The 56,028-nt window shown below is 72.7% G+C and carries 54 protein-coding genes and 1 pseudogene (1 of these 55 only partly in view); 25 read left to right on the top strand and 30 right to left on the bottom strand.

Translation table 11 applies throughout. The features are described 5' to 3' along the window. Positions 1–1,244: the 3' portion of an amidohydrolase gene (locus tag ABH931_RS34540; protein WP_370122490.1), read on the top strand. The gene continues 394 nt to the left of window position 1, outside the view; the window shows 1,244 of its 1,638 coding nt (coding positions 395–1,638); its start codon lies off the left edge, out of view; its stop codon occupies positions 1,242–1,244. A gap of 17 nt (positions 1,245–1,261) precedes the next feature. Here the strand turns inward: ABH931_RS34540 and ABH931_RS34535 are convergent, their stop codons facing one another. Next, on the bottom strand, positions 1,262–1,903 hold the full coding sequence (locus ABH931_RS34535) for a MerR family transcriptional regulator (RefSeq protein WP_370122487.1): 642 nt from the start codon (positions 1,901–1,903) through the stop codon (positions 1,262–1,264). Positions 1,904–1,962: 59 nt separating this feature from the next. Between ABH931_RS34535 and ABH931_RS34530 the strand changes: the two genes are divergently transcribed. After that, a complete protein-coding gene (locus ABH931_RS34530; RefSeq protein WP_370122485.1) occupies positions 1,963–2,601 on the top strand; it encodes a monooxygenase family protein in 639 nt (212 codons plus the stop codon). On the opposite strand, the gene ABH931_RS34525 is transcribed toward ABH931_RS34530, so the two are convergent. The 5 genes from ABH931_RS34525 to ABH931_RS34505 all read right to left on the bottom strand — a co-directional run bounded on the left by ABH931_RS34525 (position 2,573) and on the right by ABH931_RS34505 (position 7,509). Continuing rightward, a complete protein-coding gene (locus ABH931_RS34525) occupies positions 2,573–2,983 on the bottom strand; it encodes a CoA-binding protein (RefSeq protein WP_370122482.1) in 411 nt (136 codons plus the stop codon). The two genes, ABH931_RS34530 and ABH931_RS34525, sit on opposite strands and share 29 nt — an antisense overlap. 125 nt (positions 2,984–3,108) lie before the next feature. Then, positions 3,109–4,437, bottom strand: coding sequence for a UDP-glucose/GDP-mannose dehydrogenase family protein (locus ABH931_RS34520; protein ID WP_370122480.1), 1,329 nt, complete (start codon positions 4,435–4,437; stop codon positions 3,109–3,111). A 177-nt stretch (positions 4,438–4,614) separates the two neighbouring features. Then, positions 4,615–5,958 carry a nucleobase:cation symporter-2 family protein gene (locus tag ABH931_RS34515; protein WP_370122477.1) on the bottom strand — a complete coding sequence of 448 codons (1,344 nt, stop codon included), beginning with the start codon at positions 5,956–5,958 and terminating at the stop codon, positions 4,615–4,617. A 145-nt stretch (positions 5,959–6,103) separates the two neighbouring features. After that, a complete protein-coding gene (locus tag ABH931_RS34510) occupies positions 6,104–6,538 on the bottom strand; it encodes a nuclear transport factor 2 family protein (protein WP_370122474.1) in 435 nt (144 codons plus the stop codon). A gap of 53 nt (positions 6,539–6,591) precedes the next feature. Beyond that, complete coding sequence (locus ABH931_RS34505) at positions 6,592–7,509, bottom strand: zinc-binding dehydrogenase (protein WP_370122472.1); 918 nt, start codon at positions 7,507–7,509, stop codon at positions 6,592–6,594. Between the two features lie 125 nt (positions 7,510–7,634). Between ABH931_RS34505 and ABH931_RS34500 the strand changes: the two genes are divergently transcribed. Further along, positions 7,635–8,594 (top strand): LysR family transcriptional regulator, encoded by a 960-nt coding sequence (locus ABH931_RS34500; protein WP_370122469.1) that lies wholly within the window; start codon positions 7,635–7,637, stop codon positions 8,592–8,594. A gap of 7 nt (positions 8,595–8,601) precedes the next feature. On the opposite strand, the gene ABH931_RS34495 is transcribed toward ABH931_RS34500, so the two are convergent. The 7 genes from ABH931_RS34495 to ABH931_RS34465 all read right to left on the bottom strand — a co-directional run bounded on the left by ABH931_RS34495 (position 8,602) and on the right by ABH931_RS34465 (position 15,169). Then, on the bottom strand, positions 8,602–9,759 hold the full coding sequence (locus tag ABH931_RS34495; RefSeq protein ID WP_370122466.1) for a low temperature requirement protein A: 1,158 nt from the start codon (positions 9,757–9,759) through the stop codon (positions 8,602–8,604). Between the two features lie 25 nt (positions 9,760–9,784). After that, positions 9,785–10,111, bottom strand: a complete 327-nt coding sequence (locus tag ABH931_RS34490; RefSeq protein ID WP_370122463.1) for a multidrug efflux SMR transporter — start codon at positions 10,109–10,111, stop codon at positions 9,785–9,787. A gap of 22 nt (positions 10,112–10,133) precedes the next feature. Continuing rightward, positions 10,134–10,805 (bottom strand): HAD family hydrolase, encoded by a 672-nt coding sequence (locus ABH931_RS34485; protein ID WP_370122461.1) that lies wholly within the window; start codon positions 10,803–10,805, stop codon positions 10,134–10,136. 196 nt (positions 10,806–11,001) lie between these two features. Beyond that, complete coding sequence (locus ABH931_RS34480) at positions 11,002–12,150, bottom strand: ABC transporter ATP-binding protein (RefSeq protein WP_370122458.1); 1,149 nt, start codon at positions 12,148–12,150, stop codon at positions 11,002–11,004. A gap of 63 nt (positions 12,151–12,213) precedes the next feature. Beyond that, on the bottom strand, positions 12,214–13,041 hold the full coding sequence (locus tag ABH931_RS34475; protein ID WP_370122545.1) for an ABC transporter permease: 828 nt from the start codon (positions 13,039–13,041) through the stop codon (positions 12,214–12,216). 83 nt (positions 13,042–13,124) lie between these two features. Further along, a complete protein-coding gene (locus ABH931_RS34470; protein WP_370122455.1) occupies positions 13,125–14,009 on the bottom strand; it encodes an ABC transporter permease in 885 nt (294 codons plus the stop codon). After that, a complete protein-coding gene (locus ABH931_RS34465; protein WP_370122542.1) occupies positions 14,006–15,169 on the bottom strand; it encodes an ABC transporter substrate-binding protein in 1,164 nt (387 codons plus the stop codon). Before ABH931_RS34465 ends, ABH931_RS34470 begins: the two co-directional genes overlap by 4 nt. 241 nt (positions 15,170–15,410) lie before the next feature. Between ABH931_RS34465 and ABH931_RS34460 the strand changes: the two genes are divergently transcribed. From ABH931_RS34460 to ABH931_RS34445, 4 genes are all read left to right on the top strand, one after another. After that, the gene (locus tag ABH931_RS34460; RefSeq protein WP_370122452.1) at positions 15,411–16,154 is read left to right on the top strand and encodes a GntR family transcriptional regulator; all 744 of its coding nucleotides are present in this window, start codon (positions 15,411–15,413) and stop codon (positions 16,152–16,154) included. A gap of 107 nt (positions 16,155–16,261) precedes the next feature. Then, entirely contained in the window at positions 16,262–16,831 is a 570-nt protein-coding gene (locus ABH931_RS34455) for a TetR/AcrR family transcriptional regulator (protein WP_370122450.1), read from the top strand. Positions 16,832–16,847: 16 nt separating this feature from the next. Next, positions 16,848–17,438, top strand: a complete 591-nt coding sequence (locus ABH931_RS34450) for a DUF4865 family protein (RefSeq protein ID WP_370122448.1) — start codon at positions 16,848–16,850, stop codon at positions 17,436–17,438. A gap of 80 nt (positions 17,439–17,518) precedes the next feature. Then, on the top strand, positions 17,519–18,316 hold the full coding sequence (locus ABH931_RS34445) for a ZIP family metal transporter (RefSeq protein ID WP_370122446.1): 798 nt from the start codon (positions 17,519–17,521) through the stop codon (positions 18,314–18,316). Between the two features lie 17 nt (positions 18,317–18,333). On the opposite strand, the gene ABH931_RS34440 is transcribed toward ABH931_RS34445, so the two are convergent. Further along, positions 18,334–19,530, bottom strand: a complete 1,197-nt coding sequence (locus tag ABH931_RS34440) for an LCP family protein (RefSeq protein ID WP_370122443.1) — start codon at positions 19,528–19,530, stop codon at positions 18,334–18,336. Between the two features lie 175 nt (positions 19,531–19,705). Here ABH931_RS34440 and ABH931_RS34435 point away from each other — a divergent pair, with 175 nt between their 5' ends. Beyond that, entirely contained in the window at positions 19,706–20,728 is a 1,023-nt protein-coding gene (locus ABH931_RS34435) for a glycosyltransferase family 2 protein (RefSeq protein ID WP_370122440.1), read from the top strand. A gap of 165 nt (positions 20,729–20,893) precedes the next feature. On the opposite strand, the gene ABH931_RS34430 is transcribed toward ABH931_RS34435, so the two are convergent. The 4 genes from ABH931_RS34430 to ABH931_RS34415 form a co-directional block, all read right to left on the bottom strand. After that, positions 20,894–22,510 carry an LCP family protein gene (locus ABH931_RS34430; protein WP_370122437.1) on the bottom strand — a complete coding sequence of 539 codons (1,617 nt, stop codon included), beginning with the start codon at positions 22,508–22,510 and terminating at the stop codon, positions 20,894–20,896. A gap of 382 nt (positions 22,511–22,892) precedes the next feature. Beyond that, a complete protein-coding gene (locus ABH931_RS34425) occupies positions 22,893–23,549 on the bottom strand; it encodes a LytR C-terminal domain-containing protein (RefSeq protein WP_370122436.1) in 657 nt (218 codons plus the stop codon). Positions 23,550–23,615: 66 nt separating this feature from the next. Next, positions 23,616–24,800 (bottom strand): LCP family protein, encoded by a 1,185-nt coding sequence (locus ABH931_RS34420; RefSeq protein ID WP_370122433.1) that lies wholly within the window; start codon positions 24,798–24,800, stop codon positions 23,616–23,618. Positions 24,801–24,975: 175 nt separating this feature from the next. Beyond that, complete coding sequence (locus ABH931_RS34415) at positions 24,976–25,740, bottom strand: TIGR03089 family protein (RefSeq protein ID WP_370122430.1); 765 nt, start codon at positions 25,738–25,740, stop codon at positions 24,976–24,978. A 163-nt stretch (positions 25,741–25,903) separates the two neighbouring features. Here ABH931_RS34415 and ABH931_RS34410 point away from each other — a divergent pair, with 163 nt between their 5' ends. Then, the gene (locus tag ABH931_RS34410; protein ID WP_370122541.1) at positions 25,904–26,779 is read left to right on the top strand and encodes a DNA-3-methyladenine glycosylase; all 876 of its coding nucleotides are present in this window, start codon (positions 25,904–25,906) and stop codon (positions 26,777–26,779) included. A 197-nt stretch (positions 26,780–26,976) separates the two neighbouring features. Here the strand turns inward: ABH931_RS34410 and ABH931_RS34405 are convergent, their stop codons facing one another. Next, positions 26,977–28,290 carry a coenzyme F420-0:L-glutamate ligase gene (locus ABH931_RS34405; protein WP_370122427.1) on the bottom strand — a complete coding sequence of 438 codons (1,314 nt, stop codon included), beginning with the start codon at positions 28,288–28,290 and terminating at the stop codon, positions 26,977–26,979. Continuing rightward, positions 28,287–29,255, bottom strand: coding sequence for a 2-phospho-L-lactate transferase (gene cofD, locus ABH931_RS34400; protein WP_370122424.1), 969 nt, complete (start codon positions 29,253–29,255; stop codon positions 28,287–28,289). The genes ABH931_RS34405 and cofD overlap by 4 nt, the downstream gene beginning before the upstream one ends. 90 nt (positions 29,256–29,345) lie before the next feature. Between cofD and ABH931_RS34395 the strand changes: the two genes are divergently transcribed. After that, positions 29,346–30,464 carry an NAD-dependent epimerase/dehydratase family protein gene (locus tag ABH931_RS34395; RefSeq protein WP_370122421.1) on the top strand — a complete coding sequence of 373 codons (1,119 nt, stop codon included), beginning with the start codon at positions 29,346–29,348 and terminating at the stop codon, positions 30,462–30,464. On the opposite strand, the gene ABH931_RS34390 is transcribed toward ABH931_RS34395, so the two are convergent. The 4 genes from ABH931_RS34390 to ABH931_RS34375 all read right to left on the bottom strand — a co-directional run bounded on the left by ABH931_RS34390 (position 30,449) and on the right by ABH931_RS34375 (position 33,265). Continuing rightward, positions 30,449–30,910 carry a cupin domain-containing protein gene (locus ABH931_RS34390; RefSeq protein WP_370122418.1) on the bottom strand — a complete coding sequence of 154 codons (462 nt, stop codon included), beginning with the start codon at positions 30,908–30,910 and terminating at the stop codon, positions 30,449–30,451. The two genes, ABH931_RS34395 and ABH931_RS34390, sit on opposite strands and share 16 nt — an antisense overlap. Before the next feature lie 167 nt (positions 30,911–31,077). Further along, the gene (locus tag ABH931_RS34385; RefSeq protein ID WP_370122415.1) at positions 31,078–31,296 is read right to left on the bottom strand and encodes a hypothetical protein; all 219 of its coding nucleotides are present in this window, start codon (positions 31,294–31,296) and stop codon (positions 31,078–31,080) included. A 63-nt stretch (positions 31,297–31,359) separates the two neighbouring features. Continuing rightward, positions 31,360–32,493 carry a sensor histidine kinase gene (locus ABH931_RS34380; RefSeq protein ID WP_370122413.1) on the bottom strand — a complete coding sequence of 378 codons (1,134 nt, stop codon included), beginning with the start codon at positions 32,491–32,493 and terminating at the stop codon, positions 31,360–31,362. Continuing rightward, on the bottom strand, positions 32,486–33,265 hold the full coding sequence (locus tag ABH931_RS34375) for a response regulator transcription factor (RefSeq protein ID WP_370122410.1): 780 nt from the start codon (positions 33,263–33,265) through the stop codon (positions 32,486–32,488). Before ABH931_RS34375 ends, ABH931_RS34380 begins: the two co-directional genes overlap by 8 nt. Before the next feature lie 113 nt (positions 33,266–33,378). Here ABH931_RS34375 and ABH931_RS34370 point away from each other — a divergent pair. The 3 genes and pseudogenes from ABH931_RS34370 to ABH931_RS34360 all read left to right on the top strand — a co-directional run. Next, positions 33,379–34,095, top strand: a pseudogene (locus tag ABH931_RS34370) (glycosyltransferase family 2 protein); the annotation flags it as partial. A gap of 78 nt (positions 34,096–34,173) precedes the next feature. Continuing rightward, entirely contained in the window at positions 34,174–34,728 is a 555-nt protein-coding gene (locus ABH931_RS34365) for a DUF2064 domain-containing protein (RefSeq protein ID WP_370122538.1), read from the top strand. Then, positions 34,725–35,405: a methyltransferase domain-containing protein gene (locus ABH931_RS34360; RefSeq protein WP_370122407.1), complete on the top strand. Its 681-nt coding sequence runs from the start codon at positions 34,725–34,727 to the stop codon at positions 35,403–35,405. Before ABH931_RS34365 ends, ABH931_RS34360 begins: the two co-directional genes overlap by 4 nt. Positions 35,406–35,520: 115 nt before the next feature. Here ABH931_RS34360 and ABH931_RS34355 read toward each other — a convergent pair whose 3' ends face one another. Next, complete coding sequence (locus ABH931_RS34355) at positions 35,521–36,096, bottom strand: flavodoxin family protein (protein WP_370122404.1); 576 nt, start codon at positions 36,094–36,096, stop codon at positions 35,521–35,523. 86 nt (positions 36,097–36,182) lie between these two features. Here ABH931_RS34355 and ABH931_RS34350 point away from each other — a divergent pair, with 86 nt between their 5' ends. After that, on the top strand, positions 36,183–36,587 hold the full coding sequence (locus ABH931_RS34350; RefSeq protein ID WP_370122401.1) for a winged helix-turn-helix transcriptional regulator: 405 nt from the start codon (positions 36,183–36,185) through the stop codon (positions 36,585–36,587). 75 nt (positions 36,588–36,662) lie between these two features. Then, the gene (locus ABH931_RS34345) at positions 36,663–38,129 is read left to right on the top strand and encodes a glycosyltransferase 87 family protein (RefSeq protein WP_370122398.1); all 1,467 of its coding nucleotides are present in this window, start codon (positions 36,663–36,665) and stop codon (positions 38,127–38,129) included. On the opposite strand, the gene ABH931_RS34340 is transcribed toward ABH931_RS34345, so the two are convergent. After that, positions 38,026–38,532: a cysteine dioxygenase family protein gene (locus ABH931_RS34340; RefSeq protein WP_370122535.1), complete on the bottom strand. Its 507-nt coding sequence runs from the start codon at positions 38,530–38,532 to the stop codon at positions 38,026–38,028. The genes ABH931_RS34345 and ABH931_RS34340 overlap by 104 nt on opposite strands. Positions 38,533–39,136: 604 nt before the next feature. Between ABH931_RS34340 and ABH931_RS34335 the strand changes: the two genes are divergently transcribed. The 3 genes from ABH931_RS34335 (at position 39,137) to ABH931_RS34325 (ending at position 45,447) form a co-directional block, all read left to right on the top strand. Next, positions 39,137–39,409 carry a WhiB family transcriptional regulator gene (locus ABH931_RS34335; RefSeq protein ID WP_370122395.1) on the top strand — a complete coding sequence of 91 codons (273 nt, stop codon included), beginning with the start codon at positions 39,137–39,139 and terminating at the stop codon, positions 39,407–39,409. A 343-nt stretch (positions 39,410–39,752) separates the two neighbouring features. Beyond that, positions 39,753–43,778, top strand: a complete 4,026-nt coding sequence (locus ABH931_RS34330; protein ID WP_370122392.1) for a glycosyltransferase — start codon at positions 39,753–39,755, stop codon at positions 43,776–43,778. Positions 43,779–43,800: 22 nt separating this feature from the next. Further along, positions 43,801–45,447, top strand: a complete 1,647-nt coding sequence (locus ABH931_RS34325) for a DUF5719 family protein (protein ID WP_370122390.1) — start codon at positions 43,801–43,803, stop codon at positions 45,445–45,447. Positions 45,448–45,623: 176 nt separating this feature from the next. Here ABH931_RS34325 and ABH931_RS34320 read toward each other — a convergent pair whose 3' ends face one another. Continuing rightward, positions 45,624–46,094 (bottom strand): metallopeptidase family protein, encoded by a 471-nt coding sequence (locus tag ABH931_RS34320; protein ID WP_370122388.1) that lies wholly within the window; start codon positions 46,092–46,094, stop codon positions 45,624–45,626. A 133-nt stretch (positions 46,095–46,227) separates the two neighbouring features. On the opposite strand from ABH931_RS34320, the gene ABH931_RS34315 reads away from it, so the two are divergent. From ABH931_RS34315 to manA, 5 genes are all read left to right on the top strand, one after another. After that, positions 46,228–46,608, top strand: coding sequence for a DUF3499 domain-containing protein (locus ABH931_RS34315; RefSeq protein WP_370122385.1), 381 nt, complete (start codon positions 46,228–46,230; stop codon positions 46,606–46,608). Positions 46,609–46,749: 141 nt separating this feature from the next. Continuing rightward, a complete protein-coding gene (locus ABH931_RS34310; protein WP_370122382.1) occupies positions 46,750–48,135 on the top strand; it encodes a phosphomannomutase/phosphoglucomutase in 1,386 nt (461 codons plus the stop codon). Positions 48,136–48,325: 190 nt separating this feature from the next. Beyond that, positions 48,326–48,502 carry a Trm112 family protein gene (locus ABH931_RS34305; protein WP_370122379.1) on the top strand — a complete coding sequence of 59 codons (177 nt, stop codon included), beginning with the start codon at positions 48,326–48,328 and terminating at the stop codon, positions 48,500–48,502. Further along, positions 48,499–49,719 carry an SIS domain-containing protein gene (locus ABH931_RS34300; protein ID WP_370122376.1) on the top strand — a complete coding sequence of 407 codons (1,221 nt, stop codon included), beginning with the start codon at positions 48,499–48,501 and terminating at the stop codon, positions 49,717–49,719. The genes ABH931_RS34305 and ABH931_RS34300 overlap by 4 nt, the downstream gene beginning before the upstream one ends. 8 nt (positions 49,720–49,727) lie before the next feature. Next, on the top strand, positions 49,728–50,933 hold the full coding sequence (gene manA / locus ABH931_RS34295) for a mannose-6-phosphate isomerase, class I (protein ID WP_370122373.1): 1,206 nt from the start codon (positions 49,728–49,730) through the stop codon (positions 50,931–50,933). Positions 50,934–51,015: 82 nt separating this feature from the next. Here manA and ABH931_RS34290 read toward each other — a convergent pair whose 3' ends face one another. The 3 genes from ABH931_RS34290 to ABH931_RS34280 all read right to left on the bottom strand — a co-directional run bounded on the left by ABH931_RS34290 (position 51,016) and on the right by ABH931_RS34280 (position 53,358). Then, positions 51,016–51,408 (bottom strand): hypothetical protein, encoded by a 393-nt coding sequence (locus ABH931_RS34290; protein ID WP_370122370.1) that lies wholly within the window; start codon positions 51,406–51,408, stop codon positions 51,016–51,018. 29 nt (positions 51,409–51,437) lie between these two features. Then, positions 51,438–52,268 (bottom strand): heavy metal-binding domain-containing protein, encoded by an 831-nt coding sequence (locus ABH931_RS34285; protein WP_370122367.1) that lies wholly within the window; start codon positions 52,266–52,268, stop codon positions 51,438–51,440. A gap of 79 nt (positions 52,269–52,347) precedes the next feature. Continuing rightward, positions 52,348–53,358 (bottom strand): heavy metal-binding domain-containing protein, encoded by a 1,011-nt coding sequence (locus ABH931_RS34280; protein WP_370122365.1) that lies wholly within the window; start codon positions 53,356–53,358, stop codon positions 52,348–52,350. A 318-nt stretch (positions 53,359–53,676) separates the two neighbouring features. Between ABH931_RS34280 and ahcY the strand changes: the two genes are divergently transcribed. Together ahcY and ABH931_RS34270 are read left to right on the top strand one after the other, a co-directional pair. Then, a complete protein-coding gene (ahcY, locus tag ABH931_RS34275; protein WP_370122363.1) occupies positions 53,677–55,125 on the top strand; it encodes an adenosylhomocysteinase in 1,449 nt (482 codons plus the stop codon). Between the two features lie 63 nt (positions 55,126–55,188). After that, the gene (locus ABH931_RS34270) at positions 55,189–55,842 is read left to right on the top strand and encodes a hypothetical protein (protein WP_370122360.1); all 654 of its coding nucleotides are present in this window, start codon (positions 55,189–55,191) and stop codon (positions 55,840–55,842) included. Positions 55,843–56,028: the final 186 nt, after the last annotated feature.

Here is a 56,028-nt window from a genome sequence, read left to right as displayed (position 1 = left end):
TCGTGCCGGACCGTCCGGTGTTCCTGCTCAACCGGGACCACCACGGCGCCTGGGCCAACTCCCTCGCGCTGCGCCTCGCGGGGCTCACCGCGCAGACGCCCGACCCCGCCGACGGCCGGATCGAGCGGGAGCCGGACGGCACCCCGTCCGGCATGCTCCAGGAGGGCGCGACCAACCTCGTCGCCAGGATGGTGCCCAAGGCCACGGTCGAGGACCGGGTCAAGGGACTGCTGCGTGCCCAGGCGCACCTGCACGGCCTCGGGATCACCGCCTGGCAGGACGCGATCCTCGGCGTCTTCAACGGGCAGCCCGACGTCTCGGACGCCTACCTCGCCGCCGCCTCGGACGGACGGCTGACCGCGCGGGTCAACGGCGCGCTGTGGTGGGACCGTGAGCGCGGCGCCGAGCAGATCCCGGAACTGGTCGCGCGGCGCGACAAGCTGACGGCGGGCCGGTTCCGGGCCGGATCGGTGAAGATCATGCAGGACGGCATCGCGGAGAACTTCACGGCCGCGATGACCGTGCCCTACAAGGACGCCTGCGGGTGCACCACCGCCAACTCCGGCCTGAGCTTCGTCGATCCGGCACAGCTGCGCTCGTACGTGACGGAGCTGGACGCCCTCGGTTTCCAGGTGCACTTCCACGCGCTCGGCGACCGTGCGGTGCGCGAGGCGCTGGACGCGGTCGAGGCCGCGATCGAGCAGAACGGCCGCCGCGACAACCGGCACCACCTGGCCCACCTCCAGGTCGTGCACCCCGACGACGTGCCGCGCTTCGCCCGACTCGGCGCGGTGGCGAACCTGCAGCCGCTGTGGGCGGCACACGAGCCGCAGATGGACGAGCTGTGCATCCCGTTCCTGGGTGGGGAGCTGGCGTCGTGGCAGTACCCGTTCGCGGATCTGCTGCGCTCCGGGGCGACGCTCGCGGCGGGCAGTGACTGGCCGGTGTCCACACCCGATCCGTGGCTCGGCATCCATGTGGCTGTGAACCGGGTCAACCACGGCGAGGACCGTGAAGCGTTCCTGCCGGACCAGCGCCTCGACCTCACCACCGCGATCGCCGCCTACACGGCGGGCAGCGCGCATGTGAACCACCTCGACGACACGGGCGTGATCCGCCCCGGCGCCCTGGCCGACCTCGTGGTGCTGGACCGCGACCCGTACGCGGGCCCGCAGGACGAGATCGGCGCCACCCGCGTCGAGCAGACCTTCGTCGGCGGCGAGCGGGTTCACGCGGCGCACTGAGCCCGTCGCCGGCCCGGTCAGCGGTGCTGCCGCGCGGAGACGTCCTCCTGGGCGAGTCGGCGCAGGGCGAGCAGCACCGGCTCGTACAGGACCGTGTAGACGACCACGGCCTCGATCGCCTCGTCGATGGCCGGGTGCGCGTCGAGGACCTCGAGGTCGGCCTCGGCGATGGGGTGCACCGAGGTCGCGTAGTGGCGCAGGAACGCGGTGGGCGCCGGGTAGCCGAGGGAGTCCAGCGCGATCAGCGCCTCGGTCAGCGCGTCCAGTGCGGGCGCGTTGTCGTGGATGAGCCAGCCGAGATCGTCGCGGAGCAGCGCGAACGCCTCGGCCCGCCGGGCCCGCCACACCTCGTCCGCCGCGGTGCCCGGTGGTGGCGGAGTGACGTGCGGTGGGAGCAGGTACTGCGCGACGCCGAGCCGCTCGTGCCGCCCGAAGGCCGGATCGTGCGCGGCCGCCAGCACGTCGCGGGCCCGGGCCACGGACATGCCGCCCACGGTGAGCAGGGCCCGGATCAGCCGCAGCCGGTGCAGGTGCTCCTCGTCGTACTCGGCCTTGCGGGCGCTCACGCTCATGCCGGGCTGGAGCAGTCCCTCCCGCAGGTAGTACTTGATGCTCGGGAGGGAGACGCCGCTGCGCTCGCTCAGTTCCGACAGTTGCACGGGGGAACAGACTCCGATCCGGTCTCGACAGGCTTAAAGGATAGTGCCACTATCTTTCTATGCCTGACTTCGGCTCCGCCAGAGGTACACGCTCCCCGATCCTGCCCGAATGGACCCGCCCGGGTCTGCCTTCGGCACCGGCCGGCCCCGCTCATCTCGCCGGACCGCATCTCGCGGTCAACGACGAACCCGTCGCGGTCCTGCTCATCGGCATGCGCGTCAACCGCTGGCGCGCGGTCCGGCACTGGCTGCCGGTCTTCCGCGCCATGCTGCCGATGCTGAAGGAGCTCGCCGCCGACCCCGACAGCGGTCTGCTCGGCTACCGGCTCCTGCTGGGCCCGGCCCCACGCCAGGTCACCGTCCACCAGTACTGGCGCCGGGCCGGCGACATCCGCGCCTTCGCCCGCGACACCGACCGCCGCCACCGTCCGGCGCAGGACACGTTCTGGCGCCGCTACGCCAAGGGCAAGGGCGCCGTCGGCATCTGGCACGAGATGCTCTCCGTCCGCGCCGGCGCCTACGACTGCCTCTACGCCGACATGCCGCCCGTCGGCCTCGGCGCGATCATGGGCGTCAGCCCCGCCGTGCACAACCCGAAGGGCCCCGGCTACGTCGCCGCGACCCAGGAGGAGGCGGCTGCCGCACTGGCGGACCTCACCGACCCCGTCGTCAGCCGGCCAGCCGCGGGATCTCGATAGCGGGGCAACGGTCCATCACCATGTCCAGCCCGGCCGTCAGCGCGCGGTCGTACGCGGCCTCGTCGACGACGCCGAGCTGGAACCAGACCGCCTTCGCCCCGACCCCGGCGGCCTGGTCGGCGACCGCGCCCGCGAGATCGCTGTTGACGAACACGTCCACCACGTCCACCGGGAACGGGATGTCGGCGAGGCTCGGGTAGCCCTGCTCGCCGTGCACGGTCTCCGCCTTGGGGTGCACGGGAACGATTCGCTTGCCGAAGCGCTGGAGCACCTGGGCCACGCCGTAGGCGGCCCGGCTCCGGTTGTTCGACAGCCCGACGATCGCCCACGTGTCGCCGGACTCGGTCAAGATCCGCCGCACCGTCTCGTTGTCGCCGTACATCCGCCGCTCCCGTTCGTGCCACTTGCCTGGTACCGGTGGCAACGCGACCGGCCGCCGACGCATTCCGCCTCGCTCGGGCGACCTCGCGCGGGTCGTCGACCGGGCGGGTCCGCGGGTGGCGGCCGCTACTCGCCGGGGCGGCCCAGGGCGCGGTAGGTCCAGCCGGCGCCGCGCCACCTGTGCGGGTCGAGGGCGTTGCGGCCGTCGAGCACGCGGCGCTCCGCGACGACCACGCCGAGCTCGGCCGGGTCGAGCTCGCGGAACTCCTGCCACTCCGTCAGGTGCAGGACGACGTGGGCGCCCGTGGCCGCCTCCAGCGCGGTGGGGGCGAAGGAGAGGCCGGGGAAGAGCTTGCGGGCGTTGTCCATGGCCTTGGGGTCGTAGACGTTCACCTGCCCGCCCTGGAGCTGGATCTGCGCCGCCACGTTCAGTGCGGGCGAGTCGCGGACGTCGTCCGAGTTGGGCTTGAAGGCCGCGCCGAGGACGGCGATCCGGCGGCCGAGGAAGCCGCCGCCGCACTGCTCGCGGGCCAGCTCGACCATGCGCGAACGGCGCCGCATGTTGATCGAGTCGACCTCGCGCAGGAACGTCAGCGCCTGGTCCGCGCCGAGCTCGCCCGCGCGGGCCATGAACGCCCGGATGTCCTTGGGCAGGCAGCCGCCGCCGAAGCCGAGGCCGGCGCCGAGGAACTTGCCGCCGATCCGCTCGTCGTACGCGAGTGCCGCGGACAGCTGCACCACGTCCGCGCCCGAGGCCTCGCAGACCTCGGCCATGGCGTTGATGAAGGAGATCTTGGTGGCGAGGAAAGAGTTCGCCGCCGTCTTGACCAGCTCGGCGGTCGGGTAGTCCGTGACCAGGAACGGCACGCCCGCCGCGGTCATCGGGGAGTAGACCTCCCGCAGCACCGCCTCGGCACGGCCGCCGGCGCGGACGCCGACGACCAGCCGGTCCGGGTGCAGGGTGTCCTTGACGGCGTAGCCCTCGCGCAGGAACTCCGGGTTCCACGCCAGCTCCACGCTGTCCGCGACCGCCTCCGGCGCGCCTGCGGCGAGCCGCTCCGCGAGGCGCGCCGCGCTGCCGACCGGGACGGTCGACTTGCCCACGACCACCGCGTTCTCGCGCAGATGGGGAGCGAGCAGGTCGAACGCGGACTCGACGTAGCTCATGTCACAGGCGAACTCGCCCTTGCGCTGCGGCGTGTTCGTACACACGAAGTGCACGTCGCCGAAGGCGCCGACCTCGGCCCAGTCGGTGGTGAAGCGCAGCCGCCCGGAGGTGACGTGCTTCTCCAGCAGCGGGTCCAGGCCCGGCTCGTACATCGGCGTCCGGCCCTGGGAGAGGGTGGCGATCTTCTCCGGGTCGATGTCCAGCCCGAGCACCTCGTAGCCGAGCTCGGCCATGCAGGCGGCGTGCGTCGCGCCCAGGTATCCGGTTCCGATGACGGTGATCCTCATGGGACCGGAGCCTACCCGCTCAGTTGCACCCCCTTCAGGGGCGCGGGGCTCTGCCCGATGAATTGCGCGCGCGAGCAACCCACCCGAGGGGGCGGCCCTGTCCGCTCGGGATCTCAAGGCCCAAGGTGGCTTGCCGCGCCCCGCGGCGGAGCCGCGTATCCGCAGAGCCTCGCGCCCCTAGGAAGGCGCGACTTCCGCCTCGGGGGCCCGGCGCCCGAGCTGGTTGAAGAAGATGTTGAGCGCCACCGCGACCAGGCAGCCCGCGCTGATGCCGCTGTTCATGACCGTCTGCACCAGGGCCGGGAAGTGAGCGTAGAAGCCGGGGGCCGCTATCGGCAGGACGCCGAAGCCCAGCGCCACCGCGACCGTGAGCAGGTTGCCGCTCTCCTCCAGCCGCGCCGCGGTCAGCGTGCGGACGCCGCTCGCGGTGACCGTGCCGAAGAGCGCGAGGCCCGCGCCGCCGAGGACCGGCTGGGGGACGATGCTGACCAGGGCTCCCGCCACCGGGAAGAGGCCGAGCAGGATCAGGATCGCGCCGCTGGTCGCCACGACGAACCTGCTGCGCACCTTGGTGAGGGCGATCAGCCCGATGTTCTGGGCGAACGCCGTCGCCGCGAAGCCGTTCAGGACGGCGGCGAGGACGGTGGCCGCGCCGTCGGCGCGCAGGCCGCCCTCGATGGTGCGGGCGTCGGCGGGACGCTCGACGATCTCGCCGAGGGCGAGCAGGTCCGCGGTGCTCTCGGTCATCGAGACCAGCATCACGATCAGCATCGAGATGATCGCGCCGACCTGGAAGGTGGGCGCGCCGAAGTGGAACGGCGAGGGCATCGAGAAGACGGGCACCTTGCCGAGCGCGCTGAAGTCGCTCTTGCCGAGCGGGACGGCCAGCAGGGTGCCGGCGGCGAGCCCCAGCAGGATGCTGATGCTGCCGAGGAACCCGCGCAGGAAGCGGTTGAGCAGCAGGACGACCGCGAGGGTGGCCCCTGCCAGGGCGATGTTGGAGGCGGAGCCGTAATCCGCGGCGGCGGGGTTGCCGCCCTGGGCCCAGCCGGCGGCCACGGGGAAGAGGGAGAGGCCGATCAGGGTGATGACGGTGCCGCTGACGACGGGTGGGAAGAAGCGGTTGAAGCGGGAGAACCAGGGGGCCGCCAGGAAGGCGGCCGCTCCGGCGATCAGCAGGGCTCCGTAGATGGCGGGCAGGGCCTGGCCCGGATGGGACTGCTTGACGATCGACAGCATCGGGGCGACGCCGGCGAAGCTGATCCCGTTGACGAACGGCAGCCGTGAGCCGACGCGCCAGAAGCCGAGCGTCTGCAGCAGTGTCGCCAGGCCCGAGGTCAGCAGGGCCGCGCCGATCAGCAGCGTCAGCTCGGTGCCGGAGAGGCCGACCGCGGTGCCGATGATCAGCGGCGGTGCGACGACTCCGGCGTACATCGCGGCGATGTGCTGGAGGCCGTAGGCGAGCAGTTTGGGGAAGGGCAGGATTTCGTCGACGGGGTGGGGCGCGGGAGAGCTGGACACGCGGGACCTCCAGGGGTGGGCCGGAGCGAGGCGTTGGTCTCTCGAAATTCCGCGATGTGGTATCCGCTTTTCGATTAGAGGAAAACGTAGATCCACCCAAGGGGACCGTCAACAGATTGTTGAGCTATCTGGAGGAACCTACAAGTCACCCGAAGAGGGTGCGCTCGACGTGCTGGGTGTCGGCGTACTCGCGCACCGAGGTGATCTTCCCGTCCCGGACCGTGAAGATTCCGGCGCAGCGGTTGTCGTACTGGTGGCCGTTGAGGGTGATCCCCTTGGAGGTCCACTCGGCGAGCACCTGCTCCCCGTCCGCGAACGCGTTGACCAAGGCGACCTCCGGGGTGCAGCCGGGTGCGAAGAGCGCGCCAGCCCCGCCGAGGAAGTCGCCCACGATCGCGTCGCGCCCCTCCCAGACCCGGCTGAGCGGCAGGTCGCCCGGGTAGGTCCAGGTGGCGTCCTCGGCGAAGCTGGCGACGACGGTCTCCAGGTCGCCCTCGGCGACGGCGTTGACGTAGTTCACGACGACAGTGCGGGCGTCGGTGCGGGCGTCGATCCCGGTGGTGGTTCCGATGGCGGTCATGGGAGGTCTCCTTGGTGAGCGGTGGTCAGGAAAGGGTGGTCGGGAAAGGGTGGTCAGGAAAGGGTCAGGACGGCGTTGCCGCGCACGCGGCGCTCGCGCAGGTCGGTGAGGACGTCGGCGGTCTCGCTCCAGTCGCGGACCACGCCGACCTCCGGGTGCAGCCGACCCTGGGCGACCAGGCGGACCAGGGTGGCCAGGTCGGCGCCGTAGGGCCGGGTGTCCGCGGCGTAGCTGAAGTGCCGGACGGTGGCGCCGACCGGCCCGCGCAGCAGGTCGAAGAAGCTCAGCGTCGCGGGCTCCCGGCTGGCCTGGCCGAACCAGATCAGCTGTCCGCCCGGGGTCAGCCGGGCCAGCGCCGCCGCCAGGTTCGGGCCGCCGGTGGACTCCAGCACCACGTCGAACGGCCCCGCGGCGTCCTCGACCCGCTCGACCACCGTGGCGCCGAACCCCGCGAGCGCGGCCCCGCGTCCGGCCGAGGAGCTGACCGCGGTGACCTGCGCGCCGGCGGCGACCGCGAGCTCGACGACGTAGTGGCCGACACCGCCCGACGCCCCGGTCAGCAGCACCCTCCGCCCGGCGAGCGCGCCCGCCGTGCGGAGCAGGCGCAACGCGGTCAGGCCCGCCAGCGGCAGCGCCGCCGCCGCGACCGTGCCCACCTCGTCCGGCAGCTCCGCCAGGGAGGCGGTCGGGACCGGCACGTACTCGGCCCAACCGGAGTCCGGCGGGTGCGCGACGACGCGACGCCCGGCGGCCGGACCACTGCCGTCGGCCGCCGGCTGGACCACCAGCCCGGCCACGTCCTTGCCCGGTCGCCAGCCCGGTGGCGGGTTCTCCAGCACGAAGGTCTCCCCGCGGTTGACCGAGTAGGCGTCGACCTTCACCAGCGCCTCGTCGGCGCGCGGCTGCGGCTGCGGCACCTCGCTCAGCTCGACCGTGCGCTCCGCCCTGCCCGTCGCCGTGAATGCCCTCATCGTCCCCGACTCCCTTGCCCGACACCGTTGTTCCGATGACGAACAGCTAACCGCCGGCGTGCGGAGAGGGTCCAACAACCGGAAGGGGGCTGTGACAACCGGTGGTTGTCGCCCAGGATGGCCGCGTGGACGATCTCGACCTGGCGCAGGTGCGCGCCTTCGTGGCCGTGGCCGAGCAGCTGCACTTCCGCCGGGCGGCGCAGGCGCTGTCGCTGACCCAGCAGGGGCTCTCCAAACGCGTCGCGCGTCTGGAGGAGGGCCTCGGCGCGCGGCTCTTCGACCGCGCCCGGAGCGGCGGCGTGCAGTTGACCGATGCCGGTGCGCGCTTTCTCGAACCCGCCCGCGCCGCGCTCGCCGCCGGTGCCGTCGCCGTCGCCGCCGTGCGCGCGGTGAGCCGTCCGCTGCGCCTGGACGTGTGGGGCCACCTCTTCGAACCCCTGCGCACCGTGCGGGAGGCTCTGGCCGGGACCGCCTCCGGCCCCGCCGTCGAGGTCGGACCCGGACGCGACCTGCCGAGCGTGGCGGCGGCGCTCGTCCGCGGCGAGATCGGCGCCGGGTTCGGCCGCTTCCACCCGACCGCCGACGGACCGGACAGTGCCCCCGAACACGCCCTCGCGCACCGGCTGGTGCGACTGGAGCCCGTCGACGCGTTGCTCCACGCCGACCACCCGCTGGCCCGCGCCGCACAGGTGCGGCCGGACCAGCTGGCCGCGTGCCGGCTGATCCCGCCCGCGAGCGGGGGCCGCCTGGACTTCCTGACCCGGTTCGCCGGGCAGTTCGGCGTCCCGGTGCTGGAGGGCGGCGCCAACCTCGGCCTGGACCACCTGCTGGCGCGGCTGCGGAACACGCCGGACGGTGTGGTGCTGCTCCCTTCCGAGCTGCCGCTCGACCCCGGGCCGGACCTGGTGGCGGTACCCCTGGCCGACCCGACGCCCCTCTACGCATGGTCCCTGGTCTGGCACCGGGACCGCCCCGACCCCGGCCTGCCCGCGCTGCTGCGCGCCTTCGCGGAGACCGGCGCCTCCCGTCGCTGGCTCGAGTACCGCCCCGGCCGCGACTGGCTCCCCGAGGCCGACCGTCCGTAGCCGGACGTCACACCCGGTGCCTCGCCGAGCGCTCCACCCGCTGGTACTCCCACAGGTTCAGCGCCACCAGCAGCGCCGCCAGCACGGCCAGCGCGGCCGCCCCCGGCAGCGCCGCGCAGAGCGGCGTCGCCGCGAGTGTCACGGCCGCCGCGACCAGCCGGGTCCACGCCACCAGGCGGAACATCCGCCAGCGGGTGTAGCCGAACGCGGCCAGGAAGAGCGCGCACCCGCCGAACAGCAGCGCCAGCGACCCCGTCTGAAGCCGGTGGCCGGGACGGGTGGCCGCGGCCGTGACCCCGCCCGCGAACGCGATGACGCCGCTGACGAACGCGAGATGCCCGTAGGACAGGACCTGGCGGACGATGTCCCCCGGCAGTCTCGAGGTGGCCATCGCGTGCCGCATCGCGTCCGCCGCGTAGTTGTAGTAGACCCACCACAGGCCGCAGGCCGCGACGAAGGCGACGGCCACGGCCAGCGTCTCGCCCGCGCGCAGGGCCCGCCCGGCGGCGACCGGCGCACCGATGGACACGATCGCCTCCCCGAGGGCGATCAGCAGGAACAGCGCGAACCGCTCCGGCAGGTGCGTGGGGTGGAAGCGCACCGCCATCAGCTGACGTCGGGCCACCCGGGGCGTCAGCAGGTCGAGCGCCGCGGCCAGCCCCCACAGGGCGATCCGGGCGTTCCCGTGGACCAGGCCGCCGGCGAGCAGGAGCGGACCGGTGACGAACGCGCCGACGCCCATCGGCCCGACCACGACCCCGCGTCCCCACAGGATCTGCCCGAGCAGCAGCCACCGGGCGGCGAGGTAGGCGGCCCCGAACAGCAGTCCCCGCGAGCCGTAGGCCTGCGGCAGCGCGAGGGCCAGCAGGAGACCGCACAGCGCGATCGCGAACAGTCCGACGCGGCCCGGCGGATGGTCGATCTCGCGGGCGTTGGCCAGCACTGTGCTGCCCACCCAGCACCAGTAGACGGGGATCAGCACGATCAGGGCCCGGCCGACCCCCGCCCAGCCGTGGTCCAGGTGCAGCAGGCCGGAGACCTGGGTGATGCACAGCGCCCAGACCAGGTCGAAGAACGCCTCCGCATAGCTGACCCGCTTCTCGGCGGGCTCCTCCCCGGCGCTCTCGCCGCCCTCGGCCCCCGCCGGCTCCACCCCGTCGCTCATCCGGTCAGCGTACGAGCGGACGGCGTCAGGAGTGGGCCGCGCCGCCCAGATTGAGTGCCACCACGCCGACGATGATCAGCACGATCCCGAGGACCTTCCACAGGTTCACGCCCTCGCCGAGGAAGGCGAAGCCGATCGCCGCGACGACGGCCGTGCCCGCCCCGGACCAGATCGCGTACGCGGCGCTCACCGGGATCGTCTTCAGCGCCTGGCTCAGCAGCGCGAACGAGGCGATGTAGCCGACCGCGACGACGATGCTGGGCAGCAGGCGGGTGAAGCCGTGCGTGTACTTCAGCGAGATGGTGGCGCAGATTTCGGAGGAGATGGCGAGAGCGAGGTAGAGCGCGGGCATGCGGGTCACGCTACCTGGCGGTTCAGGCGGCCGCGGCGTCGAGCAGGCCCTGGAGCAGCGGCAGGTCGACGTCGAGCAGGCTGCGTACGACGGCGCGGCCGGGCCCGGGCAGGATCGGCGTCAGCGAGGGCACGGCGACGACCGCGACCCCGGCGGCCTCGGCGGAGGCCACGCCGGTCGGGGTGTCCTCGACGGCGACACAGCTGTCCGGCGTCGCGCCGAGCGCCTGCACCGCGGCGAGGTAGGGGTCCGGCGCCGGCTTGGTCAGCGGGGTCTCGCCCGCGGCGAAGCTCGTCTGGAACCGGCGCCGGCCCAGCGCGTCCAGGACGAGGTCCACGACGTGCCGCGGCGACGCGGAGACCAACGCGGTGGCGACGCCCGCCTCCGCGAGCCCGTCCAGCAGCTCCAGCGCCCCCGGCAGCGGCACGACCTGGTGCGACACCAGCTCCACGAACCGCGCGTCGAGCGCGGCGGCGATGGACGCCTCGGTGCGGACGCCGTCGCAGCGCCTGTGCAGGTAGTTCGCGGTGTGCTCGACGGCCTGGCCGAGGACGTCCGGGACGTCCGCGTCACCGAGGGTCAGCCCCAGTCTCGCCGCTTCCTCCTCGGTCGCCTGCCACCACAGACCTTCGGTGTCGACGAGCGTGCCGTCCATGTCGAAGAGAACGGCCTGGAGGTTGGAGCGGGTGGACACGAAGGGGACCTTTCGGTGAATAGGTGAGTTGCACGACCCAGGGGCGAGGGGCCCTGCTCGATCAACTGCCCGCGCGACGAGCCACCGCATGTGGTGTGTCGCGCAACGAACGGGGCCATCCGCACAGGGTGGTTGCCCGCGCCGGGGTTGCTCGCAGCAGGCAGTTGATCGAGCAGGGCTCCGCGCCCCTACACGGCTAGCGCCGTGCGTCCACGAGGACCGGGCGGTCCGGGAGGGAGACGGTGACGGCGGTGCCGGCCGGGAGGGCGGACGCGTCGTGGGTGGAGAGGTCCACCTTGGCCGACGTGCCGTCGGCGAGCTGGACCGTGAGGCGGGTGCTGGAGCCGAGGAAGGTGCTGCCCGTGACGACCGCGTCGCCGCCCGCTGTGAGCAGCACGTTCTCGGGGCGGACCAGGGCGTCGACCTCGCCACGCAGGCCGGGGGTGCCGTCGATGGGCAGGCGACGGCCGAGCACCTCGACCGTGGTGCCGTCCTCGGTGACCACGCCGGGCACGCGGTTCATCGTGCCGACGAACTCCGCGACGAAGGCGGTCGCGGGCCGCGCGTACAGCTCGGCGGGGGAGTCGCACTGCTCCAGGCGGCCCGCGTGCATGACCGCGACGCGGTCCGCCATGGACAGCGCCTCCTCCTGGTCGTGCGTCACGAACAGCGTGGTGATGCCCAGCTCCTGCTGGAGGCGACGGATCTCCTCGCGCAGGTTCTCGCGCACCTTCGCGTCCAGTGCGGACAGCGGCTCGTCCAGCAGCAGCACGCGCGGCTGCAGGGCGAGGGCGCGGGCCAGCGCGATGCGCTGCTGCTGGCCGCCGGAGAGCTGGTGCGGGTAGCGGTCGCCGTGGGTCGGCAGACCCACCAGCTCCAGCAGCTCGTCGGCGCGACGGTGGCGCTCGGCCTTGCCGGTCTTGCGCATCTTGAGGCCGAAGGCCACGTTGTCGCGTGCGTTCAGGTGCGGGAAGAGGCTGTAGGACTGGAACACCATGCCCGCGTCACGGCGATGCGCGGGAATGCGGGTCACGTCCACGCCGTCGACCAGGACCTGGCCGGAGTCCGGCATCTCGAAGCCGGCCAGCATCCGCAGCGCGGTGGTCTTGCCGCAGCCGGAGGGGCCGAGCAGGGCCAGCAGCTCGCCGGGGTGGACCGTCAGGTCGAGGCCGTCCAGGGCCGTGGTCGCACCGAAGGTGCGTCGCAGGCCGACGAACTCGACCGTGGCACCCGTGGCCTTGTCAGTGCCGGGTGCTGAAGTGGTCGCAGGCGTCGAGGAGTCCGTCGGCCCCGCAGGGGAGGGCACGGCGGCGACGGTCGTCGCGGGCGCGGGGTCGGTGGTCATGGACACTCCTGGAGCTCCTCGGAGGTGAAACAGAAAGAATTGGTTCAGATCCGGCTGGGCCGGTTACTGCTGCGCGGGGGTGCTGCCGCGGCGGTCGCCGCCGAGGGAGAGCACGAACAGCAGCAGCCAGGTCAGCAGGAGGCTGACGATGGAGACGGCCACGGTGACCGGGCCCTGTCCGGCGCTGTTGCCGTTGACGATCCAGACGGCGAAGGGCACGTACCCGAGGATCGAGGCCACCGTGAACTCGCCCAGCACCAGCGCGAGCGTGATGAACGCGGTGTTCAGCATCGCGCTGCGCAGGTTCGGCAGGATGACGCTGACGATCGCCCGGGCGCGGCTCGCGCCGTTGTTCTGGGCGGCCTCCAGCAGCGTGCGCACGTCCAGGGTGCGCATGCCCGCGTCCAGCGTGCGGAAGGCCAGCGGGAGGGCCATCACCACGTAGGCGAGGAGCAGTACGACGGGGAAGTTCGCGTTCTGCGCGTACAGGAAGGTCGCGTAGAACGGCGTCGGCGCCAGGTTGTCGTTGCACCAGCGCAGCACGTCGGAGATACCGGCGGTGAGCGCGATGGTCGGCACGACCAGCGGCAGGGTGCAGGTCAGTTCCACCACGGTGCGCAGCCGCGGGCTGCCGAGGCGGACCGCGACGACGGTCGGGATCAGCAGCAGGTAGACCAGCACGATGGTGCCGGCGGCCAGCAGCAGCGAGAGCTGCAGCGCGGGCCACAGACCCGGCACGGTGAAGATCTGCCGGTAGGCGTCGAGGCTGAAGCCCTGCGGCGAGTTGTCGACGGTGAACCAGAGCGTCGCGCCGATCGGCACCAGGAAGTACAGCGCCGAGATCAGCAGTACGCTGCCGCGGCCCCAGCGGATGCGGCCGAGCCCGGCCAGCACGCCGCCACGGGAGCCCGTGGGGCGGCCGCCGTTCGCGGTGCTCGGGGCGGGGCGGCCCTCGGTGGTCAGGGCGGAGGCGGTCACACCAGCCATCGGGCGCTCCGGCGTTGCAGGGGGATGTAGATGACCATCACCAGCGTGGCGATGACGACCATGTCCAGGCTCATGGCCAGGGCCACGTTGGTGGCGTCCGCGGAGACGTTGCCGCTGAGCGCCGTGGCGATCTGCAGCGTGATCAGCGGGACGGTCGCGCCGACCATGGCGGCGGCGGTCGCGTACGCGGCGAAGGCGCTGCCGAAGAGCAGCACGAAGCCACCGAGCAGCGAGGGGGCGAGGACGGGCAGGCCGACGTGGCGCCAGTACTGCCAGGCGGTCGCGCCGTTGTTCTGGGCGGCCTCACGCCACTGGCGGCGCAGGCCGTCCAGCGAGGGGATGACGCTCAGCACCATCAGCGGGATCAGGAAGTACAGGTAGACCAGGATCAGGCCGTTGAAGGAGTACAGGCTCCAGCCGTGCTGGTCCAGGTGCAGCCGGGTGGTCAGCATGCCGGCGTTGCCGAGGGTGGCGATGAAGGCGAACGCCAGCGGCACGCCGCCGAAGTTGGCCAGCACGCCGGAGGCGCTCAGCACGGCCTTGCGCAGCAGCGCGAAGCGGGAGGTGACGACGGCTTGGGCCAGCAGCAGCCCGGCCACCACGGCGATCAGCGCGGACAGCGCGGACAGCTTGACGCTGCCGATCAGCGCGTCGAGGTAGCCGCCCTGCAGCGAGGCGGTCAGGTTGCCCATCGTGTAGGCGCTGGGCTTGCCGGGGTTGTACGTGGTGAACGCACCGTAGGCCATGGCCAGGGCGGGAACCCCGAAGGCCACGGCGACGAAGAGCAGCAGCGGGAGGACGGCGAGCCGGCCCGCCGCCGCCCCCTTGGGGCGGCGGCGAGCAGGCGTCGCGCTCAGCGGAGCGGTGCTCACCCGGCGAGGGCCTTCGACCAGCCGGAGGCGACAGCGGCCTTGGCCTTGGTGATCTGGTCCTGGCTCGGGATCGGCGCGGTGCCGGAGACGGTGGCCAGGCTGGCGGCCGCCGTGGTGTCCAGCGTGCCGGCCGACTTCAGGGCGTCGAACAGGACCGGGCGGGCGTAGCCGCCGAGGAAGCCGTTCTGGCCGTCGGCGGAGAAGAGGAACTCCTCCCACAGGCGGGCGGCGGCCGGGTGCGGCGCCCACTTGTTGATCGCCTGGTTGTAGTAACCGGCGTACAGGCCGTCCGTCGGGATGTTGACCTGCCAGTTGATGCCCTTGGACTTGAACTCGGAGGCGTAGCCGGAGTTCAGGTACTCCCAGTCGATGCTGATCGGGGTCTCGCCCGACTCGACCGTGGACTGCTTGGACTGGACCGGGTTGAAGTTGCCGGACTTCTTGAGCTTGCCGAAGAAGTCGATGCCCGGCTGGATGTTGTCCAGCGAGCCGCCGTTGGCCAGCGCGGCCGCGTAGACGGCGGAGAAGGCGGCGTTGGCCTGCGTCGGGTCACCGTTGAGGGCGACCATGCCCTTGTACTCGGGCTTGAGCAGGTCGGCGAAGCTCTTCGGGCACTCCTTGACCTTGCCGGCGTTGCAGCCGATGGAGATGTAGCCGCCGTAGTCGTTGTACCAGGTGCCGTCGGTGGCGGCGCGGCCCGCGGGGATCTCCGCGAAGTTGGCGACCTTGTACGAGGCGAACAGGCCCTGCTGCTGGCCCTGGATCGCGAAGGCACCGCCGACGTCGACCGCGTCGGGCGCGCGGTCCTGGTTCTTGCGGGTCGTGATCGCGTTGATCTCGTCCTGCGAGGAACCCTCGGGGTTCTCGTCGCTGATCTTGATGCCGTACTTGGCGGTGAACTCGTCCATGAGCTTGCCGTAGTTGGCCCAGTCACGGGGGAGGGTGATCAGGTTGAGCTGACCCTCCTTCTTGGCGGCCGCGACGAGCGCGTCCATGCCGCCGAAGTCGGCGGCGGAGGTGGCGGTGCTGGCCTTGACAGAGTCAGAGGAGCCGGCGCTGCTCTTGTTGACGGAAGCAGCGGAACCACATGCGGTCAGCGTCAGCGCGGAGGCGACCAGAACGCCGGTCAGCGCGGCGGCCCGGAGGGTGGAGGTCACGATGGTCTCCTGAGGAGGCGTCAGATCAGACGGATCAGAATCACTTGTCCGAACAAGTCGATGACAGTACGCCCGAGCATGGTGTCCTTTTGGTTAACGGCGCGTCAACACACGCATGCCATTCACTGTCGGAATCCCCCCGACCGATACGACGTTTCGTCGACCGTGCACGTAACGGTACGATCACGCCGATGCTGCCAGGGGGAACGACCGAGCGGCGCTGACGGATCAAGGAGTGCGCACAGTGGCCGCACGGCACGAGGAGATCGCAGAGGAGCTGCGGCAGGCCATCGACCGCGGCGAGTACCCGGTGGGAGGCCCGCTGCCGACCGAGACGGACCTCTCGGCCCGCTACGAGGTCTCGCGCGGCACCGTCCGCCAGGCGGTGGCCACGCTCACGGCGGAGGGCCGGATCGGCTCCCGTCAGGGCGCGCGTCGCGTCGTCCTCGGCAACCGGCGCAGCCAGAGCTTCGCCGAGCTGCGCAGCTTCGCGCAGTGGGCGGCGGCCATGGGCCGCACCGCGACCGGCCGGGTGCTGGACCAGCACCGCCGTCCGGCCAACGCGGAGGACGCCGAGAAGCTGCAGATCAAGCCCGGCGAGGAGGTCCTCCAGGTGCTGCGCGTGCGCGGCCTGGACGGCGAGCCGGTGCTGCTGGAGCGCAACGTCTACGCCGCCTGGATGGCCGATGCGGTCGAACGCCTGCCGGCCGAGTGCACCTCGGTGGTCCAGGCCCTCTACGACGACATCGGCATGATCTTCGCCTACGGCGAGCACGTCATCGACGCCGTGGCGGCCGGGGCCGAGGACGCCCGCCTGCTCGACATCCGGCGGGGCAGCCCGCTGCTGCGCATCCGCAGGGTGACCACGACGCCGGCCGGGCGCCCCATCGAGTGGTCCGACGACCGGTACGTCTCCGGGACGGTCAGCTTCACCGTCGCCAACTCCATCGGTTCCAACCCGCTGGCGCGCCAGGCGGGCCAGATCTGACGCGCCCGGCGCGCCAGGCGAGCCCGGCGCCTGCCCGCGCCGGGCGGGCCGACCGACGGGCCGTCCGGCCCTGGATTCTGTACCTACTGGTATGTACAGTGGCTGTCATGAGTACCGACACCGCCCGGCGACTCGTCGAGAGCATGCGCGACCTGCTCTGGGAGCGCGGCTACACCGGCACCAGCCCGAAGGCCGTACTGCGGCGGGCCGGGGCCGGGCAGGGCAGCATGTACCACCACTTCGCCGGCAAGGCCGACCTCGCGCGGTCGGCGATCGGCGAGAACGCGCAGGAGATGCGCGCCAAGGCCGATGCCGAGCTGTCCGGCCCCGCGCCGGCCGTCGAGCGGCTGGCCGCGTACCTGCGCCGCGAGCGCGACGTGCTGCGCGGCTGCCCGATCGGCGGCCTCACCCAGGACGCCGAGCTGATGGCCGACCCGCAACTGCGCGCGCCCGTCACCGAGACGCTCGCCTGGCTCCGCTCCCGCCTTGCCGAGGTGCTCGCGGAGGCGGTGGCCGCAGGGGAGTTGGCGCCGTCGCTGGATCCGGGGGCCACGGCGGCGACGCTGGTCGCCACCCTCCAGGGCGGCTACGTCCTGGCCCGCGCGGCGGGATCGCCGGAACCGTTCGACCAGGCCGTTGCCGGGGTGCTCGGCCTGTTGTCCGCTGTCCGTATCTGATCGGGGGGTTCGCCTCATGTACGCGATGCAGTATCCGATCGCGCTGCCGGCCGACTACGACATGGAGATCATCCGCAAGCGCGTCGCCGCCGCGTCGCCGATGCTGGACGACCGCGCGGGTCTGGGCTTCAAGGCCTACCTGATCCGTGAGCGCGGCGTCGCGGGCTCGCCTGTCAACGAGTACGCGCCGTTCTACCTCTGGCGGGACCCGGCGGCCGCGGCGGACTTCCTGCTGCGCGGGGGCGGCTTCCAGAACATCGTCCGCAGCTTCGGCCGGGTGCCGGTCCGGCAGTGGCTGGGCGCGGCGGCGGTCGCCGGCCCGGCGCGCGACGAGCGGGTCGGCGTGGCCACGCGCCGGTTCGCACTGCTCCCGCCCGAGACGGACCAGGACGGGCTGGGGCTCACACAGTTGATGGAGCGTGAGATCTCCGCCCTGCGCGAGTCGGCCGCCCGGGCGGACGTCCACACGGCCGTGCTCGCCGTGGACCCGCACACCTGGGAGTCGGTCCGCCTCACGCTCTGGCGCGCGGGCGCGGACCCGGTCGGTGAGGGCGACCGGTACGAGGTCCTGCATGTCTCGGCGCCGGAGCTCGACCTGTTCAACTGAGGCCGACTATCGCACGAAGAGTTGCTTAGGCTAACCTAACTCGCCGCAAGCCTTCGTGTCGTAGAGAGGCACCCGTCGTCATGTCGTCGTCCGAGATCGCGCTGCTGGGCGCCATCGCCGGGTTCACCATCTACCTGGGCCTGCCGATCGGCCGCCTGCGCGCGCCTCTCCCGCGGACGCGGGTGCTGCTCAACGCCGTGGCCATCGGCATCCTGGTCTTCCTGCTCTGGGACGTGCTGACGCACGCCTGGGAGCCGATCGACAACGCGCTCTCCGACCACCACTACGGTCCGGCGGTCGGCAACGGCCTGTTCTTCTTCGCCTGCTTCGGCGCCGGCCTGCTGGGCCTGGTCTACTTCGACCGGCTGATGGCCCGCAGGGCCGCCGCCGCGGGGGAGGCCGGCAAGACGGGCGGGCGGTCGCGGTTCGACACGCTCGCGCTGATGATCGCGATCGGCATCGGCCTGCACAACTTCGCCGAGGGTCTGGCCATCGGCAACAGCGCCGCCTCCGGCCAGCTCCAGCTGGCCGTCCTGCTGATCATCGGCTTCGGCCTGCACAACGCCACCGAGGGCTTCGGCATCGTCGCGCCGCTCGCGGCGGAGGGGACCCGGCCGTCCTGGGGCCGTCTCGGCCTGCTCGGGCTGATCGGCGGCGGGCCGACCTTCCTCGGCACCGTGGTCGGCCAGTCGGTCACCAACGACACCCTGTCGATCGGCTTCCTGACCCTGGCCGCCGGTTCCATCCTCTACGTGGTGATCGAGCTCCTGTCGGTGGCACGCAGGTCCGCCATGAAGGAGCTCGTCACCTGGGGCATCTTCGCCGGCGTGGTGGCGGGCTTCGTCACCGACGCCATCGTCACCGCCGCCGGCGCCTGACTCGGTTCGGGGCTGCGTCAGTTCGAGAACGTCGGCACCTTGGTGTCGTTCTTGAACGCGTCGAAGATCTGCTGCGCCTCGGACATGTTCCACTTCACGGCGTCGCCGTCGGTGGGGGTCATGTAGTTGGCGTCCGCGATCGGCACGGTGATGGTCTTGCCGTTGCCGCTCTTGAGGTCCTTCATGGCGAAGAACATCGAGGACAGGTCCGTCAGCCCCGTGCCGTTGTCGACCTGGAGCATGGACAGGCCGCTGTCCAGCGTCGGGTAGAGGGTGAACGGGTTGAGCAGGGTGCCCATCGAGGTCGCCTTGTGGGCGAGGGCGTTCAGGAACTGCTGCTGGTGCTGCATGCGCGCCAGGTCCTGGGTGGCCTCCTGGTGGCGCTCGCGGACGAAGGCGAGTGCCTGGGTGCCGTTCAGCGTCTGGCAGCCGGCTTTGAGGTTGGCGCCGGACGCCTTGTCGACGATCGCGTTGGGCAGGCACATGTCCACGCCGCCGAGGTCGTCCACGACGTTGACGAAGCCGGAGAAGCCGATCTCGGCGTAGTGGTCGATGTGGAGGCCGGTGTTGTACTCGACGGTCTTCACCAGCAGCGGCCCGTCGCCCTCGGCGAACGCCGCGTTGATCTTGTGCCGGGCCTCCTGGTGCTGGACGCCCTTGCTGTCCGTCCACGCGGGGATGGTCACGTAGGAGTCGCGCGGGATGCTCATCAGGGTGTCGCCGTTGGCGCCGATGTGCAGGACCATCATCGAGTCCGTGCGCGCGCCGGTGTCGTAGCCGGTGTGCAGGCGCTGCTGGTCCTGCGTGGTCAGGCCCTCGCGGCTGTCGGAGCCGAGGATCAGCCAGTTGGTGCCTTTGCCCACGGGCGGGCGGCCGGCGTAGTCGGTCAGCACGTTGCTGTGGTTGAGCTTGCTGCTGGCCCAGGCGAAGGTGCCGCCGCCGACCGCGAGCAGGCCGACGACCAGGACGGTCGCGGTCAGCCGGATCTTGCGCTTGCGCGACCACTTGCGACGGCCGCCGGAGGTGCCGCCCGGGATGCCGCCCGGTGCGCCGCCCGGCATGCCCGCGGGCGCGCCTGCGGGGGCGCCGCCGGGCGCGGCCACGGCCGTACCGGAGGGCCGGCGCGGGCGGGTGCGGCCGGAGGTGCCGTTGCGCGGGTTCAGCTCGGGCGGCAGGGGCGGCTCCCCTCCCGGCCACTGGGACGATTCGCTCATGACTGCGAGGATGCCCGGTCGTCCCGGGCGGCGGTAGGACGAATCACTCAAAACGGGAAGCTGTAGCAATCCTGATGCGAAGCCCCGACGAAGCAGACGAACTGACGACCGTCTGTGGACATGCGTTCGGGGCCCGTTGGATGCGGGCCCACACCCCGCTGTACGGTGGCCCCCTATGGACGCCACGCCCCTCCCCGCCGTCTCCGTGATCATGCCGGTCCTCGATGAGGAGCGGCACCTGCGCACTGCCGTCGAGCGCATCCTGGAGCAGGAGTACGACGGCGAGATCGAGGTCGTCATCGCCCTCGGCCCGTCCAGGGACCGGACCGACGAGATCGCTGCGCAGCTGGTGGCCGAGACCGCCGGGACCGCGCGCGAGGTGCACACCGTCCCCAACCCGACCGGCCGCACCCCCGCCGGACTGAACGCGGCGATCAAGGGCTCACGTTTCCCGGTCGTGGTGCGCGTCGACGGCCACGGGCTGCTCACTCCCGGCTACATCGCCACCGCCGTGCGCCTGCTCGACGAGCGGCAGGCCGCCAACGTCGGCGGCATCATGGCCGCCGAGGGCGAGAGCGAGTGGGAGAAGGCCGTCGCCGCCGCGATGACCTCCCGGATCGGCGTCGGCAACGCCGCCTTCCACACCGGCGGCGAGGCCGCCCCCGCCGACACCGTCTACCTCGGCGTCTTCCGCCGCGAGGTGCTGGAGCAGCAGGGCGGCTACAACGAGGAGTTCATCCGCGCCCAGGACTGGGAGCTGAACTACCGCATCCGCGAGGCCGGCGGACTGATCTGGTTCACCCCGGACCTCAAGGTCACCTACCGGCCGCGCCCGAGCGTCCGGGCCCTGGCCAAGCAGTACAAGGACTACGGCCGCTGGCGCCGCGTGGTCACCCGCTACCACCGCGGCTCGGTCAACCTGCGCTACCTCGCCCCGCCGGCGGCCCTGGTGGGCTGCGCGGCCGGCCTGGTGGCGGGCGTCGCGCTGACGCCCGTCGCGCTCGTCGTCCCCGGCGGCTACGCGGCGGCGATCCTGCTCGGCTCGGTCAAGGAGGGCAAGGGCCTGTCCCCGGCCGCCCGCCTCCAGCTGCCGGTGGCGCTGGCCACCATGCACATGTCCTGGGGCTGGGGCTTCCTGACCAGCCCGCGCTCGTTGGCCCGCAGGGTCATCGCGAGCACGGCGACGCGCCCGGCCTGACCCGGGGCGGGACCCGCCCGGTCCGACTCGGGGCCTGACCCGGCCCGAGTGACCCGGCCCGAGTGAACCGGCCCGAGTGAACCGGCCCGAGTGAACCGGCCCGAGTGAACCGGCCCGAGTGACCCGGCCGGGTCGTCTGGTCGTCTGTGAACGCGGTTCACAGCCTCACGGCGTCGTGTACGGCTTGTACCCGGCCGGCTGCGGCACGTTCGGCGGGTTCGGGCCCTTCCACACATAGGGCGCGTAGACGTCCATGCACTGTGCGGCGTCCGCCGCGGCGTTCTGGGTCACCGCGGAGGTCGGCACGGCCCCCTGCTTGGGCAAGGTGCTGCGGAAGTCGAAGCCGCTCGGCCACTCGCTGCCGATCCGCAGCACCAGCCCCGTGGCCGACGGGTCGGCCTTGAGCGTGGACGCGGTCAGACCCAGCTCGGCGGCCACGGCCTGGGCCTGCGCCTGGTCCGCGGCCGGATAGCTGAGCTGGGTGGCCCCGGTGACGGTCCGGGTGTCGCGCACCGCCTTGGTGAAGCCCGCCGCCACCAGGTGGTCGGCCATCGCCTTGCCGCGGCCGTCGACACTGGCGTTCTCGACCGAGATCTGCACGGCCGCCTTGTCCACCGGCTTGCCGGTCGCGCTCGGCGTCACCGACGGGGACGGGCTGCTGCCCGGTGCCGCCGACGAGGCGCCCTTGTCGAGCGGGATGTCGTTGGCGATCATCGAGAAGACCTTGTCGCTGTCCGAGTCGAGCGCCGGGACCCAGTCGTTCGGGTTGCGCGGGTCGAGCGCCAGGTGGTCGAACGGGATGGTCACCGTGGTGACCCGGCTGGCCGGGACCTTGTTGAACTCCAGGGCCAGCGAGGTCATCGACTCGATGCTCTTCAGCCCCGGATCGACCGTCAGCGCCGAGGTGGCGCTCTGCGCCAGGGCGTTGACCTTCAGCGGATCGAGCAGCGTGTTCGCCGACTTCATCTTGCGGATCATGGAGTTCAGGTAGAGGTGCTGTGCGTGGGTGCGGCCGATGTCGGTGCCGTCCTCCCAGGCGTGCCGGGTGCGCAGCCACTCCAGGGCCTGGACGCCGAAGATCGTGTGAGTGCCCGCCGGGAGCACGAGGTCGGAACCCACCTCGTGCTCGCCGTCCGTGTCGTAGCTGATCTTGTAGTCGGCGACGTTCTGCTTGGTGCACACCTGCACCCCGCCGACGGCGTCCGCCATCTTCACCACGCCGGAGAAGTCGAGCATGACGAAGTGGTCGATCTGGATGTGGGTCAGGCTCTCCCAGGTGTCGACCACGCAACCGGGCCCGTAGGCCAGGGTCTCGGTGATCTTCCGGTGCCCGGTGGGCATGCCCTTGCAGGCGTAGGGCTGGACCCAGGTGTCGCGCGGCATGCTGGTGATCGAGGCGTTGGTGCGGTCGGCGGATATGTGGACCAGCATCTCCACGTCCGCGTGCGGCGGGCCGCCGGCGGAGGACTGCGAGCCGCCGAGGCTCAGGTCCTCGTTGTTGTCGCGCGAGTCCGAGCCGATGACGAGGATGTTGATCGGCGTGGTCCCGCCCACCGACTGCTCCGCGACGGTCTTCGGGCCCGGACCGCCCGAGTGCAGCGCCTCCGCGTGGATGTTGCTGTCGAGCACCTTCACGTAGACGTAGATTCCGGCGGCGGACAGCAGCACCGTGGAGGACAGGGCGATGGCCGTCCACGTGAGGACGCGCTTCTTCCGGCCCGGTTTCTTGCGGTGCCCGCTCCGTGCCCGGCGCGCCTCCGCGCGTCCGCCGCCCGTGGTCATGTCCCCGTCGAATTCGGATTCTCCGGGCCGGGAAAAAGGCTCGGTATTTCCGGTGTAGATATCCGTGCTTTCCCGGGTGCGTATGACGTGGGGCATTTCGCGCGATGTGCCCGAATTTGGCACGGTGCGCCCGCGGTCGTCATGGTTCAAGGGTCGGTTCCCCCCTCGGCGTGTCCGGTGCACAGCCCTGCCCCCGCGCGCTGCGTCCGTGAGACTTTAGCGATTCGTTGCCTGCGGTTCACGAGGGGAAGTCAAGGAACGGGCAAGAGAAATACCTAGTTCCGGTGCGCTCTGTCACGCACCGTGTACGCGGAATTCCACTCGGTCCATCGTTCAGGGAAGTCCCCCGGGCAGCAGCACGCAACCACCGGGCAAACGGTTCCTAGCAGTGGGAGAAAGATTTTCCGACGCCCCGGAAGTCCGCGCCGAGGGTCAGCACCATCGGATCGCGCAGCCCGCTGGAGGTGCCGTTCCCGTGCAGGGCGGAGGCCGGCAGGCCGAGTGCCGCGACCAGGCTGCGGGCCTGGTCGACGTGGTTCGGCGCGTAGACGAGCGTGGTGGCCGGCTGGTGGGCGGCCGGGCCGCCGTTGCTGGTGCGCAGGAACTTCTCGGTGTTCTGCATCCAGCTCAGCACCGCCTCGGCCTGCCCGATGGTGCCGCTGCCGTTCAGCACCGTCACCCGGACGTCCAGCGGCTTCGCCTTCGCCCCCGAGGCCGGGAACGCCGTGTCGGCCGACTCCGGCGCGCAGTTCGGGGAGCTTGACGCGGAGGGCAGGAGCGGGGCGGCGGAGGTGGGTCTCGCCGCGTCCTGCGCGGTGGCCCGGGCGGCGCCGCCGCCGTGCAGCATCACGTACCCGCCGACGGCCGTCAGCGCCACGAAGCCCACCGCGGCCGCCAGCCAGGCCCCGCTGCTGCCACGGCGCGCGCGTCCCCGTGCCCGCGACCTGGCCCGCGAGCCCGACCGGGGAGAGTGCGTCGGGGCCCCGGCGCCGGGGGTGTCGACCCGTCGCCTGCCGCCGCCCTTGCCACGCGTGCCCACGTGCCGCTCCCGTTCCGATCCCGTTGCCGCGGCGTCAGCGTAGCGGGCCCGCCTGGGAGCGGGCGGTCACGGCGTGGCGCAGACGTCCTGCGCCGCCGTCCGGCCGGTGTACGTGGGGGCGGGCGACGCGGTGCCCGCCGCCGTGCCCGCCACGTTGCCCGAGGCCGGAGCGGCCGCCGGCAGGGCGAACGGCAGGCGCTCCGCGAAGCCGGGGAGGCTCGCCCCCGCGTTCACCGTCCCGGGTGAAGCAGCCCCCGTTCCGGGTGACGCGGCGGTCGGCGTCACCGTGGTCACCGGCTCGTCGTTGCGCAGCTGCCGGAAGAGCTCGTCCGCGTCCGGCTGCTTGAGCTGGTCCCGGTTGCGGTCGTTCACGTACGGCTCGCGCGGCGCGGTCAGGAAGGTCACCTGGCTCGCCGGCAGGTTCGACAGGCTCGACATCAGGTCGTACAGCTTGCTCAGCGAGTCCAGCCCCGGATCGACCGTCAGCGACGAGGTCGCCGCGTCGAGCAGCGGGTACAGGCGGGTCGGGTTGAGCAGCACGCCCGAGCTGTCGACCTTCTCGACCAGCGAGGAGAGGAAGTCCTGCTGACGGCTCATCCGCTGGGTGTCGCTGCCGTCGCCCAGCGCGTAGCGCACCCGCACGTAGCCGAGCGCCTGCTCGCCGTCGAGGGTCTGCCGTCCCGCCGGGAGGTCCAGGCCGGAGTCCTTGTCCGCGACCGGCTGCGACAGGCACACCTCCACGCCGCCCACCGCGTCGACCATCTTCTTGAACCCGACGAAGTCGACCACCACGAAGTGGTCGATCCGGATGTCGGTCAGCGCCTCGACGGTGCGGATCGTGCAGGCCGTGCCGCCCTGCTCGTAGGCCGAGTTGAACATGCCCTGGTAGGGCGCCGTGATCCGGCCGCTCGGCAGCTCGCACGCGGGCACGGAGACCATCGCGTCGCGCGGCAGGCTGACGGCGACGGCACGGCGCCGGTCACGGCCGAGGTGCAGCAGGATCGTCGTGTCCGAGCGCGCCCCGATCGTGCTGCCGTAGGCGGCGTTGGCCCCCGCCCGTGAGTCGGAGCCGATGACCAGGATGTTCTCGGCGCTGCCCACCTCGGTGGGTCGGGAGGAGCTGGGCCCGAGCAGTCTGTCGGTCATGGTGTCGGCGTGGATGTTGCCGTTCAGCTTGGTGTAGCCGATCCACACCGTGCCCACGGCCAGGAGCAGCATCGCCCCGAGTCCGAGGGAGAGCCAGAAGACCACCCGGCGACGCCTGCCGCTGCTGCCCACAAGACCCCCGGTCGGTAGACGACGATGGACGGCAGCGGAAGCTGCCGTCCATCGATCATGTCCGGGGGCCGGTGGGGGGCACACGGCGGAGTGACCCGTCCGGGGGACGGGACGCGGGTGGGAACCCGCCTCGGCCCAGGCCGGCGCTTCAGTCCAGCCGGCGGGTGACGCGCTCGTCCGCGATGCGACGGGCCAGCGTCTCGGGAGCCAGCCCCTCGCTGTGCCGGCACAGCACCACGCTGCCGCCGACCACCAGCGGCGCGAGCAGTCCGCCGGCCAGGCCGTCCCAGTCGCTGTAGCCGAGCGTGGACAGCACCCGGTCCTCCTCGCCGAGCCCCAGCTGCCGCGCGTGCTCGGCCGCCAGCGCCACCACGTGGGAGCCGCTCAGCTGCTCGCCGTCGATCTCCAGCGCGGGACGGGCCGGGTCCACCGGCGCGTACGGCACGAACCGGTCGCCCTGCGCCGGCACCTCGACCGCGTAGTCCACGAAGCCGTCCGGCAGCTGCGGGAACCGCCCGCCGAGCGGACGCAGCGCCAGTGCCACCCGCTCGCCCTCGCAGGCCAGCGCCTCCTCCAGGCTGTCCGGACCGCTGACGACCAGCTGCGCCTTGGCCGGGTCGCCGCCCGGACAGGCCAGCACGCCGACCGACCAGCAGGCGAACAGCCAGATGGCGCTCTGCCAGTGCGCGGGCAGCAGCAGCGCGCATCTGTCGTCGGGGGCCGCCAACAGCTCGTCCTGGAGCAGGTTCGCGGTCTTGGCCACCCAGTTGTCGAACGTCTTGACGGAGAGCTCGACCCTCTCGCCCGTGGCGTCGTCGTAGAAGGTGATCAGGGGCCGCGCCGGATCGGCGTCGAGAAGGGAGCGCAGCAGATCGGCGGGGGACTCTGCGCCGCTGAGGGGTGTCTGGCTCATGGTGGTGCCCAGCCTACGGCGTGCGCCCGGTGATCGGACCAGGCCCCCTCCGCTAACTTTCCGTGCCGGTAGCCTGACTGGAGTGAGCAGTGAGACGGACGGGGTGGTACGGACGCGGGAGACCACCCGGGTGTGGAAGCCCGAGGGGCCGCTCGACGTCGCCATGACGTTCGGCTTCCTGCGGCGCGGACCCCTCGACCCCGCCTACCGGCGCACGCGCGACGGTGCGTTGTGGCGCGTCTCACGCACACCCGGCGGCGTCGGCACGCTCCGCCTGCGCACGCGCCCGGCCGAGGGCGCGGTCGAGGCGACGGCCTGGGGCGCGGGCGCGTCCTGGCTGCTGGACGCGGTCCCGCGCTGGCTCGGCGCGGACGACGACCCGTCCACCTTCGACGCGCGCGGCCAGCGGCTGCTGCGCGACGCGCACGCCCGCCACCCCGGTCTGCGGATCGGTCGCACCGGGCTGGTGATGGAGTCCCTCGTCCCCGCCGTCCTGGAACAGAAGGTCACCACCGGTGAGGCGTACGAGGCGTGGCGGACGCTGCTGCGGCAGTTCGGCGAGCCCGCGCCGGGCGGAGCGGCCGTCCCGCCGTACATGTACGCGCCGCCGGCCGCGCGGGACTGGGCGATGATCCCGTCCTGGGCCTGGCACCGGGCCCGCGTCGACGGCAAGCGCGCGGCCACGGTGGTGCGGGCGGCGAGGCTCGCTCCGCGCCTGGAGGAGGCGTCCGTCATGGCCCCGGCGGAGGCGGTGGCCCGGCTGACGTCCGTCCCCGGCGTCGGCGTCTGGACGGCGGCGGAGACGTTGCAGCGCAGCAACGGGGACGCGGACGCGGTCTCGGTGGGGGACCTGCACCTGCCGAACACGGTCGGCTGGGCGCTGGCCGGACGCGAGCGGAGCGACGACGCGGTGATGCTGGAACTCCTGGAGCCCTACCGCCCCCACCGCTACCGCGTCTGCCGCCTGTTGCACACCCTGCACGTCGCCGCGCCCCGCCGGGCACCGAGGTACGCGCCGCACGATTTCCGAGAGATGTAGCTGCACTTTGCCAGGGCACGGGGCTCTGCCGGTATGCGGCTCCTCCCCCGGCCTTCGGCCGGGAGGTGCCCCCTGCGTGGGCGCGAGCAACCCCCCTGCGCGGATGGCCCTGCGCGGTGGGGACCATCCGCACGCCGGTGGCTTGTCGCGCAGTTCCCCGCGCCCCTGAGGCGGCTACGCCGCCTGGCGGGGTGCGACTACCGCACCGTCAGGAACTGCTCCGGGTCGCGGGGCGGGCGTACCGGCGCGGGAGCCGCCGCGCGGCCGACGGCGACGGCGCCCATCGGGTCCCAGCCGGCCGGGAGGTCCAGGACCTCACGGACCGTGTCGCGGCAGAACATCGTCGAGGAGACCCACGCCGAGCCGAGACCCTCACCCGCCAGGGTGACGAGCAGGTTCTCGACCGCCGCCCCCATCGCCACCACGAACATCTCCCGCTCCGCGGCAGCGCGGCGCGCGTCGGGGTAGGCATGGGCGCCGTCCACGACCAGGCACGGGACGACCAGGTACGGCGCGTTGCGCAGCACGTCACCCCGGCGCACGCGACGGGCCACCCGCTCCGCGTCCCAGCCGTCGAGGGCGACCAGGTCGCGGTTCCAGGCCGCGAGCATCGCGTCGAGGAGGCGGGTGCGGGAGGCCGCGGACTCCAGCAGGACGAACCGCCACGGCGTGGTGTGGTGCGGAGCCGGAGCCGTGATCGCCGCCGCGACCGCACGGCGGACCGCGCCGGCGTCCACCGGCTCGTCGGTGAAGGTGCGAACCGTCCTGCGGCCGTGGACGGCCTCGCGGACGGCCTCGGACGTGCCGAGCCGGAACAGGTCCTCCTCGGCGGGGCGGATCATCGGGCGGATGCCGTCGCCGTCCTCGTCCGTGACGACATGGGCGAGGCCGCGGACCAGCGCGACGGGGCGGCCCGAGGTCTTGCCCTTGACCAGGTCCGCCGCCGCGGCGAGCTCGTCCGCGGTCGCGGTGACGGTGAGGGACAGCTCGTTGCCGTGGCTGTCGACCCGGCCGCGGTGGTCCTCCAGGACCGCCACGCCCGCCGCGCCGATCGCCACGTCGGTGAGGCCGTTGCGCCAGGGGCGGCCGAAGGTGTCGGTGATCAGCACGCCGACGCGGGCGCCGGTCAGTTCGTGCAGGCGCTTGCGCAGCGCCCGCGCGGACGCGTCCGGGTCCTCCGGCAGCAGCAGCACGGTGCCGGCCGGGGCGTTCGACGCGTCGACGCCGGCCGCCGCCATGACCAGGCCTTGGCGGTTCTCCACGATCCGGGTGCGACCGCGCCGGGCGACGACGCGGACGGCCTCCGCGTCGATCGCGCCCTCGCGGTCCTCGGCCTGGACGAGCCGGCCCTCCGCCTTGCTGACGATCTTCGAGGTGACGGCCACCAGGTCGCCGTCGCGCAGCGCGAAGCCCTCCGTGCCGACGAGCAGCGCGGCGATGTCGTCACCGGCCGCGACCTCGGGGAAACCGTCGACGGAGAAGATCTCCACCGAGTCGGGGACCGCGCTCACGCGCGCACCTGCTCGGCGAGATCCAGGGCCTGACGGGCCATCGCCGCCGTCGTCTCCACGTCGGTCATCAGCAGCGGCACCGCGCGACAGGCGATCCCTGCCGCCTCGACCTCGGCGACCGCCGCCTCGTCGCCGGTGTGGACGAGCCAGCCGTCCAGCAGGTCGGAGCCGTAGTGCCGGGCGACGGCCGCCGCGCTCGTCTCCACGCCTACGACCTCCAGCACCTTGTCGGCCATGCCGCGCACCGGCGCGCCGCCGACGATGGGGGAGAGGCCGACGATCGGCGCCCGCGCGGCGACCAGCGCCTCGCGCACGCCGGGAACGGCGAGGATCGTGCCGATGGAGACGATCGGGTTGGACGGCGGGAAGAGGATCACGTCCGCCTCCGCGATCGCCTCGACCACGCCGGGCGCGGGCTTCGCGGTCTCCGCGCCGACCGGCAGGATCGCCTGGGCGGGGACGGCGGCGTGCAGCTTGACCCAGTACTCCTGGAAGTGGACCGCGCGGCGCTTGCCGTCCTGCTCGGGGTCCTCGATGACGACGTGGGTCTCCACGCGGTCGTCGGTCATCGGCAGCAGGCGGACGCCGGGCTGCCAGCGGTCGCACAGCGCCTCGGTGACGGCGCTGAGCGGGTAGCCGGCGCCGAGCATCTGGGTGCGGACGATGTGGGTGGCGAAGTCGCGGTCGCCCAGGCCGAACCAGGACGGGCCGACGCCATAGGCGGCGAGCTCCTCCTTGACGGACCAGGTTTCGTCCGCGCGGCCCCAGCCCTGCTCCTCGTGGATGCCGCCGCCGAGCGTGTACATCACGGTGTCGAGGTCGGGGCAGACCTTCAGCCCGAACAGGTGGATGTCGTCCCCGGTGTTCCCGATGACGGTGATCTCGTCGGCGGGGCCGACCGCCGCCTTGAGCCCGCGCAGAAAGCGGGCCCCGCCGATTCCTCCGGCCAGTACGGTGATGCGCATGCCGCCCATCCTTCCAGGCGTCCTTACGGAGTGATGACGCGGCGGCGCTCCCGGCTGTTTTCGGGTCCGGACGGGCCTAGCGTCGTCGGCATGGACGTACTGCTGACGGGCGGGGCCGGATTCATCGGGACGGCCGTTGCGAGAGCACTGCTCTCGGACGGGCACACTGTTCACGTCTTTGATCAGCGACCCGTGTCGCTGCCAGGCGTCACATCCGTGCGCGGTGATCTCCGCGACCCGAACGTGGTCTCGGACGCGCTGCGCGGAGTGGACGCCGTCTGCCACCAGGCGGCCATGGTCGGCCTCGGCGTCGACTTCGCGGACGCCCCCGCCTACGCGAGCAACAACGACACGGGCACGGCCGTCCTGCTCGCCGCGATGGCCCGGGCCGGCGTGCGGCGCCTCGTGCTCGCGGGCTCGATGGTGGTCTACGGCGAGGGCCGCTACACGTGCGCCACGCACGGGTGCGTCCCGGCGCCGCCGCGCCGCGTCACCGACCTCGACGCGGGCCGCTTCGATCCCCGCTGCCCCACCTGCGGCGCGGAGCTGACACCGGGCCTGGTCGAGGAGGACGCCCCCGCCGACCCGCGCAACGTCTACGCCGCGACCAAGCTCCACCAGGAACACCTGGCCTCCGCCTGGGCCCGCGCCTGCGGCGGCGCGGCGGTCTCGCTGCGCTACCACAACGTCTACGGCCCGGGCCTGCCGCGCGACACCCCCTACGCCGGCGTCGCCGCCCTCTTCCGCTCGGCGCTGGCGCGCGGCGAGGCCCCGCGCGTCTTCGAGGACGGCGCCCAGCGTCGCGACTTCGTCCACGTCACCGACGTGGCCTCGGCGAACATCGCCGCGCTGGCGTCCCTGGACGCCCGCGAGCCCGGCACCTTCCGCGCCTACAACGTCGGCAGCGGCGAGACCCACACCGTCGGCGACCTCGCCTCCGCCCTCGCCACCGCCCACGGCGGCCCGTCCCCGGTCGTCACCGGCGAGTACCGCCTCGGCGACGTCCGCCACATCACCGCCGACTCCCGCCGCCTCCGCGCCGAGCTCGGCTGGACCCCGCGCGTCTCCTTCGCGGAGGGCATGGCGGAGTTCGCGGCGGAGCCCGCGACAAGGAGCGGGGCCGCGGCGGAGCCCGCGGCAACAGCCGGGGCCGCGGCGGAGCCCGCGACAAGGAGCGGGGCCGCGGCGGAGGCCTACCCCAGGAACTGACGCAACGCGTCCCGGTGCGCGACCGGCAGGTCCGTCTCCCGTGCGAACGCGTGGTCCGCGAAGTCGAACCCCGGGGTCACCACCTCCGCGACCAGCGCGTACCGCGCCCCTGCGGGCACCCGCGACGCCTTCCACCACCCACCGGGCACGACCAGATGGCGGGCGTCGCCCTCCCCGAGCACCTCGACCCGCAGCCGCCCCTCGGGCTCGACGGTGTGGTACTCGACGGGGTCGCCCTCCAGGAAGAAGTGCAGGATGTCGCTGCGGTTCCGGTGCAGCCGCCCGTACGGCTGCTCCGCCGTCATCAGGTAGTAGATCGACGTGGCCGTCGGCCGCTCCCCGCCCGCAGCGGCGTGCGGATGGGGGCTGGTGTAGATCCGCCGGTACCACCCGCCCTCGGGGTGCGGCTCCAGCCCGAGAGCCTCGATCAGTTCACGGTCGCGCATCCGGCCAGGCTACGGGCGGACCGCCCGCGCCTCGACTCCCGCCGCGCGCGATCAGTTCCGCGGCCGCCCGCTGATCATGGCGACGCCGCCCTCCGCGTGGATGCCGCGTCGCCCGCAGACCATGCGGGACGCGCGGTAGCGCACGCTCTCACCTGCCGCCACGATTCTCAGCGCCCGTAGGGCCGGAAGGCCGTGGTGTCGATGCGCCACGGTCCGAAGGGGATCGTGTCGCCGAAGGCGTACTCCTTGATCAGGTCGTACCGTGGCCCGTTCGGCCCCGGGAGGACGGCCTCGTAGGTGAAGACGACGCCCTTGCGCGGGTCGACCAGCAGGTAGTGCGGGATGCCCATGGCGGGGTACTCCTGAGGATCGACGGGCTCAGGCATCGCTCACTCCCTCCGGTCCCGGGCCACGCTACGAAACTACCGTGGCCCGCGACCGGTGTGCGCTCACAGCACCGCCGTCGGCAGCGCGATCTCGAAGCAGCAGCCGCCGTTGACGTTGCGGACCGAGGCGCGGCCCTCGTGGGCCTCGACGATGCCGCGGACGATGGCGAGGCCGAGGCCCGCGCCCGCCTCGCCGATGGTGGGGGTGGTGCGCGGGGTCCGGGCGGCGGCACCGCGGAAGCCGGTGTCGAAGACGCGGGGCAGGTCCGCCTCCGGGATCCCGCCGCAGCTGTCGGTGACGGAGAGGACCACCTCACGGTCGAGCGCGTGCGCCGAGACGGCGACCGTGCCGTCGACCGGCGTCGCCCGGATCGCGTTGACCAGCAGGTTCGCCAGGACTCGGGTGATCTCGCGCGGGTCCACCTCCACCGGGACGGGCGCGATGCCGCCGCCGACGAGGTGCACCCCCCGCTCCCGCGCCAGCGGGTACGCGCCCGCTATCGCGTCGCCGACCAGGTCGTAGACCGAGACCCGGGAGAGCGACAGCGTCAACGCGCCCGCCTGGATGCGGGAGAGTTCGAACAGGTCGTCGACCATGCCCGTCAGCCGGTCCACCTCGGTGCGGATACGCGCGTGGTAGCGGGAGGGGTCGTCGGCGACGCCGTCCTCCAAGGCCTCGGCCATCGCCCGCAGGCCCGCCAGCGGGGTGCGCAGATCGTGCGAGATCCAGGCGATCAGCTCGCGCCGCGAGGACTCCAGCGCGCGCTCGCGCTGCCGCGACTGCGCGAGGCGCTCGCTCGTCGCGGCGAGCTCCGCGCCCAGCGCCTGCAGCTCCGAGTTGAGCGGCACCGCAGGAGCCGAGAAGCCCGCGTCGCTGCCCACCGTGCGCGCCACTCGCCGCAACTCCATGCTGCCGATCGCGACCTGACGTGCCAGCAGCCAGGCCACCACGAGCGACACCACCGAGCCCATGGCGAGCACCACGACCACGACGCCGTAGTCGTGCCGGGACAGGAACATGGCCTGCGCCACCGCGATCGTCCCGGCCGCCACCGCCAGCACGGTCACCAGCGCGACCGTGAACAGCGACCAGGACAGCGAGCGGCGGCGCAGGAGCACCACCGCGGGCCAGCCCGCGAGCCCGGCGATGCCCGCGCCGAGCGCCGCGTAGGCGGCCATCTCCAGGACGTCATGCATCGTGCACCGCCGTCTCCGCCGCGCGGCCGGGCGCGTCCGAGGAGTCGAAGCGGTAGCCCACGCCCCACACGGTGGTGATCAGACGGGGCGCGGCCGGGTCGTCCTCGACCTTCTCGCGCAGCCGCCGCACGTGCACGGTGACCGTCGACAGGTCGCCGAAGTCCCAGCCCCATACCCGTCGCATCAGCTCCTCGCGGCCGAAGGCCGTGCCGGGGTGCGTCAGCAGGAAGGCAAGCAGGTCGAACTCGCGGAGGGTCAACGTCAGTTCGCGTGCCCCGCGCCAGGCGCGGCGGGCCGCGGGGTCGACTCGCAGGTCACCGGCGGCGACCGGCCCGGCCTCCTCGGGCGGCAGCGCGGGGCCGCCGCTGCGGCGCAGCACGGACTGGATCCGCAGGACCAGCTCGCGTGGCGAGAACGGCTTCGTGACGTAGTCGTCCGCGCCGAGTTCCAGGCCGAGGATCCGGTCGTGCTCGTCGCCCTTGGCGGTCAGCATGACGATCGGCACGGTGTGCGAGAGGGGCTCGGCGCGCAGCCGACGGCAGACCTCCAGGCCGTCGATCTCCGGCAGCATCAGGTCCAGGACGACCAGGTCCGGGCGCCGCGCGGCCGCCTGCTCCAGCGCGGCGCGGCCGTCACCGGCCCGGTCCACGGTGTAGCCGGCGCGCTGGAGGTAGCCGGAGACCACCTCGGCCACGGTCGGGTCGTCGTCCACGACCAGGATCCTGCGTGGCACCGGGGTGGGCAGGGCCGGTGCGTCGAGTGCTTCGCTCACTCCTCCACGGTAGGAGTTCCCGGTCCGCGGTGACGCCCGGACCGGGGGACGTTCGCGTTCCGTAAGGTGCCGTAAGGGCCTGCGGCGGCCCCGCCGCTCCTAGCGTGTGGAGCATGGACGACGCGGAAACGGACGGGACGACCGTCGATCTGGTGCTGCCCTGCCTGGACGAGGCCGAGGCGCTGCCGTGGGTGCTGGGCCGGATGCCGCGCGGGGTGCGGCCCATCGTCGTGGACAACGGCTCCACGGACGGCTCCGCGGAGCTCGCCGCCTCGCTCGGCGCGACGGTGGTCCGTGAGCCCCGGCGCGGCTTCGGCGCGGCCTGCCATGCGGGCCTGCTCGCCGCGCGGGCGCCGTTCGTGGCGTTCTGCGACTGCGACGCCTCACTCGACCCGGCCGAACTGCCGAGGCTGTTCGCGCCGCTGGCGACCGGCCGGGCCGAGCTGGTGCTGGGCCGACGCGTCCCGGCCGGGCGCGGTGCCTGGCCCGCGCACGCGCGGCTGGCCAACGCCGAGTTGGCGCGCCGGTTGCGTGCCAGGACCGGCGCCGCCCTGCACGACCTGGGCCCGATGCGGGTGGCGTCGCGGGAGCGGTTGCTGGCGCTCGGGCTCGGCGACCGGCGCTCGGGCTATCCGCTGGAGATGGTCCTGGCGGCGGCCTCGGCCGGGATGCGGCTCGCGGAGGTGCCCGTCGGCTACCACCCGCGCGCCGGACGTTCCAAGGTCACCGGCACGCTGCGCGGCACCCGGCAGGCGGTCCGCGACATGAGCGCGATCCTGGCCGCACCCGCGCCGGTGCTGCTGCTCCTGGCCAAGTCGCCCGCGCCGGGCCGGGTCAAGACCCGGCTCGCGACGCAGGTGACGCCCGCGCAGGCGGCCGGGGTGGCCGAGGCCGCGCTGGTCGACACGATGGTGACGCTCGAACAGGTCCCCGCCTCACGGCGGGTACTGGTGCTGGACGGGCTGCCCGGAGGCTGGCTGCGGCCCGGCTGGGAGGTGGTCCCGCAGAGCGGCGGCGGTCTGGACCGCCGTCTGGCCGCGGCGTTCGCGGCGGTGGCCGGACCGGTTCCCGCCCTGCTGGTCGGCATGGACACCCCGCAGCTCGCCGCGCGGACCCTGGCCGAACCGCTGTCGGCGGCGGCGCGGGCGGACGTCGACGCCTGGTTCGGCCCGGCGACGGACGGCGGCTTCTGGGCCTTCGGCCTGGCCCGCCCGGAGGCCCGGCTGGCGGCCGCGCTGCTGCACGGCGTCCCGATGTCCGCGCCGACGACGGGCGCCGCGCTGCGGACCCGGCTGTCGGAGGCCGGTCTGCGGGTGCGGGACCTGCCGGAGCTGACGGACGTGGACACCCCCGCCACGGCCGACGCCGTCGCCGCGGCGGCGCCCGGAACCCGCTTCACAGCGGCGTGGCGCGCGGCGCGGGTTCACAGCGCGCCGCGGGCCGACAGCGCGGCGGTGCTGTGAACGCGTATCTCGCCCCGCCGGTCCTCGGCTGGGGTCACACCGACGACCCCTTCGCCCACGCGATGCGCACCGGCCGCGGCCCGCTCTGGCTGCGTCGCGAGGACGGTCTCGGCCGTATCCCCCTCCACGTCGAACGCTGGTGCGCCGAACCCGACCGCGCGGACCGCTCGCTGCTGCGCAGGGCCTTCCACCGCGGCCTTCCGACGCTCGACATCGGCTGCGGCCCGGGGCGGTTGGTCACCGCGCTCCAGTCGCGGGGGCTCCCGGCGCTCGGCGTCGACGTGACCCGCGCCGCGGTCGCCCGGACGGTGGGCCTGGGCGGCAGCGCGCTGTGCAGGTCGGTCTTCGACCGTCTGCCGGGGGAGGGGCGCTGGGGCACGGCGTTGCTGGCCGACGGCAACCTCGGCATCGGCGGCGATCCCGCCGCGTTGCTGCGGCGGATCGCGGAACTGCTGGCGTGGGACGGCCGCCTGCTGGTCGAGGTCGAACCGGCGGAGGCGGACGAGCGCTTCACCGTCCGCCTGGAGGACAGCGCCGGCCGTTCGGGCACCCCGTTCCCCTGGGCCCGCCTCGGCGCTCAGGCGACCACACGCGCGGCGGAGGCGGTGGGCTTCGACTCCGTGAGCAGCTGGCGCACGGACGGCCGGCTTTTTCTGGAGCTTGAGTTGCCCTACTAGTAGCCAGGGGCGCGGGGAACCGCGCGACGAGCCATCCACGAGGGGTGGTCCACCACGCGCAGGGCCATCCGCACGCCGGTGGTCTCTCGCGCGGTTCCTCGCGTCCCTGGAGCCGCTACGCGGCAGGGGCGAAACGCTTCGCGGCCTCCGCGACGCGGCGGCCGAGGTGTTCCGCCGTCGCGATGTCGGCCTTGTGGACGCCCTCCGGGCCCTGGTCGACGTTGGTCTGGGCCGCCGCGCCGAGGAAGAAACCGAGGCGGTTGAGGTCGTTCTCGGACGCCTCACTGCTGTTCCAGCCCGGGTGCAGGCCGAGGTTGACCCAGTGCATGCCGTGCTGCGCCGCCAGAACCGTGAAGAACTGCAGGGTGTTCAGCTTGTCGCCGCTCTTGGAGCCGGAGTTGGTGAAGCCCGCGGCGAGCTTGTCCTTCCACTCCGAGCCGAACCAGCGCTTGGACGTGGCCTCGGCGAACGCGTGGAACGCGGCGGACGCGGTGCCCATGTAGGTGGGCGAGCCGAAGACGATCGCGTCGGAGGCGTCCAGCAGGGACCACTGCTCCTCGGTGACGGCGTCGACGGGGATCAGGTGCACGGTGGCGCCGGCGTCGGCCGCGCCGTCACGGACGGCCTCGGCGAGGACCGTGGTGTGGCCGTAGCCGGAGTGGAAGGCGATGGAGATCACGGGGGTCGTCATGGCTCCGAGCATGGCACTAACCAACAGAAAGTGCAAACAAAAAGTTAGTGCTTCCGAATGGTTAGCCACACGGCTAACATGGCGGCATGGCTGACGTGCAGACCGCCCCCACCCAGGACGCCGAGGAGGACTTCGACGTCTTCGCCCGCAACTGCCCGTCGCGCCCGGCGCTCGAGCACATCACCGGCCGCTGGGGCGTGCTGACGCTCGCCGCGCTGCGTGAGCTCGGCGTGGCGCGGTTCGGCGAGGTGCGCCGGAAGGTGGACGGCATCAGCGAGAAGATGCTGTCGCAGACCCTGCACACGCTGGAGCGGGACGGGTTCGCCAGCCGGACGGTCGTCGCGGCCATGCCGCCGCACGTCGAGTACCGGCTGACGCCGCTGGGCGCGGAGACCTCCGCCAAGCTGCTCGACCTGATCGAGCACCTGCACCACGCGATGCCCGTGGTCCTCGCCGCGCAGGAGCGGTACGACGTGGCCAAGGGCGAGTAGCCGCAGGTCTTACGGAACGCGGACGGCAGCGCCTCCGCTCTCCCGGGCCGTCCCCCGTGATGCCACGGTGATGCTGTGGCAGACACGTTCAGGACCAGGCTGAAGATCACCCCGAGGATCACCGCGTGCGTCGCCGTCCTCACCGTGCTCGTGCTCGCGCTCGCGCGGACCTTCACCGGTGGGGGAACGCTCGGCCGGCGCGGGCCGCTGCACGGGTGGTACCTCGCCGACGGGCTGCTCTTCGCCGCGGCCCTGTTGCTCGCGCTGCTCGGGCGCGGACTTCCGCCGCGCGCCGCGCGCCTGCTGGTGCTCCTCGGCGGCGCGGGCGTCGCCGTGACGGGGCTGCTGGCCGGGCCGCGCACGAGCGACGACGTCTACCGCTACGTCTGGGACGGGCAGGTGCAGGCCGCCGGGATCTCGCCCTACGCCTACACGCCCGTCGACCCGGTCCTGGCCGGGCTCCGCGCGCAGGCGCCCGCGCTCTTCCCGCCCGCACCCGGACGCGGGTTCTGCCTCGCCTGGGACCTGCACCAGGCGGCGCAGATCTGCACCCACATCAACCGGCCGACCGTGCACACGATCTACCCGCCGCTCGCCGAGGTCTGGTTCCTGCTGCTGCACACGCTCGGCGGCACCGTCCGCGTCGCCCAGCTGCTCGGCGCGGCGCTCGCGCTCGCCGTCACCGCCGTCCTGCTGCGGACGCTGCGCGCGCGGGGGTCGCACCCCGCGTGGGCGGGGCTGTGGGCGTGGTGTCCGGGCGTGGCGATCTGGTCGGTCAACGACGCGCACGTCGACACCCTCGGGGTACTGCTGGCCCTGCTCGGGCTCGCTGTCGCGGCGGGAGGCCGCCGGCCGGGGGTGGCCGGGGTGTTGCTCGGGGCCGCGACGGCGGTGAAGCTGATCCCGGCGCTGGTCGCGCCGGGCGCGCTCGCCCGCAGGGGCGGGCGGTGGCGGCTCGTGGGGGCGGCCGTGGCGACCTTCGCGGTGGCCTACCTGCCCTACGTCCTCGCGTCCGGCTTCGGCGTGATCGGCTTTCTGCCGGGCTACCTGCAGGAGGAAGGATACGACCAGGGGCAGCGCTTCGGCCTGTTGGCGCTGCTGCCGTTGCCGCAGGCCAGGCTGGGACTGGTGGCGGCGCTGCTGCTCGCGGCGGTGGTGTGCGGCGTCGTGCTGCGCGGCGATCCGGAGCGGCCCTGGAGCGGGGCACTGACGGTGACGGGTGCGGCGCTGTTGCTGGCGACGCCCAGCTACCCCTGGTACAGCCTGCTGCTGCTCGCGCTCGCGGCGGTCGAGGGCCGCTGGGAGTGGCTCGGGGTGCCGGTGGCGGGCCTGCTCGACTACCTGTACGGCGGCCAGGTCCAGCAACCCGCGTATCTCGTGGCGCTCGGTCTGGTGCTCGTGGTGGGGGTCGCTCGGCGACGGCCGACCGCCGCGGCGTTCAGCCGAGCAGCGGGCCGTGTCCCTCGGTCGTCTGCCGGCGCAGCACGTGTCCCGGATACGGGGTCATCTGTGTCAGCCCCGGGAAGTACACGTGCAGGCTGACCGCCGGCTCCAGGGTGTCGTTGACGACCTCGTGCACGTAGCCGGGCGAGATCACGCGCTGCGTTCCGGCTGCCAGCGCGCGCGGACCACGGCCGGCGCCGAGCTCGGTCAGCTCGCCCTGCAACACCGTCATCACGGCGGAGGAGTGGCCGTGGTCGTGGGCGCCGCTGCCCTGGCCGGGCAGCCAGCTGAGCAGCCAGACCTCGTAGCCCGGGCCGGTCTCCAGGCGCGCGTACCAGCGGGTGATCGCGTCGTAGCGGACCAGCGGCGCCCAGCGGTCGCGGTCGGCGGCGACCCGGCGCGCGAGGGCGGCGAAGTCCCCGACGGTACTCGGATGGGCCAGCGGCGCGGGGGCGAGGTGCGGCCAGGCGAGCGGGTCGCCGGCGATGCTGACGTCGCTCAGACCGTCGGCGAAGCCATGGTCGGCGAAGGCGCGGTCGACGGAGGGACCGTCAGCGAAGGCGGAGGAGTGCGTGGAAAGCACGGTGGGTGTCCTGTGGCTGTGTGTGCGCCCATGGCAGGGCGGCTTGTCGGCTGGGGGACGGATGAGGCCCTAGCGACAGCGACAACACAGCGCACTCGCGGCACGGCGAAGCGAGCCGTGGAGACGGCTGCTCGACGAGGCGCGGTGCATAGACATGGTGCAAGCAGAACTTGTCAAGACCGCCTTTGTCAACTTACGGTCCGTTTCCGAGGGGACGTGTGGGACTGGATCACCTGATCGGTGGATAAATCACCTCCTGGGTTTGGAGGTGCGGTGGGGCGGGAACGCCGCCCTCGACACACCGTGACGCGTTTACGTCCAGTGGTGGTTGCGGCTCCGGTTTGTCCGGATTTGCACACTTATGGTGATCGCTTGGTTCCAGGGAGTGAATCCCGGGCCCAATACCAGACCGCGGCTTGACGGCGGCGAAAGAACGCACATGTAATTTCACCCGTGTCCAAAGCCGCATCAGGTCACGGACGCATCACGGGGATGCACGGAGTACGAGGGGTAGGAGGCGCGCGTGAGCGAGCTCTTGGAACTGTTGGTCGTCGGCGACGAGGCAGGACTCGAGGAGGAGCTCGGCTGGCAGGAGCGCGCGCTGTGCGCCCAGACCGACCCGGAGTCCTTCTTTCCCGAGAAGGGCGGCTCGACCCGCGAGGCCAAGAAGGTCTGCCTCGCCTGTGAGGTCCGCAGCGAGTGCCTTGAGTACGCCCTGGCCAACGACGAGCGCTTCGGTATCTGGGGCGGCCTGTCGGAGCGCGAGCGCCGGCGCCTGAAGAAGGCCGTGGTCTGACCTTCCGTCAACAGGCCACGTCCGATTCCTCCGCATATCGCATACTTGCTCGACCGTCGTACGGCCGGCGCACCCGCTGCGCCGGACCCGTGCGCGTGGAGTGAAGAGTGAGTGAACGCGGCGGGGTGGGTCGGACGTGACCGAACGACGGCACCGGCCGAAGAGGCAGACGCTCGTTCGCAGGTGAGCGGTTCCCCGGGGTTTCCCCGGGTTCCCGCGCGGGTCACAGTTGTCCGACGGCCCTCACCGCACCTCACGACTACCCGTTAGTGTGGTCCGCCAGCGGTGCGCCTGACGCGCGCACGCGTCGTGCCGATCAGCGAACCGGGGTCCGTCACAAGCGATGTCTGCCTACACCCATCAGCCTCAGGGACACCCGGGCGCCGGGCGCCCGCCGGCGTATCCCCGGCACCTGGTCACCGCCGTCGTCGTCGCACACGACGGGGCCCGCTGGCTGCCGCAGACACTGCGCGGCCTGCTCGAACAGGACCGGCCCGTCCAGCGCGTCGTCGCCGCCGACACCGGCTCCACCGACAACACCCCGCGCCTGCTCGCCGACACGCTCGGCGCGGACAACGTGCTCCAGTACGGACGGCGCACCGGCTTCGGCACCGCCGTCAACGAGAGCGTGCGCGGTCTCGCGCCGCTCTACGCGGAGAACCTGCCCTACGCCATCCCGAACGGGTACGACCCGCTCGACCCGGACGACGAGGGCGGCCACGACCAGTTCGGCGACCCGCTCGGTCACCACGACGAACTCGCCGCCGACCAGATGCGCGGCAGCGGCCGTCGCACCGAGCCCGTCGAGTGGCTCTGGCTGCTGCACGACGACTGCGAACCCGCCCCGGACGCGCTGCGCAGGCTGCTCCAGGTCGCCGAGTCGACGCCGACCGCCGCCGTCATCGGCCCGAAGATCCGCTCGTGGTACGACCGGCGCCAGCTGCTCGAGGTCGGCGTCAGCATCGCCCGCTCCGGCCGCCGTTGGACCGGGCTCGACCGCCGCGAGCAGGACCAGGGCCAGCGCGACCAGGTCCGGCCCGTCCTCTCCGTCTCCAGCGCCGGCATGCTGATCCGCCGCGACGTCTTCGAGGAGCTCGGCGGCTTCGACAAGCAGCTGCCGCTGATGCGTGACGACGTGGACCTGTGCTGGCGGGTCAACGCCGCCGGGCATCGCGCCGTGGTCGCGCCCGACGCCGTGGTCCGCCACGCGGAGGCCGCCAGCCGCGAGCGCCGCCCCATCGACTGCGCCCGCCCCGACCGTCCGCACCGCGTCGACAAGGCCGGCGGCGTCTACACGCTGCTCGCCAACTCCCGCACCCTCGCGCTGCCCTACCTGCTGCTGCGGATCCACATCAGCACGGTCGTGCGCGCGCTGGGCTACCTGCTCGCCAAGACCCCCGGTCTCGCCATGGACGAGATCGGCGGCCTCGGCCACGTCATGCTGCGCTTCGGTGCCCTGCTCGCGGGCCGCGCCCGGCGCGGGCGCACCCGGACCGGCGACGCCCTCGACGACCGCTCGCTCTTCCCCGCGCTCGGCGCCACCACCCGCGCCGCCGCGGAGAACCTCATCGCCGAGTTCGGCGGCGGCCGGGCGAACGAGGCCTTCTCCTCGCGTCACGGCTCCGTCGAGTCAGGGCCCGTCGACGACGACAACGACGTCCTGGAGATCGAGAACTTCGCGACGGTCAAGCGGATCGCCCGCAAGCCGGCGCCGGTGCTCTTCGCCGGACTGCTCCTGCTCACCCTGATCGCCTGCCGCTCGCTGCTCGGCAGCGGCGCGATCTACGGTGGCGCGCTGCTGCCGACCCCCGGCGGCGCCACCGACCTGTGGCAGCAGTACGCCGCCGGCTGGCAGGCCGTCGGCGTCGGCTCCGCCGGCAGCGCCCCGCCCTACCTCGGGGTGCTCGCCGCACTGTCCAGCCTCACCTTGGGCAACCCCGGCCTCGCGGTCTCGCTGCTCCTGCTGCTGACCGTGCCGCTGGCCGGCGTCTCCGCCTACCTGGTCTCCCGGCCGCTCATCGACTCCCGCCTGGTGCGGGCCTGGGCCAGCGCCACCTACGCGCTGCTGCCCGCCGCAACCGGCGCCATCGCCCAGGGCCGCATCGGCACCGCCGTCCTCGCCGTGCTGCTTCCGCCGCTGGCCCGCGCCGCCGCCGTCGCCTTCGGCCTCGGCATCCGCCGCGAGACCGCGGCGCGCGGCGGTCGCCCCGGCTGGCGCAGCGCCTGGGTCGCCGCGTTCACGCTGACCCTGTCCACCGCCTTCGTCCCGTTCGCCTGGCTGATCGGTGTGCTGCTCGCCGCCGTCGCCGTCGGCGCCGCGTTCCTGCGCGGCGGCGCGTTCGGGCAGGGCGTCGGCGCCCTCCGCGGGCTCGCGCCCCGCGTGGCCGTCATGCTCGGCACGCCGCTGCTGGTGCTCGCTCCCTGGTCGCTCGACCTGCTGCTGCACCCGGGCCGCTTCCTGCTGGAGGCCGGCATCCCCGGCCTGGTCGGCTCGCCCGCGACCGCGGTCGACCTGCTCACCCTCGACCCGGGTGGCAAGGGGGCCGTGCCCGGCGTGCTCGTCGTCGGCATCCCGCTGGCCGCCCTCGCCGCGCTGCTGCGCGCCGACCGGCGCCGGGCCGTCCTCGCCGCCTGGGGCGCCGCGGGCGTCGGCCTCCTCGGCACCGTCGTGGTGGCCGGCACCACCGTCGCGCCCGGCACCGGCCAGACGCCCGTCCCCGTCTGGGGCGGGCCGACCACCCTCGTCGCCGGCGTCGCACTGCTCGCCGCCGCCGCCATCGGCGCCGACCACGCCCGCGAGCGGGTCGCCGCCATCAACTTCGGCTGGCGTCAGCCCGTCGCCGCGCTGGTGCTGTTCGCGGCCGCGCTCGCGCCGGTGGCCGCCGCCGGCTGGTGGATGATCCGCGGCGCCGCTGGGCCGATCCAGCGTGGCGACGGCACGCTCGTCCCCGCCTTCATCGCCCAGCAGGCACAGGCCGGCTCGCAGAGCCGCACGCTCGTGCTGCGCACCGGTGACCTGGGCCAGGTCGTCTCCTACAGCCTGGTCCGCGGCGGCGGCCCGACCGTCGGCAGCACCGAGGGCGGCGCGGCCGACGCGTCCTCGCCGCAGCTGGCCCAGCTCGTCGGCGACCTCTCCGCCGGATCCGGCGGAGACCAGGCCGCCCAGCTCGCCGACTTCGGCATCCAGTACGTCGAGGTACTCGCCCCCGTCGACGACAACCTCGCGGCCACGCTCGACGCCACGGCCGGACTGGCCCGCCTCAGCCAGCAGCAGAACGACAGCCTCTGGCGCCTCCAGGCGACCACCGCCCGGGTCGTCATCCGCAGTGCCGGGACGCCCGACGTCACCGTGGCCTCCGGCCAGGTCGACGTCAGCGCCACCATCCCGGCCGGTCCCGACGGCCGCGTGCTGCGTCTGGCGGACACCGCCTCCGCCGGTTGGACCGCGACCCTGGACGGCCAGGCACTCACCGCGAAGACCGTCGACGGCTGGGCCCAGGGCTTCCAGCTGCCGGCCTCCGGCGGAAAGCTGGAGGTCAGCTACCACGAGAGCGTGGTGCACCTGGGCTGGATCGCCGTCCAGTGCGTGCTGGCCACCGCCCTGATCGTGCTCGCCCTGCCCGGACGCCGCCGCAACGTCGACGACGACCAGCCGGAGGAGGGCGAGCTCGCCGCGGCGGCCGCCGCCGCCGAGCAGCCGCTGGTCCCCGGCTCCCGGCGCGCCCGCCGCATGGCGGCAGCCGGCGCCGACGGCGCCCAGGAGGGCGAGGAGGACGCCGCCCAGCAGGGCGTCTACGCGGCGGGTGCCGCGCAGGGAGCCGCGCAGGGAGCCGCCGAGGAGCGGGTCCCCGATCCGGCGTACGCTGCCGCGGGCGGCGACGCGAACGGCACGGGCAGCGGCTACGACGCCTACGGCGCGAGCGCCGCCCCGGAGTACCAGGGCGGGTACCAGGGGCAGGCTCCCTACGACCCGCAGTACGCCGCGGGGCAGGGGGCGCCGTACGGGTACGAGGGGCAGCCGGCGCAGCAGGGCGGCTTCGCGGACCCGGCCTACGCCGACCCCCCGTACGGGGATCCCGCCTACGCGGACCCGGCGTACGGCGGCCAGGGCTACGGCGGCGCCGGCTACGCCGACCCCGCGTACGGCGACCCCGCGTACGGCGACCCCGCGTACGGCGACCCCGCGTACGCCGACCCGAACCAGCAGCCCTACCCGCAGGGCGGCTACCACCCGCAGGAGACCGGCGGCGTACCGGGCCAGGGCTACGGCTGGCACGACGGCGGTGCCGGCACCGGGCATCCGGGTCAGGGCCAGTACGGCTCGCTGGGCGCCGACGACCCGTGGCTGTCCGGCCGCGAAGAGCAGTGACGAGCAGGGAGCTGACCACCAGATGATCAACCGGACCACCCAGTCCCTGCTGGGCGCTCTCGGGGTCCTCGCGCTCGCGCTCGGCGTCGCGGAGGTGCACCCGCCCAAGGGGCAGGCCGCCGCCACCGGCGCCAGTGTCCGCACCGCGGTGCAGCAGACCACCCTGGTCTGCCCGCCGCCGCTGCAGGGCTCCGGCACGACCCAGTACAGCCTTGCCGCGCCCGGCAACACGTCGAGCTCCTCGGCGTCCGGCTCGGGCTCCGGCGGCTCCGGCAGCTCGGGCGCGACGCTGACCCCGCTCGCGGACCCGATCAACGGCTCGGCCGCGTCCGGCCCGGTCGTGCCGTCGGCAACGTCGTCGGCCTCGGCGAGCGCGTCGGCGTCCGCCTCGGCGACCGGCAAGGGCAAGGCCCATGCCTCGTCCTCACCGAAGGCGTCCTCGTCCACGCCTGCGGCGTCCGCCTCCCCGAACGCCGGCACGTCGGCCGCGCCGGCGCCGTCCGCCTCGCCGATCGCCCAGCAGCCCCAGCCGGGGGGCGCCACCACGGCCAAGGCCGCCTCCGGCACCAACGCCCCCGCCATGGCGGCGACCGCCGGCGGGAGCCTCGCGCCGGGCTTCGCCGTCCAGCAGACCACCGTCTCCAGCAAGGGTCTCTCCGGCACCGGCTGCGCGACCCCCAGCACCGACTTCTGGTTCGTCGGCGCTGACACCAACAAGGGCACGACCGCCTACCTGGAACTGTCCAACACGCAGGACACCAACGCCGACGCCGACATCCAGATCTTCGGCACCAGCGGCGAGGTCGACGCCCCCGCCGCGTCGAGCATCAACATCCCCGCCCACGGCACCAGCCAGCTGCTCCTCTCCTCGCTGGTCCAGCCCGGCAACGACGGCCAGAACCTCTCGATCCACGTCCTCGTCCGCAGCGGCCAGGTCGCCGCGGCGCTGCACGAGAGCCAGGACGGCAACGGCTCCGACTGGATCCCGGCGACGACGCCCGGCTCGAGCGCGGTCATCCCCGGTCTGCCCGGTGACGTGCACAAGTTCGGGCTCACCGTGGCCGTGCCCGGCGACGCGGACGCGGACCTGAAGATCCAGCTGGCCTCCCAGAGCGGCTGGATCACCCCGGCCGGACACGAGACCATCCACGTCAAGGCCGGCATGGTCAACTACGTCGACCTCTCCGACGTCACCCGCAAGCAGCCTGCGGCGCTGCGGCTCACCCCGACCGACCCCAAGCTGGCGTCGCCGTTCATGGCCACGGTCATCGCCTCCGGCTACGGCGACATCGCCTACCTGTCGGGCACGGCGCCCGTGGAGCGCCGCGGGACGGTCGCCGGCAACCAGTCCGGCGCGTCCCTCCTGCTGACCGCGCCGAACGGCGCGGCCAAGGTGACGGTCAGCTCGATCGGCACCGGGGCGGGCGGCGGCGGATCGACGGACAAGACCGTCCAGATCCCGGCGGGCGCGACGGTCGCGGTCACCCCGCAGGCACCCCCCGGTGCGTCCACCTTCGCCGTCACGATCACCCCGACCTCGGGCGGCCCGATCTACGCCGCCCGCGAGATCGGCGGCAAGGACGGCCTGACCATCCAGCAGATCCCGGACGACGGCAGCACCGTCCTCATCCCGACGGTCATCCAGAACCCGGCGATCCTCGTGCAGTAGCCGGGGACGGGAAGTCGCACCACCCGGGGGCGCGAGGCCTGCTCGATCAACTGCGTGCGCGAGCAACCCCCTGTGCGGATGGCCCTGTTACCTGGGGACCATCCGCACGCGGGTGGCCTGTCACGCGCGCAGTTGATCGTTCAGGGCCTCGCGCCCCTGAAGGCGGCTACGCCGCCTCAGTCCTCGCCGTAGCGGGGGTCGACGGCTTCGGGTTCCACTCCGAGCAGCTCGGCGACCTGTTCGACCATGATGTCGTGGACCAGGGCGGCGCGCTCCTCGCGCCCCTTCGCGCGGATCTCCACCGGCCTGCGGTAGACCACGATCCGCGCCGGGTGTCCCTTGGACGCCTGCACGAGCCGACCCAGCGGGACCTCGTCAGGACGGACGTCCTCGATCGGTGGCTCCGGCTCGCCCGGCAACGGTGCCGGGACGTCCTGGACCGCGAACTCGACCTCTTCCAGCTGCGGCCACCGCCGCTCCAGCCGCTCCACCGACTCGCGCACGTACTCGTCGAACAGCTCCGAGCGCGTCAGCGCGATCGGAACCTGGCGCGGTGCCAGCGGCCCGCGCATGCCCCGGCCGTGACGGTCCCTGCGCCGCCGCGCGGCGGCTGCGGAGGCGGGCGTGGATACGGGTGGTCTCTCCATCACGACATAGCGTATCCGCTGCCACCGACAGTAACCCTGGCCGACCGGGCGAAACCCCTTTCCGGACGACACGGGGCCGGATCCGGGGCAGAGTCTTCGCGGCCCGGTCAGGAGTGCGGTACCGTCCAACGTCGTGAGCCCTGTCCGTCGTTGTTCGCGCACCGCCTGCGGTCGTCCCGCGGTGGCGACGTTGACGTACGTCTACGCGGACTCCACCGCCGTGCTGGGCCCCCTCGCGACCTATGCCGAGCCCCACTGCTACGACCTGTGCGCCGAGCACTCCGAGCGGCTGACCGCCCCGCGCGGCTGGGAGGTCGTCCGGCTCACCGTGGAGACCGGCCCGATCCGGCCCTCCGGCGACGACCTGGAGGCGCTCGCCAACGCCGTCCGTGAGGTCGCCCGCCCGCCGGCCCGGCGTCAGGACGGCGGTTCCGAGGCGGATCCGACGGAGGTCGGCCGCCGTGGTCACCTTCGGGTGCTGCGTACCCCGGACGAGTTCTCCCCAGAGGCCTGACCACCCCCGCACCCGCTCTGTGAGCTGCACGGACGCCCTTCCGTCACGCCGCGCTAACCCTGTGCTCGCGCGCAGCCGGTATCGTGCACCTCGCAAGGCCGAGGAAGTGTGACCGGGACCACAGAATGGCGGAGAGCCGCAGTGCGTGACCTCAAGCAGATCGTGAAGGCGTACGACGTTCGCGGAGTCGTTCCCGACCAGTGGGACGCCGACCTCGCCCGGGCGTTCGGAGCAGCCTTCGTCCAGGTCATCGGCGCGGACGCGGTCGTCATCGGCCACGACATGCGGCCGTCCTCCCCGACCCTGGCGCGGGCCTTCGCCGAGGGCGCGGCCTCGCGCGGCGCCGACGTCGTCGAGATCGGCCTCTGCTCCACCGACCAGCTCTACTTCGCCAGCGGCAAGCTCGACCTGCCCGGCGCGATGTTCACCGCCAGCCACAACCCGGCCCAGTACAACGGCATCAAGATGTGCCGCAAGGGCGCGGCCCCGGTCGGCGAGTCCACCGGCCTGGTGGAGATCCGCGAGCTGACGCAGTCCTGGATCAACGCGGACGGCTCGGTCACCATCCCCGCCACGGATGCGGCCGTCGGCACCATCACCCAGCAGGACGAGCTGAAGCCCTACGCCGACCACCTGCGCGGCCTGGTCGACCTGACCACGATCCGCCCGCTCAAGGTCGCCGTCGACGCGGGCAACGGCATGGGCGGGCACACCGTCCCGACGGTCCTCGGTGGCCTGCCGCTCGACATCGTCCCGATGTACTTCGAGCTCGACGGCACCTTCCCGAACCACGAGGCCAACCCGCTCGACCCGAAGAACCTGGTCGACCTGCAGGCCAAGGTCCGCGAGGTCGGCGCCGACATCGGCCTGGCCTTCGACGGCGACGCCGACCGCTGCTTCGTCGTCGACGAGAACGGCGACCCGGTCAACCCCAGCGCGATCACCGCGCTCGTCGCGGTCCGCGAGCTGGCCAAGGCGAAGGCCGCCGGCGAGAGCGAGCCGGTGATCATCCACAACCTGATCACCTCCTGGGCCGTCCCGGAGATCGTCGCCGAGAACGGCGGCCAGGTCGTACGCACCCGCGTGGGCCACTCCTTCATCAAGGAGGAGATGGCGAAGTCCGGCGCGATCTTCGGCGGCGAGCACTCCGCGCACTACTACTTCCGCGACTTCTGGCGCGCGGACACCGGCATGCTGGCAGCGCTCCACGTGCTGGCCGCGCTGGGGGAGCAGACCAAGCCGCTGTCCGAGCTGGTCTCCGTCTACAACCGCTACGTCCAGTCCGGCGAGATCAACAGCACGGTGGCCGACCAGGCCGGGCGCACTGCGGCGGTCCGCGCGGTCTTCGCCGACGAGCCCGGCGTGAGCTTCGACGAGCTGGACGGCCTCACCGTCGCCGGCGCGGACTGGTGGTTCAACCTCCGCGCCTCCAACACCGAGCCGTTGCTGCGACTGAACGTCGAGGCCCGCGACGAGGCCCGCATGGCGGAACTCCGCGACCAGGTCCTCGCCCTCGTCCGCGCGTAGCGCGTCTTCAGGGACGGCGCGACGAGCCACCGGCCTGCGGATGGCCCTGAACGTGCAAGGGCCGTCCGCACAGGGTGGTTGCCCGCGCCGTTCCTCGCGCCCCTGGATGGTGCGACTTCCCCGGCTGCCCAGTGGTGCAAGTACCCTGCTTGCACACTGATAGGTCCACGACTTCCGGAGCGCCAGCGACATGAGCATCGAACCCGCACTGCTGGAGATCTTCGCCTGCCCCGCGTGCCACGCGCCCCTGCGCGAGGACGAGGCGGCCGACGAGCTCGTCTGCACCAGCGACGCCTGCGGTCTCGCGTACCCGGTGCGGGACGGGATCCCCGTTCTGCTCGTGGACGAGGCGCGTCGCCCCGCATGATCGACGAGCGGCTGCTCGACGACGCTGACGCGCTCGCGCGCGGGGACGCGCGCGGCGCGCTGCTGGCGTTGGCCGGCGCGGGAGCGCGCGTGCGCACCTCGTTGCGGGCCGCTGAGGAGGCTGGGCTGGGCGCGCTGCGACCGGACGGTCGGCCGCGGGCCGTGCTGGTCGCGGGGCACGGGAGCGCCGCGACCGCGGGGGACGTGCTGGAGGCCCTCTGCGGCGGCGTCTGCCAGATCGCGGTGCTGCGGCCGGGCCCCGGAGAGGACGCGGGGCCCGAGTGGACCCTGCCGGGCTGGGTCGGCCCGTCCGACCTGCTGATCGCCGTCGCCACCGACGGCGAGGTGCCGGGACTGGTCCGGCTCGTCGAACGCGCCTACGCCCGCGGCTGCTCGCTGGTCGTGATCACGCCCACCGCCTCCCACCTCGGCCAGGCGGCGCTGCAGGTGCGCGCGCTGCCGCTGCCCTACATCCCGGCCGTCGAGCCGGACGAGCGGCGGCCGCTCTACGAGGACGCGGACCTGCCGCGCGAGGACCCGGGCGACTTCTGGGGCGTACTGACGCCCCTGCTCGGGCTCGCGGTGCGCATCGGCCTGCTGCCCGGCGGCCCGCAGACCCTGCACGACGTGGCCGACCGCCTCGACGAGGCGGCCGTCCGGTGCCGTCCCTCCGCGGCCGCCTACGACAACCCCGCCAAGACCCTCGCCGTCCAGCTCGGCACCGCCCTGCCGCTGCTGTGGAGCGACGGGCCCTGCGGCACGGCCGCGGCGGCCCGCTTCACGGCGATGCTCGCCGACCACGCAGGGCGCGCCGCCCTCGGCGGCGCGCTCCCGGAGGCCATGGCCGCCCAGCGCGGCCTGTTCACCGGCACCCTCGGCGCGGCCTCCGCCGACCCCGACGACTTCTTCCGGGACCGCGTCGACGACGACGGCGGGCTCCGGCTCCACGTGCTGCTCCTGCGCCACCGCCCCGGCCTGCCCGAGGAGGACGGCACCCACGACGTCACGGGGGAGCCACCCGCCGATCACCTCCCGGACAGCGAGTCGGCCGGCACGCGTCGTACCGTGGCGCGCGCACGCCGCCTCGCGGCGGACCACCAGGTCGCCCTGCGCGAGCTCGTCTCGGCGCGGACCGACCAGGTCGAGGCACTCGCCGAGCTCGTCGCACTGACCGACTTCACGGCCGTCTACCTCGGACTCGCGGCTGAGAGGACCTAAGAACGCCCATGGATCGCCTGGAGAACATCGTCCGTCCGTACGCCTGGGGGTCGCGTACGGCGATTGCGGGGCTGCTCGGTGTGGAGCCGAGCGGGGAGCCGCAGGCGGAGCTGTGGATGGGTGCTCATCCGGGTGCTCCGTCGGATGTGGACCGTGGGGACGGCGCCGTGTCACTGGACACGGTGATCGCGCAGGACCCGAAGGGCGAGCTGGGCGCGGCGGCGGTGGAGAAGTTCGGCCTGTCCCTGCCGTTCCTGTTCAAGGTGCTGGCTGCGGGCGAGCCGTTGTCGGTGCAGGTGCATCCGGATCTGGGGCAGGCGCGGGCGGGTTTCGCGGCGGAGGAGGCGGCGGGCGTGCCGTTGGACGCCCGTGAGCGCAACTACCGGGATGCGAACCACAAGCCCGAGATGTTGTGTGCGCTGGAGGAGTTCACGGGGGTCTGCGGGTTCCGCGCGCCGGTGGAGACCGCGGCGTTGCTGGAGCGGCTGGGTGTGGCGGGGCTCGCGCCGGTGGTGGCCGTGCTGCGGACCGAGCCCGAGGCGGAGGCCCTGCGGGAGGCGCTGACGTGGGTGCTGACCCTGGACACGGACAGCGTCGTCGCCCTGGTCGGCGAGACCAGGGACGCGCTGCTGCGTGTGGCCGGGGAGGCCTGTGACCGGGCCGACGAGGTGATGCTGCGCGACTACGCGTCACTGGCCGAGTACTACCCGGCCGATCCGGGGCTGTTGTCGGCGTTGCTGCTCAATCATGTGGTGCTGGGTCCGGGTGAGGCGGTCTATCTGGGGGCGGGGGTGCCGCACGCGTACTTCCGGGGTCTGGGTGTGGAGCTGATGGCCAACTCGGACAATGTGCTGCGGGCGGGGCTCACGCCCAAGCACATCGATGTGCCGGAGTTGTTGCGGGTGGTGGAGTTCCGGGCGACGGATCCGGCGGTCGTCGTGCCGCGGGCGGTCGTGGGGCATCCGGGCGAGGAACTGTATCCGGCGCCGATCGAGGAGTTCCGGCTGTCGCGTTACGGGTCGGGCAGTTGGCCGCTGCCGACGGACACCCCGCAGATCGTGCTGTGCACGCAGGGCCGGGTCGTGCTGACCGATGTCGTGGGCGGCGAGCTGACGCTCGACCGGGGCCAGTCGTGCTTCATCGCCGCAGACAGCCCCGCCGTCACCGTGACGGGCGAGGAGAGCACACTCTTCCGGGCGACCGTCACGCTCTGACCGGCAGCAGGGGGCGCACCGGCGGAGCGGCAGAGCGGCAGCAGGGGGCGCACCGGCGCGGCCGGGGCGCCCCCTACCCCGTTCACAGCCCCAGGACGAGCTTCTCCAGCGCCGCCCGCGCCCGCGCGTCGGACTGCGCCCGTGCGGCCACCGCCGTGGCGAGCTCGTGCACCCACTCGTCCAGGGCCACCTGCTTGCGGGAGAGGACCACGCCGCGCACCACCGTCGCCACCTCGCCCTGAGGGCGGCCGTGCGCGAGCACCAGGATCAGCCGGCGGTCGTCCAGGATCACCTCCAGCCGCTCCACCGCCCCCGGGCGGCCGGACAGCCGGTCCGAGACGCTGCGCTTGCGCGCGAGCTCGACGGAGCCCGGCGGCAGCGCGTCCGCCAGGGAACCCGTCAGCACCTGGGCATACATGTCCAGATCCGCCGCGTCCCGGCGCAGTGCCGCCGCCAGCAGCTCGATCTCGCTCATTACCTTCGCTCCTCGTCAGCTCGGGGCTGTCAGCCGTCCAGGCTCAGCACCATGGTGGGCCGCTCGATCTCGTGGTCCGGACGCAGCGGGCGGACCGCCGTGCCGATCGAGAAGAACTCCGTGGTGTGCCCGCCCCAGCGGTGGTTGTGGGCGTTGAGCTGGACCCCCACCACGCCCTCGGCGTGCAGCGCCTCGGCCTCCGCCTGCATCCGCGACATCGCCAGCTCGCGCGCGTCGTAGAGGGCCTGCGTGAACTGCTCGATCTCCACATTCTTGCCGATGTTCGAGAACACGGCGCCCATCCGCTGATGTGCGATGTGGTAGACGCAGGTACCCATCACCATGCCGAGCGGCGCGTAACCGGCGCGGATCAGCGTCCAGAAGTCCTGGCCGGACAGATCCGAGGTGAAGGGCTGGTTCTTGTTGTTGCGCCAGCTGCCGCCGCCCGGCGCCGGGTGGTCCGCCTTCACGGCCGTGCCGATGGCGATGAACTCCGCGATGTCGTTGCCGAACTCGCGAGCCTCCACCGTCAGCCGGACACCGACAATGCCGTCCGCGCCGAGCGCCGCCGCCTCGGCCTCCATCCTGGCCATCGCGAGCTCACGCGCGTGGTACATCGCCTGGCTGAGCGTCTCCAGCTCCTGGTTCTTGCCCCAGCGGCCGAACTGGATGCCGACGTGGTAGATCGAGCTGCCGAGGACCAGCCCGATCGGCTTGAAGCCGGCCTCGCGCACGAGCAGGAACTCGTTGACCGACAGGTCGCTCGTGAAGATCGAGCCGGGCTTGCCGGGCTGCAGCTCCTGCAGGCGCCGCATCGCGTCGGCCGGCACGCCCTGGGCGGTCGGATCCATCGTGCTCATCGGGCAGCTCCCTCAGTCTTTGCGGCGGTCAGTGTCATTGCGGAGGTCAGTGCGTCGGTCGATACGGTCATGTCTGCGTTCATCCCTGGTCTCCCAGGTCCTGGAGTTCGCCGAGCAGGCGCCGGTACTGGTCGCGGTCGCCGTACGGGCTCGACGCGATCGCGTCGAGCCGCTGCCGCAGCCGGTCGCCGCGCTTGCCCAGCGGCATCACCGACAGCGTCCGCGGCGCAGCGGCGGTGGTCCGGAAGCGGGCGATGCTGGTGCCGATCATCGTGGCCTCGGCCACGTGGTCGCGCTGCTCCGAGTTGGAGCCCGTCGCCCTGATGCAGGACTCCTCCCACACCTGGAGATCGCCGCTCGCCATGATCACGCCGTCGCCGCCCAGCCGCGACGCCTGCCGTTGCAGCTGCCGGCGCGCGTCCGACCGGATCGCGTGGATCAGATTGCTCCAGCCGGTCACCTCCTGGTTCTGCCACGAGTACAGCTGCGACTGGGTCCGGTAGTCGTTGTGGCGGACGCCGATCGACATGCCCACCAGCAGCTCCGCCGGCACCCAGCCCGCGCCGACCAGCTTGGCGAACCCCTGGCCGTCCAGGTGGCAGGTGAACGGATGACGCGGCCGGACGTCACCCTGGGCGCGCACCGCCGTGCCGATCACCTTGAACTCCAGGCAGTTCGGCGCGCTCGGAAAGGGCTGCATGGTCAGCTGCGCCGCCACCACGCCGTCCCCGCCCAGCGCCTGGCACTCCTGCGTCATCCGGCCCAGCGCCGTGCGCCGGGCCTGGTCGAAGACGCCCACCAGCGCCTGCGACGGAGCACCGTTCCCGGACACCGCGATCGGCGCCTCCCCGTACGAGTAGTAGCCCGCCCCGTTGAAGAGGCAGTCGTGATACCCCCAGTAGCGACCGCTGCGCGCGATCTGGAACACGGCCGAGCCCATCACCTGTCCGACCGGCTCGAAGCCGACCGATCGGACCGAGGCGAACTCGCCGGTGGACAGCGCGGACGTCCAGGTGCCGCTCTGCCTGACCTCCGCCATGCGCTCGGCGGCGACAGGCGGCAGCCCGCCTCCGCTCCAGGGAACCGTCATCCCGTCCCACTTCCGCTTCGCCCTGCGAACACGTAACTGCGCCTCTCGGAATGTACGCACGGTGTAGATTCGTCTCAAGCACCAGACGTCGCTGCTGATGGCGGTCGGCGCAGCCCGGTCCCCGGACCAGGCACGCCGAGGGAGAGAGGGCCTCCGACGCGCTGGTCCGGAACAAACGGTCATACGGTTGGGGCAAGCGAAAGGGTTCCCGGAACCCGTTGCCCCTTCGGCATGCCCACGCACGCGACCGAGCCCGTCTCGGTGGCGTGCCGGTTCCGGGCCACCCACGCCCGCACCCCGACGTGATGGAGAGACAGCGTGACGTCCCTGAACGCCGGTGACTTCAAGGTCGCCGACCTTTCCCTGGCCGCTTTCGGCCGCAAGGAGATCCAGCTCGCCGAGCACGAGATGCCCGGCCTGATGGCGATCCGCAAGGAGTACGCCGCCGCGCAGCCGCTCGCCGGCGCGCGCATCACCGGCTCGCTGCACATGACCGTGCAGACCGCCGTGCTCATCGAGACCCTGGCCGCGCTCGGCGCCGACGTGCGCTGGTGCTCCTGCAACATCTTCTCGACGCAGGACCACGCGGCCGCCGCCATCGCGGTGGGCCCGAACGGCACCCCCGAGGACCCCCAGGGCATCCCCGTCTTCGCCTGGAAGGGCGAGACGCTCGAGGAGTACTGGTGGTGCACCGAGCAGGCGCTCACCTGGCCCGGCTTCTCCGGCCCGAACATGATCCTGGACGACGGCGGCGACGCCACGCTCCTGGTCCACAAGGGCGTCGAGTTCGAGAAGGCCGGCGCCGCGCCGGACCCCTCGACCGCCGACAGCGACGAGTTCCGCATCATCCTGGAGCTGCTGAACCGCACGCTCAAGGAGACCCCGAAGAAGTGGACCGAGGTCGCCTCCGAGATCAAGGGCGTGACCGAGGAGACCACCACCGGTGTCCACCGCCTGTACGAGATGCACCGTGACGGCCAGCTGCTGTTCCCGGCCATCAACGTCAACGACGCGGTGACCAAGTCGAAGTTCGACAACAAGTACGGCTGCCGTCACTCGCTGATCGACGGCATCAACCGCGCCACCGATGTCCTCATCGGCGGCAAGGTCGCCGTGGTCTGCGGCTACGGCGACGTCGGCAAGGGCTGCGCCGAGTCGCTGCGCGGCCAGGGCGCCCGCGTCATCGTCACCGAGATCGACCCGATCTGCGCCCTGCAGGCCGCCATGGACGGCTACCAGGTCGCGACGCTGGACGACGTCGTCGAGATCGCCGACATCTTCGTCACCACGACGGGCAACAAGGACATCATCATGGCCACGGACATGGCCAAGATGAAGCACCAGGCCATCGTCGGCAACATCGGCCACTTCGACAACGAGATCGACATGGCCGGCCTGGCCAGGATCCCGGGCATCGTCAAGGACGAGGTCAAGCCGCAGGTCCACACCTGGAAGTTCCCGGACGGCAAGGTGCTCATCGTGCTGTCCGAGGGCCGCCTGCTCAACCTGGGCAACGCGACGGGCCACCCGTCCTTCGTGATGTCCAACTCCTTTGCGGACCAGACGCTCGCCCAGATCGAGCTCTTCACCAAGCCCGAGGAGTACCCGGTCGGCGTCTACACGCTGCCCAAGCACCTGGACGAGAAGGTCGCCCGGCTCCACCTGGACGCGCTGGGCGTCAGGCTCACCACGCTGACCCAGTCCCAGGCCGACTACATCGGCGTCAACGTCGAGGGCCCCTACAAGCCCGAGCAGTACCGCTACTGATCCCCCTGATCGGTGCACTGACCGGTTGACGGTCACGCGGCCGCCGGCGCATAGGCTCGCCCTATGCCCAGCGGCCGCTACTCGTTTCACGACACACACGACGACACTCCCCTCGGTGAAGAGCGCTTCAGCTGTGCCGCCGGACCCTCCGGCTGGCGCTACACAGCCCAGACCTTCGCCACCGACGGCACACCCGACGGCTCCGTCGACCTGACCCTCGACTCCCGCGCCCGCCCCATGCGCCTGGAACTGCGCCGCGACGGCTGGCAGGTCCGCGGCGGCGCGCTCGCTGGCCTCACCTGGGTGCGCACGCACGCGGAGGACACGGATCTCACGTTCACGCGGGAGGGCAACGAGAAGGCCCACGCCTTCACCGGCCGCTCACCCGCGTTCCTCGTCGCGACGGCCCGGATGCTCGCACTGGCGGAGGGCGGCTCCGCCCGGGTCCGGGTCGTCTCCTTCACCGAGCCCCTGCTGGCCCCGCGCACGCTGGACCAGGGATGGACGCTCGAGGCGGTCGAAGCACACCCCACCGACAGCGGCCCGCTGACCGTCCGCCGTTTCCGGCTCGCGGACCTGGAGACAGGGGACGAGGGCACGGTCCACATCGCCGGCGACGTGGTCCTGGCCGCCCCCGGGGTGGACCTGGAGGAACTGGAGACACCCCCCGGACCGTGGGTGGACCTCGGATTTGACTCCGGTGGGACGGCCACGTAACGTTCTCCGAGTTGCCCCGCTCGACGGAGCGACAAACCCCCTCGGATAATCGGGAAAACCGATTGACGGGGACTGCGAAATCGGGACCGAAAAGTTCTGATAGAGTAGAAAACGAAGGAAGCGCCCGGAGCGGCCCGAAAGGGAAGCAAAGGAAGCGACCGTTCCTTGAGAACTCAACAGCGTGCC

It is taken from the genome of Streptacidiphilus sp. MAP12-33, assembly GCF_041261265.1.
Lineage (GTDB): Bacteria > Actinomycetota > Actinomycetes > Streptomycetales > Streptomycetaceae > Streptacidiphilus.
Note: the sequence above shows the minus strand (reverse complement) of the source record. Positions and strands in the feature narration are given on the sequence as shown.

Excerpts from the sequence above, each read along its gene's own strand:
- ABH931_RS34530 (WP_370122485.1), top strand. The coding sequence starts at position 1,963 with ATGCCTGACTTCGGCTCCGCCAGAGGTACACGCTCCCCGATCCTGCCC.
- ABH931_RS34525 (WP_370122482.1), bottom strand. The coding sequence starts at position 2,983 with ATGTACGGCGACAACGAGACGGTGCGGCGGATCTTGACCGAGTCCGGC.
- ABH931_RS34520 (WP_370122480.1), bottom strand. The coding sequence starts at position 4,437 with ATGAGGATCACCGTCATCGGAACCGGATACCTGGGCGCGACGCACGCC.
- ABH931_RS34510 (WP_370122474.1), bottom strand. The coding sequence starts at position 6,538 with ATGACCGCCATCGGAACCACCACCGGGATCGACGCCCGCACCGACGCC.
- ABH931_RS34505 (WP_370122472.1), bottom strand. The coding sequence starts at position 7,509 with ATGAGGGCATTCACGGCGACGGGCAGGGCGGAGCGCACGGTCGAGCTG.
- ABH931_RS34495 (WP_370122466.1), bottom strand. The coding sequence starts at position 9,759 with ATGAGCGACGGGGTGGAGCCGGCGGGGGCCGAGGGCGGCGAGAGCGCC.
- ABH931_RS34490 (WP_370122463.1), bottom strand. The coding sequence starts at position 10,111 with ATGCCCGCGCTCTACCTCGCTCTCGCCATCTCCTCCGAAATCTGCGCC.
- ABH931_RS34480 (WP_370122458.1), bottom strand. The coding sequence starts at position 12,150 with ATGACCACCGACCCCGCGCCCGCGACGACCGTCGCCGCCGTGCCCTCC.
- ABH931_RS34455 (WP_370122450.1), top strand. The coding sequence starts at position 16,262 with ATGAGTACCGACACCGCCCGGCGACTCGTCGAGAGCATGCGCGACCTG.
- ABH931_RS34450 (WP_370122448.1), top strand. The coding sequence starts at position 16,848 with ATGTACGCGATGCAGTATCCGATCGCGCTGCCGGCCGACTACGACATG.
- ABH931_RS34445 (WP_370122446.1), top strand. The coding sequence starts at position 17,519 with ATGTCGTCGTCCGAGATCGCGCTGCTGGGCGCCATCGCCGGGTTCACC.
- ABH931_RS34440 (WP_370122443.1), bottom strand. The coding sequence starts at position 19,530 with ATGAGCGAATCGTCCCAGTGGCCGGGAGGGGAGCCGCCCCTGCCGCCC.
- ABH931_RS34435 (WP_370122440.1), top strand. The coding sequence starts at position 19,706 with ATGGACGCCACGCCCCTCCCCGCCGTCTCCGTGATCATGCCGGTCCTC.
- ABH931_RS34430 (WP_370122437.1), bottom strand. The coding sequence starts at position 22,510 with ATGACCACGGGCGGCGGACGCGCGGAGGCGCGCCGGGCACGGAGCGGG.
- ABH931_RS34415 (WP_370122430.1), bottom strand. The coding sequence starts at position 25,740 with ATGAGCCAGACACCCCTCAGCGGCGCAGAGTCCCCCGCCGATCTGCTG.
- ABH931_RS34410 (WP_370122541.1), top strand. The coding sequence starts at position 25,904 with ATGACGTTCGGCTTCCTGCGGCGCGGACCCCTCGACCCCGCCTACCGG.
- cofD (WP_370122424.1), bottom strand. The coding sequence starts at position 29,255 with ATGCGCATCACCGTACTGGCCGGAGGAATCGGCGGGGCCCGCTTTCTG.
- ABH931_RS34395 (WP_370122421.1), top strand. The coding sequence starts at position 29,346 with ATGGACGTACTGCTGACGGGCGGGGCCGGATTCATCGGGACGGCCGTT.
- ABH931_RS34390 (WP_370122418.1), bottom strand. The coding sequence starts at position 30,910 with ATGCGCGACCGTGAACTGATCGAGGCTCTCGGGCTGGAGCCGCACCCC.
- ABH931_RS34385 (WP_370122415.1), bottom strand. The coding sequence starts at position 31,296 with ATGCCTGAGCCCGTCGATCCTCAGGAGTACCCCGCCATGGGCATCCCG.
- ABH931_RS34380 (WP_370122413.1), bottom strand. The coding sequence starts at position 32,493 with ATGCATGACGTCCTGGAGATGGCCGCCTACGCGGCGCTCGGCGCGGGC.
- ABH931_RS34365 (WP_370122538.1), top strand. The coding sequence starts at position 34,174 with ATGGTGACGCTCGAACAGGTCCCCGCCTCACGGCGGGTACTGGTGCTG.
- ABH931_RS34355 (WP_370122404.1), bottom strand. The coding sequence starts at position 36,096 with ATGACGACCCCCGTGATCTCCATCGCCTTCCACTCCGGCTACGGCCAC.
- ABH931_RS34350 (WP_370122401.1), top strand. The coding sequence starts at position 36,183 with ATGGCTGACGTGCAGACCGCCCCCACCCAGGACGCCGAGGAGGACTTC.
- ABH931_RS34330 (WP_370122392.1), top strand. The coding sequence starts at position 39,753 with ATGTCTGCCTACACCCATCAGCCTCAGGGACACCCGGGCGCCGGGCGC.
- ABH931_RS34325 (WP_370122390.1), top strand. The coding sequence starts at position 43,801 with ATGATCAACCGGACCACCCAGTCCCTGCTGGGCGCTCTCGGGGTCCTC.
- ABH931_RS34320 (WP_370122388.1), bottom strand. The coding sequence starts at position 46,094 with ATGGAGAGACCACCCGTATCCACGCCCGCCTCCGCAGCCGCCGCGCGG.
- ABH931_RS34305 (WP_370122379.1), top strand. The coding sequence starts at position 48,326 with ATGAGCATCGAACCCGCACTGCTGGAGATCTTCGCCTGCCCCGCGTGC.
- ABH931_RS34300 (WP_370122376.1), top strand. The coding sequence starts at position 48,499 with ATGATCGACGAGCGGCTGCTCGACGACGCTGACGCGCTCGCGCGCGGG.
- manA (WP_370122373.1), top strand. The coding sequence starts at position 49,728 with ATGGATCGCCTGGAGAACATCGTCCGTCCGTACGCCTGGGGGTCGCGT.
- ABH931_RS34290 (WP_370122370.1), bottom strand. The coding sequence starts at position 51,408 with ATGAGCGAGATCGAGCTGCTGGCGGCGGCACTGCGCCGGGACGCGGCG.
- ABH931_RS34285 (WP_370122367.1), bottom strand. The coding sequence starts at position 52,268 with ATGAGCACGATGGATCCGACCGCCCAGGGCGTGCCGGCCGACGCGATG.
- ABH931_RS34280 (WP_370122365.1), bottom strand. The coding sequence starts at position 53,358 with ATGACGGTTCCCTGGAGCGGAGGCGGGCTGCCGCCTGTCGCCGCCGAG.
- ABH931_RS34270 (WP_370122360.1), top strand. The coding sequence starts at position 55,189 with ATGCCCAGCGGCCGCTACTCGTTTCACGACACACACGACGACACTCCC.